The sequence below is a fragment of the Streptomyces sp. NPDC058880 genome (genome assembly GCF_042742535.1).
Taxonomy (GTDB): domain Bacteria; phylum Actinomycetota; class Actinomycetes; order Streptomycetales; family Streptomycetaceae; genus Streptomyces.
Map to the genome: position 1 here is coordinate 1 of NZ_JBHYMC010000055.1, position 48,431 is coordinate 48,431.

Sequence of the window (48,431 nt, forward strand, 5' to 3'; positions counted from 1 at the left end):
GGCCTCCACCTCGTGGAGGCCCGCCGTCGTGCGTCGTGCCCTGTTGCGCGAGCATCAGGTGTGCTGGCAAGCCCGCTTCGAAATGCTGTGTGAGTTCGCGGGTGCTGGTGGCCGGGGCGGCCGCCCGGAAGGATCGGGGCATGGGCGTGAGCACGTTGAAGTGGCAGGGCTGGCTGGTCGGCCTGGTGACGATCGCCGGGCTGCTGGTGTTCGCCCCGCTGGGCCTGTACGTGTGGGCGAGCGGGGGTGAACCGCGGGAGGAGCCGCCGCGTGCGGCTGTCCGGGACGTACGGGTCACCGGTTGCAGCATCGATCCGACAAGCCGGCGGGTGACGGCCGCGGTGGAGGCGACGGGGCGGGCCGAGGGCGTCGGCGCGTACGTCGTGACGGTGGAGTTCCGCGACCGGGCCGAAGCGGATCCCGGACGGCGGGCCGCCCAGGCGTTGGTGAGGATCCCGGGCGTGGCTCCGGGCGCGACCGAGTACGGCGAGGCGGTCGGCCCGGTGTGGCCGGTGGCGACGGTGCCCTGGTGCGGGGTCGCCGGCGCGGAGTTCACGCCGGCGAGCCCGACACCGGGGCTTCCGTAGCCGGTGGGGCGGGCGCCCCGATCAGCCGTTCTTGTTCACCGTGACGACGACGGTGCTGCACACCTTGTCGGCGAAGGTCTGCTTCTTCTCGTCCCACAGCGGCCACAGCCAGCCGAGGTAGCAGGTGATGCTGTCCAGGAAGTGCGCCAGCTTGCGGACGAAGGCCATGCCGAAGCCGAGCGTGGCACCGTCGGCCTCGCGGTGCAGGCTGATGCCGACGATCTTCTTGCCGATGCTCTGGCCGGTGGTGCCTTCCTTGTAGAGCTGGAAGATGGCCATGCCGAGGGTGTACAGGAGGCCGAGGAGGCCCAGTATGCCGCCGACGGTGGCGCCCGTCTCGTCGCCGGACAGCGCCGTGCCGATGCCGGTGAGCAGGTACATCGGGCCCGCGATGATCAGGGCGTCGAGCAGGTACGCGCCGAAGCGCAGACCCCAGTGCGCCAGCGGCGGCATCCCACCGGGCATCCCCGGCGGCGGGTACGCGCCGTACTGCGCCGGCGGCGGGGTCTGCTGCGGGTAGCCGTACTGCGGGGCGGCGCCCGGGGCGGGCTGCTGCGGGTAGCCGTACTGCGGGGGGACGCCCTGGGGGGCCTGCTGGCCGAAGCCGGGCTGGCCGCCCTGCGGGGGCTGCTGACCGTAGGGGTTGTTCGGATCGCCGAAGCTCATGGGCGCATCTCTCCAAGGTGCTCGATCGGGGACGAAGCGGAGTGGAGGAGATGGTTCGTATGAGCGGCCTCCCCCCTGCTGCCGCGATGTTTCAGCCAACATCGTGTTCGGAGCGCGGGGATCTGTCCAATTCATTGGCCGCGCGAGGAGCCGCGGGCGGGCGTCGCAAGGGCCGTCCGCGGGCTCATGGCGCCCGGTCCGGAGCCTCCGCGGCCCCGGACCGGGGCCGTCTAGAGGGCGCCGGCCAGGTCCTTGGACTCCAGGGCGGCGGCGTGCGCGTCCATGCGTTCGGCGGCGAGGATCGCGACGGTGGTGTCGGCCCGGGACGCGGCGACGAGGAGCGCGCGGGCGGCGAGGTCGTGCGCGCGCCGGTGCAGTGCGGCGGCGTCCCCCGCGGGGCCCTGGGGCGCCCGGGTGGGCTGGGCCCCGCGCAGCCGGGTCACCTGGGCGGCGATCTCGTCGGCGGCCTCGTCCAGCCCCAGCTCGTCGGTGACGGCGAGGAGGGCGGCGAGGTGACCGGCGAGCTGGATGGCCAGGGCTTCGCCGCGGCTGCTGTGGGGGTAGTCGACCGTGGTGCCGCCCATGCGCTGGACGACCGGCTTCGTGCGGATCGGCTCGTACATGAGGAGGCCTCCTGCGTGGTCAGGAGACCATCCTACATTGGATTGGTTCTAAAGTTGAGCTGGATCCTGTTGATGTTCGGCCGCACCCGGTCCGGTGCCCGCTCCGACGCCCGGTCCGGGGCCGGAGTCGGGGCCGGAGCCGGAGTCGGAGTCGGGCGGCCGTTCAGAGCTGACCGTAGCCGTCCAGGAAGTTCCCGATCCGGGTCACGGCGTCGGCCAGGTCCTTGGCGTTGGGCAGGGTCACGATGCGGAAGTGGTCGGGCTCGGGCCAGTTGAAGCCCGTCCCGTGCACGACCATGATCTTCTCGGCGCGCAGCAGGTCCAGGACCATCTGCCGGTCGTCCTTGATCTTGTAGACGTTCGGGTCCAGCTTCGGGAAGGCGTACAGCGCGCCCTTCGGCTTCACGCAGGTGACGCCAGGGATCTGGGTGAGCAGGTCGTGGGCGACGTTGCGCTGTTCCAGGATCCGCCCGCCGGGCAGGACCAGGTCCTCGATGGACTGGCGCCCTCCGAGCGCGGTGGCCACCGCGTACTGCGAGGGCATGTTCGCGCACAGGCGCATGTTCGCGAGGATCGTGAGGCCCTCGATGTAGCAGGTGGCGTGCTTCTTCGGGCCGCACACGGCCATCCAGCCGGCCCGGTAGCCCGCGACCCGGTAGTTCTTGGACAGGCCGTTGAAGGTCAGCGTCAGGACGTCCGGGGCGATGGCGGCCGTGTTGAAGTGCTGGGCGCCGTCGTACAGGATCCGGTCGTAGATCTCGTCCGAGCAGACGACGAGGTTGTGGCGGCGCGCGATGTCCGTCAGCCCGCGCAGCATCTCCTCGTCGTAGACGGCGCCGGTCGGGTTGTTCGGGTTGATGATCACGATCGCCTTGGTGCGGTCGGTGACCTTGCGCTCGATGTCGGCGAGGTCCGGCATCCAGTCGGACTGCTCGTCGCAGCGGTAGTGCACGGCCGTGCCGCCGGCCAGGGAGACGGAAGCTGTCCACAGCGGGTAGTCCGGCGCCGGGACCAGTACCTCGTCGCCGTCGTCGAGCAGCGCCTGCATCGACATCGTGATCAGCTCGGAGACGCCGTTGCCGAGGTAGATGTCCTCGACGTCCAGGTCGATGCCCTTGGTCTGGTAGTGCTGCATGACCGCGCGGCGCGCGGACAGCAGGCCCTTCGCGTCACCGTAGCCGTGGGCGGAGCCCAGGTTGCGGAGCATGTCCTCAAGGATCTCCGGCGGGCACTCGAAGCCGAAGGCCGCGGGGTTGCCGGTGTTGAGCTTGAGGATGCGATGACCTGCTGCTTCGAGCCGCATGGCCTCTTCGAGCACGGGGCCGCGGATCTCGTAGCAGACATTGGCGAGTTTGGTTGACTGGATCACCTGCATGACGGGAGCTTACGGGCCGGGGTGCGGGCTCGACCTGCCTTTTCGCTCTGAAGTTGAAGGTCGTTTTGTCATGATTCGTGGGATGGGTGGGTGGGGGTGCGCTCTTCCCTTGGAATCGGGGGCCACGGCCGTGCTCCGACCTGCGGAATGGGTGAAACGGTCTCCGGGGGAGGGGGACGTGTTGCCCTCGTCACCTTGCGGGGGTCGGGGGAGTGGCGGGACTGAGTACCCGGGCTGAGTACGCGCGCTCATGCGGCCGTCGGACCCGCGGGGGAGGCTGGACGCGCGCAGTGCGGCGAGTGGCGCCTGGACGGCGGCGATCGGGGAGTACGGGGCAGTGGAGTTCGTAGTGGGTGACATGGCGATTACCGCGATCGGTAGGGACGGCGACGACCGGGCCATCGAGTTCCTGATCAGGTCCGAGGGGGCTCTGGAGGAAGGGCGCTTCGCGATCTTCCGTGAGCACGGCCGGGGCTGGGAGGGCGCCCGCCTGGCCATCGATCCCGGAGCGGGCAGCGTCCCGGTGGCCGCGGTGGAGTGGGCGGTGGAGTTCGCGCGGGAGTACCTCTGACGGGTACGGGCCGGCGGCTGCCCACACGCCTCGGGGCGGGGCCGGAGCGCGGCGGGTACGGGTGGGCGCGCGTCGAGCCGCTGGTCATCGGGGGCGCTGTGTGCGCGCCGTGGCGGTGACCGCCTGCACCCACCGCGAGGGCTCCCGCGGCGGCCCCCGGGGAGGCGCCCCACGCCGACCGCCCCGGGGCGGTCGGCGTGGGACGAGGTGCGGGGCGAAGGCCCGCCGGGGCGTCCGTCAATGGCCGGGGAGGCGTTCCAGGATCACCAGGGGGATCTCGCGGGGGCGGGCGGCCGCCTGTTCGTCCTCGAAGGGGGGCCAGAGGGCGGTCATCATCTCCCAGTAGACCTCCCGTTCCGTCGCGGTGGCCGTGTGCGCCGTCGCCTCGAAGGAGGCGGCGCCGACCTGGAGGCGGGCCTCCGGGTGGGTAGTGAGGTCGTGGTACCAGCGGGGGTGGTACGGCGCGCCGTCGGCGGAGGCCACGACGAGGAAGCGGCCCGCGTCCTCGCCATAGACCAACGGGGTGCGTGCCGTGGTGCCCGAGGTGCGGTCGAGCGTGGTGAGCAGCAGGGTGGGGACTCCGTGCCAGAGGTGCCCGTCGGCGCCCGCGGTACTGACGTAGGCCCGGACGTGGTCGAGCCGCGGGCCGGGTCGCGGGTCCGTGGGATGGTCCCAGTCGACTTCGAGTGTGTGCATGTGCCTGTCCTTAGGGTTGTGGCCCTCTGGCGGCTAACGAGCATGAACGATTCTGGATGCGTACGACCCATGGCGCACCCCCACAGGTCTGGACCAAGCTCTTCGTATGGATCTGGAGCTGAGGCATCTCAAGATCGTCAGGGCCGTCGCCGACGCCGGGAGCCTGACCCGGGCCGCCACCGCGCTCGGTCTGGCGCAGCCGGCGCTCAGCGCGCAGCTGAAGCGGGTCGAGCGGGCGCTGGGCGGCACGCTGTTCGTGCGCGGGCGGGAGGGCGTCCGGCCCACCGCGCTCGGGCAGCTGGTGCTGGAGCGGGCGCGGGTGCTGCTGCCCGCGGTGTGCGAACTCCAGGAGGAGGCGCAGCGGTTCGCCCGGCAGGGGGCGCAGGGCTACCGCCTGGGCGGGACCCACGGCCCACTGCTCGGCGGGCTCGTGGACCGGCTCGCGCACGAGGAGCCGGGTGTGCCGGTGACGACCTACACCTCCTGGTCGGAGAAGGAGGTCGCCGGGGGTGTCGCGGACGGGCGCCTGGACTTCGCGCTCGTCGGGGTCTGCGGGGAGAGCGCGCCGCCCGAGCCGGGCCGGCTCGCCTGGATGGAGGTGGCCCGGGACCCGGTGCACGTGATGCTGGCCGCGGACCACCCGCTGGCCCTGGCCCGGGCTCCGCGCGACGAGGTGGAGCTGGCCGAGCTGGCCCCCGAGGCATGGACAGACGTCCCCGGCGACGGGTGCTTCGGGGACTGCTTCGCGGCGGCCTGCGTACGGGCGGGATTCACACCCGCCTGTGTCTACGAGACCGACACCGCCTCCTGCGTGCACCTGGTGCAGGTGGGGCGGGCCGTCGGGCTGTGCCGGGCCACCTTCCCGGCCACCCCGGGGGTGGTCACGCGGCCGCTGGCCGGGATGCCGCTGGTGTGGCGGCACGTGCTGGGCTGGCATCCCGCCGCGCGGGCCGCCGCGCGGGCCGCCGGTGTGCTGGGCCATGCGCGGGCCGCCCATGCGGAGGCACTGGCGAGGGCGGCCGGGGGGTCGGACCTGCGGGCCGCCGCGCCGTCGCCCGCCGCGTAGCCGCGTAGCCGCTCGGCCGTCGGTGGTCGAGTGCGGCGCCGCCGTCCGGCCCGCGGGCAGTGCGTCCCGCGCTCCACCCTCCGACGGGGCCGAGAGCACCGCCCCCGGCCGGGCCGGGGGCGGCGGGGCAGCCCCGGTCGGCTACGGCAGGTAGCGCTCGATGACCTGCGGGCCCTCCTTCTCGATCAACTTGCGGGCCTTCTCGACCCGCTCCGGAGTCGGGTCGTGGCCGGTCGCCATCACGAGGTCCTCGGGGTCGTACGGTCGTTCCCCGCCCGTGAAGAGCCGGTCCGACCGCGTGGGCTGCTCGTCGGGTTCACTGACCATCGCGTACCTCCTACGTTTTCCCTTGGCCCCATGGTCCGGCCGCCGCCCCATGAACGCACGTCGGCCGCCACGGGGCCGCGGGCATAACGCCAGGGGAGGGGCCAACTGCCAGCTCCCGCAGACAGGTTCGGATTTCTACGGTTTCCGCAGACCCCCACCGGAAACCGAGGAGATCCCCCATGCTCAAGCGACACGCCCGCGCGGCGTGTACCGCCCTGGCCGCCGCCGGGCTGCTGCTGGCCGGGACGGGCGGCGCCACCGCCGACCCCGCCCCCGCCGTGCCCTCCGCCGCCGCCACCCTGCGCACCGCCGACGCGTCCCCCGAGCTGCTGTCCGCCATGCAGCGCGACCTCGGCCTGACCCCCACGCAGGCCAAGGCCCGCCTCGCGCACGAAGCCGAGGCCGGGGCCACCGCCGCCCGCCTCCGGGACCGGCTCGGCGCCGCCTTCGCCGGGGCCTGGGTGGACGGCGCCGACTCCGCCGTGCTCACCGTGGCGACCACGCGGGCCGCTGACACCACCGCGATACGGGCCACCGGAGCCCGGGCGAAGCTCGTCCCCCGGGCCCTGGCCGACCTGGACGGCGCCAAGGCCGCCCTGGACCGGGCCGCGGGCCCCGCCACCCCCGTCCGCTATGTCGACCCGCGTTCCAACACGCTCGTCGTCGAGGAGACCGAGGCGGGGGCCGCCGCCCGGCTGCTCGCCGCCACCGGTACCGACGCGGACCTGGTCACGGTGGTCCGTACGGCCGAGGCCCCGCGTCCGCTCTACGACCTGCGCGGCGGCGACGCCTATTACATGAACGGCAGCGGCCGCTGCTCGGTCGGCTTCCCCGTGACCAAGGGGACCGTGAACGGCTTCGCCACCGCCGGGCACTGCGGGCGCGCCGGGACCACCACCAGCGGGTTCAACCAGGTCGCCCAGGGCTCCTTCCAGGCCTCGGTCTTCCCCGGGAACGACATGGCCTGGGTCGCCGCGAACGCCAACTGGACCTCGACCCCGTACGTGAAGGGCAGCGGCGGCGCGAACGTGCAGGTCGCCGGTTCGGTGCTGCAGCCGGTCGGGGCCTCGGTGTGCCGGTCCGGCTCGACCACCGGCTGGCACTGCGGCACGATCCAGCAGCACAACACCAGCGTCACCTACCCCGAGGGCACCATCTCCGGCGTGACCCGTACGACGGTCTGCGCCGAGCCGGGCGACTCCGGCGGCTCCTACATCTCCGGGAGCCAGGCCCAGGGCGTCACCTCGGGCGGCTCCGGCAACTGCTCCAGCGGCGGGACCACCTTCTTCCAGCCGCTGAACCCGATCCTGTCGGCGTACGGGCTGACCCTCAAGGTCAGCGGGAGCGACCCGGGCCCGGGCCCCGGCCCCGAGCCGGAGCCGGGCGGCACCTGGAAGGCCGGCACGGTCTACGCGACCGGTGCCGCCGTCACCTACGGAGGCTCCACCTACCGCTGCATCCAGGGGCACCAGGCCCAGACCGGATGGGAGCCGCCGAACGTCCCGGCGCTCTGGCAGCGCGTCTGACGGATCCGCGCGAAGCCGGGAACAGGTGCCGTGACTGCCAAAGGGGGAGTCACGGCACCTCGCCCGTCCGCGTCCGCGTCCGCGTCTCAGACGAGGACCGCGGCCAGCGTGCCCAGCGCACCGAAGACGGCCAGCAGGCCGCAGATCGACAGATTGACCGCCCGGTGCTCCCAGAAGACGGCGACGAACTCGCGGATCGTGGCGCTGGGCCAGTAGTACTTCGCGGTGGGGGAGCCGAGGACCTGTCCGTTCACGCCGGTCTTGCGCGCCATCATCGCCGCCCGGAAGGCGTGGAAGTTGTTGGTGACCACCACGCACCGGTAGGCCGGATCGTGCGCCTCCATGATCTGCCGGCTGAAGAGCATGTTCTCCTCGGTCGTGGTGGACCGGTCCTCCAGCACGATGTGCTCCGCCGGCACGCCCTCGGCGATCAGCCAGTCCGCCATCGCCCGGGCCTCCGCGACCTTCTCGTCGGAGCCCTTGCCGCCCGAGACGAGCAGCACCGGCGGCCGGCCGCTCCGGGCCAGCTGGACCTCGTAGATCTGCCGGCCCTTGCGCAGGCGCGAGGCCAGCAGTGGTGGGACGCGGTCCCCGCCGACGAGGCCCGAACCCAGCATGACCACGTGGTCCACGTCGCCGCGCACCTTGATCCGGCCGTAGAGGAAGGCGTAGCCGAGGAAGCAGAAGAAGACGAAGGAGACGTAGCCGGCGACGACGGTGAGGGTTCCGGCGATGCCGCCCAGGACGGGAGAGCCGACCACGACGACGAGGACCAGCAGCGCGATCAGCGCGAAGATCGCGAGACCGGCCAGCATGGACAGCAGGTTGGCCGGGCGGAAGCCCTCCTTGCGGACCATCGTCATGCCGTTGCGGACGAGGAGGACACCCAGGGCCAGGATGCCGAACGCCGGGGAGGCGAAGGTGACCACGGCGATCGTGACGGCCGCCCAGAAGGGAAGTTTGGCCACCTGGAGGAAGAGGGCCGAGCAGGCGGTCAGGAGGGTCAGCCCCAGGAGCACGGCGTTGCTGAAGCGGCGCCTGTCCTGCCTGACGCTTATACAGAACGCCAGGAACAGCAGGGCGGTGAGGGCGAAGGCGACCATGGCGACATCGTAGGGTGCGCCCCTACCGGGAGGCGCGGTCGGTGCGCCGCACCGACCGCCCGGCCAGCACCTGGGTCCGGTGCCCGTCGCGCATGACGAACCGTCCGCCGATCAGGACGTGCGGGATGCCCGTGGGCAGCGCACGGGGCCGCTCGTAGGTGGATCCGGCCGCGACCGTGTCCGGGTCGAAGAGGACGAGGTCGGCGCGGTGCCCCACCCGGACCAGGCCCCGGTCGGGCAGGCGCAGCCGGGCGGCGGGTCGGCCGGACAGGTGCGCCACGCACTCCTCCAGGGAGAGCAGGCCGAGCTCGCGGACGTAACGGCCGAGGTAGTGCGGGAAGGTGCCGTAGGCCCGGGGGTGGGGCTTCGCGCCCTGCAGGATGCCGTCGGAGCCGCCGGTGTGGGCGCGGTGGCGCATGATCGCCCGGACGTTCTCCTCGTGGCCCACGTGCTGGAGGACCGTGGGCGCGAGCCGGTCGCCGATCAGCAGCCGGCGGGCGGTGTCCCAGCCGTCCACGCGGGTGCCGACATGGGCGGCGTACGCGGGATCGGCGACGCCCGAGATCTCGACGGCCGACCAGTCGACGGGGACCCCGTGGCAGCCGTCGGAGCCCTCGTGCTCCAGGGCGTGGCGGATCCGCTCGGCCGTGCCGTCGTCGCGCAGCCGGGCGAGGACCGCCTCCGGGCCGCCCTCGTTGGCCCAACTGGGCAGCAGGGCGACGAGGGTGGTGCAGCCGGGGGTGTACGGGTAGCTGTCCAGGGTGATGTCGGCGCCCCCGTCCAGGGCCGCGTCGAGGAGGGCGAGCAGTGCGGGGGCGCGGCCCTCGTTCTCGTCGAAGTTCAGGGTGGCGTGTGCCAGGTGCAGGGCGCAGCCGGCCTCCCGGGCCAGGTCGACCATCTCGGCGTAGGCGGCGAGGGCGCGCCGGCCGTAACTGCGGTGGTGGGGGCAGTAGTAGCCGCCGTACCGGGCCACCACCGTGCACAGTGCGGTCAGTTCGGCGCCGGAGGCGTACATGCCGGGGGTGTAGGTGAGCCCGGAGGACATGCCCACCGCGCCCTGGGCGAGACCGTCGGCGACGAGGGCGCGCATCCGGTCGAGTTCGGCCGGGGTCGCCGGGCGGTCGTCCCAGCCGACGACCTGGGCGCGGACGGTGCCCTGGGGGACGAGGTAGGCGGCGTTCACGGCGATGCCCTCGCCGCCGAAGCCGCGGTCCAGCCGGTCGAGGTACTCGCCGACGGTGCGCCACGTGACGTCGATGTCGTCGCCGGGGCCGTTCCAGCCGGCGATCGCGGCCCGCACCCCGGCGAGGGTCCGGTCGTCGACGGGCGCGTACGACAGGCCGTCCTGGCCGAGGACTTCGAGGGTCACGCCCTGGGCGGCCTTCGCGCTGTGGTCCGGGTCGCGGAGCAGGGCGAGGTCGCTGTGGGCGTGCATGTCCACGAAGCCGGGGGCCAGGGCGAGACCGTGCCCGTCGACGGTCTCACGGCCCCCGGGGAGCCTGCCGACGGCGGCGATCCGCCCCTCGTGGACGCCGACGTCGGCGGTGTACGAGGGGCCGCCGGTGCCGTCGACGACGCGGGCGCCCCGGATGACCAGGTCCACCGGCTGCTGCCTAGAAGAAGGTGCGGACGAAGTCGGTGACGGTGCCGTCGGCCTCCACGACCGGGATCAGCGGCCACTTCTCGAAGATGGTGCAGGGGTGGGCCATGCCGAGGGAGATCCGGTCGCCGACCTCCAGCGGGGTGGCGTCGGCGTCCGTCTCGATCCAGGCGTGCTGGTCGGACAGCTTGGTCACCCGGATTCCGGTCGCGGCGCGCTCGACGCCGTCACGGGCGCTGCGCACGGCGAGCACTGCGGGCAGGCCGAGGTCGTAGGCGATGTCGCGTTTTCCGGCGTTGACGAAGGCCTGGCCGGGTGTGGGGCGGGAGACCACCTGGGTCCACAGCCGGAAGGCGGGGAGCAGGCCACCCTCCTCGGGCACGCGGTTGAAGGGGGTCAGGCCCGAGTACCAGCCGTGGTCGTGGGAGACGTACGCGCCGGAGCGCAGCAGCGGCAGGACGGGCAGCGACAGCTGCGGGATCTCGGTGAAGACCTCGGCGACGGCGTCGAACCATTCGCTGCCGCCGGCGCTGACGATGACCTCGTCCAGGCCGGTGCCGGTGAAGAGGCCCTGCTTGTCGAGATCGGCGGCGAGCGCGGTGAGCCGGCGCAGCCAGGCGCGGACGCTGTCGGCGTCGGCGCCGGGCATGGTGGCCTCGTAGCCGGCCACGCCCGCCAGGCGCAGGGCGGGCGACGCGGCGACGGCCTCGGCGACGGCCCGGCATTCGGCGTCGGTGCGGATCCCCGTGCGGCCCTCGGCGCCGGCGCCGAGTTCGAGGACGACGTCGAGGGTGGCGTCGTGGCCCTGCAGGGCGGCGTCCATCAGCTCGACCCCGCGGACGGAGTCGACGTAGCAGACGAACCGGAAGTCGGGGTCGGAGGCGAGCTCGTCGGCGACCCAGCGGAGGGCCGGAGGGTCGACCAGCTCATTGGCCAGGAAGATCGTCCGGATACCGAAGGCGCGGCAGACGCGGGCCTGGTGGGGCATGGCGACGGTGATGCCCCACGCGCCGTGGTCCAGCTGGCGCTGGAAGAGCTGCGGGGCCATGCAGGTTTTGCCGTGCGGCGCGAAGGCGAGGCCGTGGCGGGCGGCATAGGTGCCGAGGGCGGCGAGGTTGTGTTCCAGCGCGTCCGCGTCGAGGGTCAGGACGGGTGTGGTGAACCCGCCGGTGTGCAGGTCCCGGCGCTGGGCGGCGAGCTCCCCGACGGTCAGCCCGTCGGCCTGGGCGTCCGGGGGAAGTCCCTTGAACCGGTGGTCCGCCGGTTCGTCGGCGAGGGCCGTGACGGGGTCGCTGGCGCTGGCCATGCGGGTGCCTCCCGGGGGTGTGTTGCACTAGCTGCAACGATCATTGCGTGGACCGCTGCACGCTGTCTAACATCCCGGGTGACGGCGGGTCAACGCTGCCCGGTGCGCCGCCGCAGTCGGCGGCGCGGCGACCGCGGGAAGGGGCGAGCGATGAGCCAGTCGGTCGAGAGGGCGCTCGGCATCCTGCCGCTGCTCGCGCAGGGGCCCGCCGGACTCGGCGACGTGGCCGGCGAACTCGGCGTGCACAAGAGCACCGCGCTGCGCCTGCTGCGCACCCTGAACCGGCACGGGTTCGTCTCCCGCTGCCCCGACGGCCGCTACCGCCTCGGTGCGCGCCTCTTCGCGCTCGCCGCCGAGGCCATCGAGAACCTCGACGTCCGCGAGGTCGCCCGCCCCCACCTGGCCGAGTTGAACCGGGTCACCGGGCACACCGTCCACCTCGCCCTGTACCAGGACGACGAGGTCGTGTACGTCGACAAGGTCGACAGCCGCTACCCGGTGCGCATGTACTCCCGCATCGGCCGGCCCGTCCCCCTCACCGTCGCGGCCGTCGCCAAGCTGCTCCTGGCCGACCTCCCCGAGGCCGAACGCCGGGCCCTGGCCCACCGCATCGACTACCCCCGCTACACCGCCCGCTCCACCCCGGACGCCGAGGCGTTCCTGCGCGAGCTGGACCTCGTACGGGAACAGGGCTGGGCCACCGACCTCGGCGGCCACGAGGAGTCGATCAACTGCCTGGGCGCGCCGGTGCACGGTCCCGGCGGGCGCGTCCTCGCCGCGCTGTCCGTCTCCGCGCCCGCGGTGGTCCTCCCGGCGGAAGGGCTGCTCGAACTGCTGCCGCAGGTGCTGCGCACCGCCGGTGCCATCAGCAGGGACTGTTCAGGAGTACAGGAGACAGCGTGACCGAGAAGACCTCCATCACCCCCGCTACCCACACCGTGCCGCCCGCGAGGTTCTCGCACGGCGTGCGCAAGGGGAACATCCTTCAGGTGGCCGGGCAGGTCGGCTTCCTCCCGCACGTCGACGGCCGGCCGCCGACCCCCGCGGGGCCGACGCTGCGCGAGCAGACCCTCCAGACGCTGGAGAACGTCCGCTCCGTGCTGGAGGCCGGTGGAGCGGGCTGGGATGACGTGATGATGATCCGCGTCTACCTCACGGACACGGCGCACTTCGCGGAGATGAACGCCCTCTACGACGCCTACTTCGAGGAGCTGGGCCTGCGGGAGGCCCCGGCCGCGCGCACCACCGTGTACGTGGGCCTGCCGGACGGGCTGCTCGTCGAGGTCGACGCCCTCGCCGTCCTGGGCTGACGTCCGCCCGCGGACGGGCGGACGCCCGGCCGCTCAGGAGGGGGGACGCCCCCCTGGCGGCGGGGCGTCCCCCCGGTCCGGGTGACGTGCGGCACGGTCCCGGCGCGTGCCGCACGGGACGGGCTACGCGCAGTACTGGGCTTCCTTGCCGATCGATCGGTACATGCAGTCCGCGTTCTCCAGCAGCTGGAGCACCGCGTCCTTGTTGCGGGCCGTCTCGCGGTCGATCACCTCGTCCGGCGGGTAGAAACCGCCGCCGCCGTTGCGGGGGTACATCTCGAAGGTGTACGAGAAGATCTTCTGGTCGCCCCACAGCCAGTCGTCGATCGTGCCGTCCGTGATGTACAGGTCGCTCGACTGCTCCGGCGTGTAGCCGTTGCTGGCCGCCATGCTCGTGCCGATCTTCTTGTAGACGGCCAGGTCGTCGGCGGTCAGGCCCGGGGCGGTGTCGCTGTAGGTGTAGCCGAAGGGCCACAGCACGAGCTCGCTGTAGGTGTGGAAGTCGATCGCGGCCTTGATCTGCTGCTTGCCGCCGACCACCCGGCTGCGCACGAAGTCCGAGACGGCCTTCACCTCGGGCGCCGACTCGGCGGCCGCGCCCCGGTAGGTCTCGGAGCTCTTGCTGCCGCTGGATCCGCCGCAGCAGCCCCACTTGTAGTTCCAGTTGCGGTTCTCGTCGGTGCCGACGTAGGAGGAGCCGGAGTTGGGCTGCCGGTTCTTGCGCCAGGAGCGGTAGCGGCCGGTGGCGATGTCGTACTCGCCGCCGTCCGGGTTGAGGTCCGGGATGATCCAGATTTCGCGGCCGTTGACGGCATCGGTGACCCGGGAGTCGGTGCCGTACTTGGAGGTGAACTCCTTGAGCAGGTACAGCGCCATCTCGACGGTCAGGTGCTCGCGGGCGTGCTGGTGCGCGGTGAAGAGCACCTCGGGCTCGGACTCGTCGGTGGCGACGTTGTCGCTGATCTTGATCGCGAGGAGGTCGCGTCCCTGGTACGACTTTCCGATCACGCGCTTGGAGGCGATCGTCGGGTACTGGGCCACGAGCGTGTTGATCTCGGCCGTCGCCTCGGCGTAGTTGTGGTACTTGGAGTCCGCCGAGGGGAAGTCCATCGGGCTCGCCGCGATGCCGGGCAGCGAGCGGTCCGGGGGGCCGGGCAGGGGGGTCAGCCGGTAGCCGATCGCCTTCAGCTTCGCGGCCTGCATGGGGTCGGCGCTGACCACGACGGTGTGGTCGTCCACCTCGTCGATGGACACGCCCGTGCCGAGCAGCGCGGTGCGGTCGGCGACGGTGGAGGGGCCGTGGATCCGGTACTGCACGATGGCCTCGTCCTGGGTGGCGGTGGACGGGCTGGGCGGTGGAGCCGCCGTCGCACTCATGCCGTAGGCGGGTGCGCCGAGGGCGAGCGCCAGCAGGGCCGCCGTCAGGCCGGCCCTCCGGCGGGTGTGGAGCCGCATGCGTTCTCCTGGGTGGGGAGTGTGGGGGTAGCCGTGCGGACGCGCTCAGCGTCCTCTCGTGGCATGTACCGGTCAAGGACCTCAGGCGTCGGCCGAACCGATCCGGCCACCCCCACACGTACCGCCTACGGGAGCCCGTGGACCTTGGGACCCACCGAGTTCGACCAGGCGCTACCCGCCTTGGCGTCCCAGTTGGTCGACCAGGTCATCGCGCCGCGCAGCCCCGGGTAGGTCTTCGGCGGCTTGAAGGACCCGCAGTTCGTGCCCCGCGTCAGGCAGTCCAGGGCGTTGTTGACGACGGTCGGGGAGACGTAGCCGCTGCCCGCACCGCTGGGGGAGGCCGGGACGCCGATGCCCACCTGGGAGGGGTCGAGCCCGCCTTCCAGCTGGATGCAGGCCAGCGCGGTGAGGAAGTCCACCGAGCCCTGGGAGTAGACCTTGCCGTCGCAGCCGTTCATCGAGCCGCTGTTGTAGTACTGCATGTTGACGACGGTGAGGATGTCCTTGATGTTGAGCGCCGTCTTGAAGTAGCCGCCCTGCGTGGACTGCATGTCGATCGTCTGCGGGGCCATGGTGATGACGAGGGACGGGCCCGCCTTCGCGGACAGGCCGCGCAGCGCCTGCGTCATGTACGTGGGGTTGAGCCCGTTCTCCAGGTCGATGTCGATGCCGGTGAAGCCGTACTCCTGCATCAGGGCGTACGCCGAGTTCGCCAGGTTGGCGGCGGAGGCCGAGTCGTTGACCGTGATGGTCCCCTTCTCGCCGCCGATGGAGAGGATGACCGACTTCCCGGCCGCCTTCTTCGCGGCGATGTCCGCCTTGAACTGGGCCACGGTGTAGCCGCCGAGGCCGGCCGAGTCGAGGTTGAAGGCGATGGCGCCGGGCGTGGTGGTGGCATCGGCGAAGGAGACGGCGATGATGTCGTACTGCGCGGACACGTCCGAGATCTTCTGGACGGTCGCGCCGTTGTTGAAGTTCTGCCAGTAGCCGGTCAGTGCGTGCTTGGGTACGGCCGGGTTGCCCGGGTTGCCGCCGCCGGTGGTGGTCCCGGTGACGGGCGCGGACTTCGGGCCCTCGCCCGCGCTGTTGTACGCGCTCACCTGGAAGGAGTACGAGGTGGAGGGCGCGAGCCCGGTGATCGGGGTGGTGGTCCCGGTCACGGTACGGACGAGGACGCCGTCCTGGTGGACGTGGTAGCCGGCGGCCCCGCCGACCGCGTTCCACGCAAGGGTGAGTCCGTTCGCGCTCTGGCCCGAGACGGTGGCACCGGACGGTGCGCCCGGGATCTCCGGGCCGGGGTCGGTGCCCCCGCCGCCGTCCGGGCCGAAGACGCTGAACTCGTCCACGACGTAGGCCGGCTGGCCGTACCAGCCGTGGGTGTACACGGTGACCTGGGTGGTGGAGGGGCCGGTGGTGAAGGTGGTGGACAGCTTCTGCCAGCCGCCGCCCGAGCCGGGGGTCCAAGTCGAGACGTCCTGCGTGCCCGTCCCGGTCGCTCCGAGGTAGACGTAGCTGCCCTGCACCTGGGTGCTCAGCGTGTACGTCGAGTTCGGCTTGACCGTGACGGTCTGGCTGCAGCGGGCGTTGTCGGAACCGGCGGGGGTGGCCTTCAGGGCGCCGGCCCCGGCGTAGACGGGCGAGGAGACGGCGGTGCCGCTCCCGCCGGAGCAGGACCAGTGGGAGAGGCCCGACTCGAAGCCGCCGTTGCGGGCGACATTGACGTCCGCGGCCTGTGCGGTGCCGGCGGCAAGGGCCGTCAGCGCCCCGGCGGCGACGGTGACGGCGATCGGCAGGGCGAGGGAGCGTATGCGGTTCACGTGGGCTCCGTGGGGGGAGGTGTGGTGGTGAAGGAAGAGCCGGGCCGTGTGGGGTGGGGCCGACTCACGGCGTGCGCTGCCAAGTTGGTCCAGACCAATCTCCCTGTCAAGGGTCTTCGCAAAGTGGCTTGAAATGGTTCAATGCGCGATCCCTGTTGTCCGGGTTTTCCGTCACCTGTGACCGGTGCCTTACGCACGGGAATCACCAAGCCCCTGACCAGCGAGGGGTGACGCGGTTATGGTGCTGGGGCAACGGGGGGATGGGCGACGGCCGTCCGCGGTCGCGCACGTGGTGCGTGGCCGCGACGCGGCTGCGACGCGTCCCCGTCGAGCGCGCGAAAGTCCGGACGTACGGGAGAACGTGGGGGAACGGGGGAAATCGCGTGCCGACCGCCATCGCAGTCACCAGCGCCGATCTGGTGCTTCCGGCACCCGACCGGCACACACCCGGGGCCGCCCTGCTGCACCCGCCCGAACAGCACGACCTGGAGTCCGCGCTCGCCGGGACCGGCGCGCTGTTGGAACGGCACGGCCACCTCGTGGCCCTCGTACCGCCCTGGCTGCCGCGACCCACGGTCCAGCGACTGCACACCGTGCGGGCCATCCTGGAAACCGACCGGATCGCACTGCTCGACATCGATCTGCCGCCGCTGGGAACGGCCCTGCTGGCCCGTCAGCTGCGACAGCTCAGCGTCTGCGACTTCAGCCCCGGAGTCATCGCGTCCGCGGCCCGGCTGCTGTCCCACTACATCTACGCGGGCGCCCTGCTCGGCTCGGTCGCCAAACTCGACCGGGTCCGCGTGCCCGTCGGGCTCGGGGCGCACGCCCGGTCCTGGTCGCCGAGCGCGCAGTTCGCGGTACTCGCCCACCCGGCACCGCACCTGGCCAGGCTGGGCTCCGCGGGCGGCGGACGAGGCGGGTCCCGCAGCGGACGCGGCGGCTCGCACGGCGGAAACCGCGGCGGTTCCCACGGAACCGCCGCGGCCCTGCCCGCCGGCCCCGACTTCGCCACGCACCTCACCTTCGCGCGCGGCCAGCTCGCCTCCGACTGGGTCGCTGCGGAACTCGCCCCCGCCTGGCAGGTGCAGGGCGTCATGGAGAACCCGCTGCCGGCCGCCTCACCCGCCTGGTGGGGAACCCCCCGGCTCGTCGAGTTCGCCGCCGGCATCCCCGACCTGTCCGTGCTCTACCAACTGGTCGCCTCGGTCCGCCGCGAGCAGTGCCGCTGGTGCGGCCTGGAACTCATCGGCGATCGATGCGGCTTCTGTGCCGCACCGCTCACCGCCTCACCGCCGTCCGCGGCGGCGCCGGCGGGCACCGGCCGCTCCAGACGCTGACCGACGACCGAACGTACGAATGAAGAAAGAACGGCGAGGTAGTACGGCCTATGAACTCACGCCAGCGCCGCGGCGTCATTCTGCTGCTCCTGTCGGTCCTGTGCGCCCTGGGAGCCTTCGCCGGAGTCCTCGTGGTGATCGGCGACGTCAACTCCAAGGTCGGATCCGAGGTCGTCGCCTACCGCGCCAAGGCCGACATAGCACCGTACAGCCCGCTCGGGGCCGGACAGTTCGAGGAGATCAGGATCCCCGAGCGGTGGCTGTCCGCCACGGCCGTCACCGACCTCGGAGCGCTCAAGGACAAGATCGCGCTCACCACCCTGAAGAAGGGCTCGCTGCTGCAGGCGGACATGTTCGTCGACCGGCCCCAGCTCCAGCCCGGTGAGCAGGAGATCGCCATCATGATCGACGCGGCGACGGGGGTCGCCGGGAAGATCACCTCGGGCGCCAAGGTCAACATCATCGCCACCTTCAAAGGCGCCAAGGACACCGAGCCCTCCCGTTCGGTGATCATCGTCGCCAACGCCCGGGTCCTGAACGTCGGCAGACTCACCGCCCTGGAGAAGGACGGCGACCGCAGGGGCCCCGCCGAGGCCGTCCCGATCACCTTCGCCCTCAGCACCAAGGACACCCAGCGCGTCGCGTACGCCGAGTCCTTCGCGGAGCACGTGCGCCTGGCCCTGGTCGCCCCCGGCACCGACTCCGCGCCCGCCCCCGGCGACCGTACGTACACCCTCGACGGGGACAGGTGAGGCCCGGATGACCACACGCATCCTCCCCGCGGTCGGCGACCCGGACGCCGCGCGCATCTTCTCCACGCTGCTGAGCCAGCTCCCGTCGGCGGAGCCCGCCGCCCCCGTCCCCGACTCGACCACACTGCTCGACACCCTCGCCCGGCTCGCCGTCGACTCCCTCGACGAGCTGCCCGAGGTGGTCCTCGTCCACGAGCGGATCGGCCCGGTGCCCGCACTGGAGCTCATCCGCGAAGTCGCCCTCCGGTTCCCTGCGGTGGGTGTCGTCCTGGTCTCCTCGGACGCCGGACCGGCGCTCTTCTCCGCCGCCATGGACTCCGGCGCCCGCGGCCTCGTCGGCCTGCCGTTGTCCTACGACGAGCTCGCCGCCCGCGTCCAGGCCGCCGCCCAGTGGTCCGTGGGCGTCCGCCGCCACCTGGGCCGGGGCGCCGCCGACGCCGACGCCCTCACCGGGCCGGGCGGCCGGGTCGTCACGGTCACCGGGGCCAAGGGCGGCGTGGGCACCACCTTCACCGCCGTGCAGTTCGCACTGGCCGCGGCCGCCTCCGGCCGGCGCACCGTGCTGGTCGACATGGACCTCCAGGCCGGCGACGTCGGCTCGTACCTCGACGTGCAGTTCCGGCGGTCCATCGCCGACCTCGCCGGCATCCGGGACATCTCATCGCGGGTGCTCCAGGACGCCGTCTACGAGGACCGCACCGGGCTCGCACTGCTGCTGGCCCCGGCCGACGGCGAACGCGGCGAGGAGGTCGACGACCGGGCCGCCCGGCACATCGTCGCAGCCCTGCGCAGCCGCTACGAACTCGTCGTCGTCGACTGCGGGACCCAGGCGACCGGAGCCAACGCCGCCGCGGTGGAGACGGCCGACGTCGCCGTCCTGGTCACCACGCCCGATGTGATCGCGGTGCGGGCCGCCAAACGCATGGTCCGGCTGTGGGAGCGGCTGCAGATCCGCAAGGCCGAGGACACCGCGGTGGTCGTCAACCGCTGGAGCAAGCACACCGAGATCCAACCCGCCCTGATCGAGAAGATCACCAAGACCCGGGCCACCCGCACCCCCGTCCCGGCCGCCTTCAAGGAGCTCCAGGCCGTGGTCGACGCGGGCCGCGTCCAGGACCTCGACAACCGCTCGACGGTCAAGCAGGCCCTGTGGACCCTGGCCGGCGAACTCGGCCTCCTGGCCGCCCCGGACACCCCGGCGGCCCCCGCCCCGCCGGGCGGCGCCCTGACCCTGCGCGCCGCGGGCACGGTCTCCCGGCTGCGCCGAGGCCGGGAGGGCTGACGGATGCCCAAGCCCGCCCGGAGAGGGGCCCGCGGGAACCGGGGCGACCGGGGCCAGGTGGCGATCGAGTTCGTCGGCACGGTACCGCTGATCCTGCTCCTGGTGGCGGCGGTGTGGGAGTGCGTACTGATCGGCTACGCCTTCTCCCTGGCGGGCAACGCGGCGGACGAGGCGGCCCGGGCGGGGGCGGTGCGCGGGGACGCCGCGTGCCGGGCGGCGGTGCACGAGCACATCGGGGACTCCTGGGGCCCCCGGGTGGAATGCACGGAGTCCGGGGACATCTACCGGGCGGAGGTCACCCTCGGCGTCCCGGTCTTCTTCCCGGGCCTCGACTTCGGCGAGATCCATGGCACCGGCGGCGCCGCACTGGAGAAGGAGTCCGAGTGACATGAGGCCGCGCAACCGGTCGGACCGGGGCCAAGTGGCCCTGGAGTACATCGGCTTCCTACCGATCCTGCTGTTCGTCGCGCTGTGCGGGATCCAGCTGGGCTGGGTCGCGTACGTCCACGAGCAGGCGGACACGGCCGCCCGCACCGCCGCCCGCGTCGAGGCCCGGCACCCGGGCCGGGGCGAGGCGGCGGGGGTGGCGGCCGTCAGGGAGGGGCTCGGCGCGCGCGTCGTCGTGAGCAGGACGGCCGACGCCGTCACCGCGGTCGCCACCATCCGCGTCAACTCGATCATCCCCGGCCTGGACCCCGACGAGGCCAGGGCCACAGCCGTCATGCCCAACGACGACCCCGAGGTGACCGGACCATGAGCCTGCGTTCCCGGGTCAGCACGCCCGACGACCGCCACAGCCCGCGCGAGGACGGCCGGCTGGTCTCCTCCTACCGCGCCAAGCTGCTGGAGGAGATCGACCTCGCCGAGATGTCCGCGCTGGCCCCCGCCGAGCGCCGGGCGCGCCTGGAACGCGTCCTCGGGCACATCATCAGCCGCGAGGGCCCCGTCCTGTCCACCGCCGAGCGCACGCAACTCATCCGCCGCGTCGTCGACGAGGCACTCGGGCTCGGCGTGCTGGAACCGCTCCTCGAAGACCCCTCCATCTCCGAGATCATGGTCAACGGACCCGACCAGATCTTCGTCGAGCGGGCCGGCCGGGTCGAGCAGCTCCCCCTCCGGTTCGCCTCGCACGAGCAGCTCATGCAGACCATCGAGCGCATCGTCTCGACCGTCAACCGCCGCGTCGACGAGGCCAATCCGATGGTCGACGCGCGCCTGCCCAGCGGCGAGCGCGTCAACGTCATCATCCCGCCGCTCTCCCTGACCGGCGCCACCCTCACCATCCGCCGCTTCCCGCGCGCCTTCACCCTGCACGAGATGATCGCCCTCGGCTCCCTCGACGAGCAGATGCTCCTGCTGCTGTCCGGCCTGGTCCAGGCGAAGATGAACGTGATCGTCTCCGGAGCCACCGGCACCGGCAAGACCACCCTCCTCAACGCCCTCTCCGGCCTGATCCCGGAGGGCGAGCGCATCATCACCATCGAGGACTCCGCGGAGCTCCAGCTCCAGCAGGCCCACGTCATCCGTCTGGAATCCCGCCCGGCGAACGTGGAGGGCAAGGGCCAGATCACCATCCGCGACCTCGTGCGCAACTCCCTGCGCATGCGCCCCGACCGCATCATCGTCGGCGAGGTTCGCGGCGGCGAGACCCTCGACATGCTCCAGGCCATGTCCACCGGCCACGACGGCTCACTGGCCACCGTCCACGCCAACAGCTCCTCCGACGCCCTGACGCGCCTACAGACCCTGGCCTCCATGTCGGAGGTCGAGATCCCCTTCGAGGCCCTCCAGGACCAGATCAACAGTGCCGTCAACGTCATCGTCCAGCTGACCCGCTTCGGCGACGGCTCGCGCCGCATCACCGAGATCTCCCTCCTCGATTCCACCGGCCGCGAACCTTTCCGGATCACCACGGTCTGCCGGTTCGCCGCCCAGCCCATGGGGCCGGACGGGCGCGTCCACGGCTTCTTCGAGTACTACCCGCTGCCCCGCCGCATCGCCGAACGCCTCTACATGAACAACCAGCCCGTCCCGCAGGCCTTCGGCGTCGCGCTGCCCGACGACCCCCTCACCACGCCGCACATCACACGGACCGCCCTGTGAACCCACTGATCCTCCTCACCCTCGGCATCACGCTGCTGGCCTGCGTCCTCGCGGTCGCCGGCCTCCAGGCCTACGCGGCCGGCCGCGCCCAGCACGCCGCCCTCGTCGAACGCCTCTCGGCGAGCGGCGCTCCCGAGCCGCTCGGCCGGGTGCGCCGCTTCCGGAAGATCGACCGCAGACTGCGCAGGACGGCGTTCGGCCGCCGGATCGAGCAGAAGCTTGCGACCACCGGCCTCGACCTCACGCCCGGCGAGTTCTTCGTCTACATGCTCGCCTCGATCGCGGGCGTCTGGCTCATCGCCTCGTCCCTCCTCGCCCCGTTCTTCGGACCGGTGGCCGGACTGATCGGCATCTGGGCGGCGAACGCCTTCCTTGGCTGGCAGCGGGCGCGGCGTACGGAGCGCTTCATCAACCAGCTCCCCGACCTGGCCCGCATCCTCGCCAACGCCACCCAGGCCGGGCTGGCCCTGCGTACCGCCATCGGCATCGCGGCGGAGGAACTGGAGGCGCCGGCGGGTGAGGAACTCGCGCGGGTCGCCGACCGCCTCGCCGTGGGCCACTCCATCGAGGAGTCGCTGGGAGAGCTCACCGAGCGCCTGCCGTCGCGGGAGCTCGTCGTCCTCGTCTCCACCCTCGTCCTGTCGGCCCGCGCCGGCGGCGCGATCGTGGACAGCCTGCGCAACCTGACGGTGACGCTGGAGCAGCGCAAGGAGACCCGTCGCGAGATCCGCACCCAGTTGTCCCAGGTCACGGTCACGGCCTACCTGGTGCCGGCCATCGGGCTCGGCTCGCTGCTCCTCGTCGACATGATGATGCCGGGCGCGCTGGACCGCATGACGGGCGCCTTCCTCGGGCAGACGGCCGTCCTCGTCGCCCTCGGCCTCTTCGCGCTGGGCTTCGTCCTCATCCGCCGCCTGTCGAAGATCGACGTGTGAGGGGGGGCGGACGGGACCATGACCGGACTTCTCCTCGCACTCGCCACGGCCCTCTCGGTGTTCGGCGCCCTCCACGGCATCCGCCTCTACCGGGCGGACGTCAAGCTCCCCACCGACCTCGCGCTGGCCCTGGAGGTCGGTGCCACCCGTACGACGGCGGTCGGATCGCTGGTCGACCGCCTCGGCATCCGCTGGGCGCCGCTCGTCCTGCGTGCGATGGGCGCGACCCGGGTGGCCCGCAAGCGCCGGCAGATCGACATGGCGGGCAATCCGGCCGGCCTGACCATCGACCGGTACGCGGCCCGGCGAGCGGTGTACGGGGCCCTGGGGGCCGTCGGAGCCTTCGCCATGCTGGTCAACGGCCAACTGGTCGCGGCCCTGCTGATGGTGGCCTTCGGCCTGTTCTGGATCGAGGTCGGCCTGTGGTCGGCCATCCGGGTCCGCCGCGATCACATCGAGCGGACCCTGCCCGACTTCCTCGACGTCCTCGCCGTGGTGGTGAGCGCGGGGCTGGGCTTCCGACAGGCACTGGACCGGGTGGCGGGCAAGTACGAGGGGCCGTGGGCGGACGAGATCCGCATCACCCTCCAGCAGATGGACATGGGTGTGAGCCGGCGCCAGGCCTTCGACGAGCTGCGGCGGCGCAACGACAGCGAACAGGTCGCGCAGTTCGTGACGGCCCTCCAACAGGGCGAGGAACTGGGTTCCCCGATCGTCGAGACGCTGATCGCGATCGCCGAGGACATGCGCCGCACGGACGCCCAGAACGCCCGCCGCCGGGCCGCGCGGGCGGTACCCAAGGCCACGTTCGCGGTGACGATGTTCATGCTGCCGGGCACGCTCATCCTGCTCGTGTGCGGATTCGTCTACGGCGCGAACGTCGACTTCGGCGCACTGTTCGGGGGTGGCTGAACCATGGCGCGGCTGAGCGTGCTCATCGCCGACGGGAACCCGGTCATCAGGGCGGGCCTCGCGGCCATCCTGGGCGCGGTCACGGACATCGAGGTGACCGCCCAGGCCGAGGACGGCCGGGAGGCCCTGAGCCTGACCCGCAGGCACGCCCCGGACGTGGTCCTGCTGGACGTCCGGATGCCGGGGGTGGACGGGATCTCGGCGCTACCGCACCTGGTGCAGCTGGCGCCCGTACTGATGCTCACGTACAGCAGGGAAGCCGACATCGTCCGCGAGGCCCTGCTGCTGGGCGCCGGCGGCTACCTGGTTCACGGCGAGTTCACGGCCGAGGACCTGCTCAGAGCCGTCCGCGACGCCCCCCTGGGCCGCCCCCACTTCACCCCGACGGCGGCGAGCGCCTTGCTGAACGAGCTCAGGACCCCTTCGCATCCGCAACGCGATGTGGCACAGTCGTCGGATCGGATGCACAACTCTGTTGTCTTCGGGCTGAGTTCCCGGGAGGTGGAGATCATGGACCTGATCGCGTCCGGGATGAGCAACCAGCAGATCGCCGCCGCCTGCTTCATCAGTGAGAAGACGGTCAAGAACCACATCAACCGCATCTTCGCGAAGCTCGGGAGCGCGACGCGCAGCGAGGCGATAGCCCGCTGGCTGGGAACCGCCCGTCCAGGAGTGACCGGTCATGGGTAGACGGAGTGCGCAGTGGGTCCGTAATTGGGTCCCGGGACCCTTGGTAACGGCTGGTGACTCGCCGTACCGTCCGCAGATCGACACCGGTACCGGCCCGGGAGGGAACCCCCATGTCACAGAACATGCTGCTGAAGGCCGCCGTGGAGGCGCGGATCAGGGTGAACGGGTGGACGGACACGGCCGTGACGAGGCTCCGCAGGCGCCACGCCCAACAGGACCGCGGCCAGACCGCCTTCGAATACCTCGGGATCATCCTGGTAGTCATCGTGATCGTCGGGGCGATCGTGGGCTCGGGTGTCGGTTCGGAGATCACCAAGCGGATCAAGCAGGCGGTGACCGACATCAAAGCCGGCTAATGGCCACCCGCGGCACGTATGGGCGTGACCGAGGGCAGGCCTTTCCCATCTACGTGGTGGTCGTGGCGGGGCTGCTCTTCGCCGCGCTCGCGTTCTTCGCGGTGGGCCAGGCGTCGGTCAGGCGCAGTGACGCCCAAGGCGCTGCGGATGCAGCGGCTTTGGCGGCCGGGCGTGAGGCCCGAGACGAGGTTCTCCTCGGCCTCGATCTTCCGTCGGTGGATGCCGGTGTCTGGAAAAAGATCGTCGATGGGCGGTTCTTCAAAGTCGGCGAAGCCTGCGCAGCGGCAGAGGCCTTCGCGGCTAAGAACGATGCGAAGGCCACATGCGCGGCCGCCCTCCCGCGGTTCACCGTCACGGTGGAGACGAACGGAACCGTGGGGGATTCGGTGGTTCCCGGTACCAACGGCATGCATGCGACGGCGAAGGCCACGGCCCTGATCGAGCCGAGGTGCCACTTGGCGAGCGTCGCCAGCCCGAGCCCCACCCCGACCCCTACTTCCACCGCGCCGTCAGGTGGTGCATCGCCCTCTCCCACGCCGAACGCTGCTGCGGTGACATTCACTTGTGGTGGGGAGATGGTCAAGCTCGACCCGTCGAAGCCGGGTTCGCTCAAGGCATTGACCAGAAAGCTGTTCAGCGTGCGACTCGTCGGCTGACAGGGATCGAGAGACAAGGAAGCATTCATAGATGAGCATTCGGCGCATGGTGAGGGTCCGTGGGGGGATGGCCGTTGCGGGTGCGGCGGTCATGGCCGTTACGTTGGCCGGGTGCGGTGGTGGCGGTGACGGCAAGTCGGGTGAACCTCAGAAGCCCGCGGCTGCCCCGTCCCAGGGGACGGCCTCCCAGAACACGACACCGAGCAAGGGGCAGAGCTCGGAGCCGACCGAAGTCGTCGCCACGCTGACCGGACAGGCCGGCATGGCGTTGGAGATCAACTCTGTGCAGCGCGATCCGGGCGGCTTCCTCACCGTATCCGGGCAGCTGAAGAACACGGGGAGCCAGTCCTACAAGGACACGGTTGCCTGGCGCGGCATCGAACTCAAGGGGACCGGAGAGTCGGTCGCCGGTGCGACGCTGGTCGACAAGGCGGGTAAGAAGCGCTATTACGTGCTTCGGGACACGGAGTCCAGGTGCCTGTGCACGACGGGCGTCTCCAGCGTCGACGCCGGCCAGGTGATCCCGTTCTTCGCCCAGTTCCCGGCACCGCCGAGCTCTACCAGCGAGGTGGAATTCAGCCTCCCGACCTTTGCCACGGCCACCGTCAAAATCTCTGGGTGACCCATGACCACACGCCATCGCGCAGCAGCCGCCACCACAGTCTCTGCACTCGTCATCGCCGGAGGGTCCGTCATCGGGGCCGGCTCCGCACATGCCGATGACGTGAAGCCGTCCGTACCCCCTGGCACGGAGCCGTCCGCCGCCGCGCCCGTGGCGATCGACTCCAACGCGCCCGGGCTGAAGATCCCGCAGGGCGGGACCCTGGCCCCGGTCAAGGTGCTCGACATCGCCGAGGTCGTCGAAGACCTCGGCGGGGAGCAGCGGCGGCAGGAGACCAACGAGACCGTCATGATGGCGCTGCAGTCCGAGGTGCTGTTCCCCGAGGACAGCGCCGTGTTCAACGCGCAGGCGGCCGCACGGATCCAGGCCATCGGGAACGAGATCAACCAGTCCAAGGCGACCCGCATCCGGGTCTTCGGCTTCACCGACGACCAAGGCAGCTACGAGCACGGCAAGGTGCTGTCGAAGAAGCGGGCCGATGCCGTGCACGACGAGTTGGCCAAGACCGTGACGAACCCGAGCGTCGTCTTCGACGTACGCGGGTACAGCGAGGACTACCCGATCGCCGACAACAGCACCGAAGAGGGCCGCAAGAAGAACCGCCGCGTGGAGATCACCTTCCCGCGGGGCGCGAGTTAGTCGAGCAGGTGGTCGGCCCGACCCGCCTTGATGTCCCGGATCAGGGCCTGGAGGGCCGCTCTGCTGTCGGTCAGCGGCCGGTCCTCCTGGCCGGCCACCGCTATGTAGCTGTTGCCGTCCCCGTCCACCCCTATCCGATAGCAGGCGTTTCCCTCACCGCAGTACGGTGCTTCCCACCGGATGTCCGGCATGGCGACCCCTCTCACAGTTCCTTGCTGATGTCTCGGATGAGATCACGCGAAGCTTCGGGGCTGAGCGTGTGATCGGACATCCAGGCCAGATGGCTGCGGTACTTGGCCAGTTGCTCCGCACCGTGCAGGAACTCCGGGCCGTGGGCCGAGTCGAGTTGCGCCGTGTCGAGCTGCGGGACCGATTCCTCGGCGTAGAACAGAGGGTGCCCCGCTCCCGGGAAGGCTCCTTGAGAGACGGGGATGACCCTGATGGTGATGTGCTCCGCCGTGCTTCGCTCGCAGATCCGATCGAGCTGGCGCTTCGACACCTGTCGGCCGCCGAACTGCATACGCAGTGCCGCCTCGTGCACATATCCGGTGTATCGAACCGGATCTCGGCGGTCAAGGACGACCTGTCGCTCTTGGCGGTGGGCCACGCGCAGCTCCACGTCCAAGCGGGAGAGTTGCGGTAGCACCGCGTTGAAGACGGCCCTGGAGTATTCCTCGGTCTGGAGCAGTCCGGGTACGTGAACCGCTTGCACCGTGTGCATCCGTGTGGCGTGCCACTCCAGCTCTGCGATGTCCAGGAAGCCCGGTGCGAGCCGCTCGCGGTACTGATCCCACCACCCTCGCCGGCGACGCTGGGCCATGCCGAGCAGCGCGTCGATGTAAGGCTCGTCGGTACAGCCGTAGCTGGTGACCAGGGTGCGCAACCGCTCGGCGCTCAAGGTCCGGGCGCCCGCCTCAATGCTGGGAATCTTTCCGCGGTCCATGCCGACGAGTGAGGCCGCGAGTTCGGCGGACACGCCCGCGTTCAAGCGCATCCGGCGTAGCTCTGCTCCCAGTCGGGCCCGGCGATATGACGGCAGCGTCCTCGGTGGCATGTGGGAAGTCTGCACTCCGGCCCGCATGTGGTCCATTTCGGGAGCAGGCATCATGAATTTTGTGGTGCAGGCACCACTTCAATGTCTTACTGTGGGTGATGCACCGCTTACGCAAGGCGAGTTGAAGTGCATCGCCCGGCCCTGCCCGGGGGACGAGCCACGCCCGCCGCCCATGCCGCCTGTGAACGGTCCTCGTGAGCCCCTGTGCGCGTCGAGCCTCCGAAGCCGAACCGTCTGTGCCCACCGACGACTTGGGAGCCGAAGTTGCTCACCCCGTACCCCCACTCGTACACCGCCGCATCCGCCTGCCCGGTCGCACCGGATCCCGGGACTGCCGGTCAGGCAGCCCTCGCGGAGGGGTTGTCGTGCAGCATGACCCTGCCCGCCTCGCCCCGTTCAGCCGGGATCGCCCGGCAGGCCGTACGGGCGGCCCTGCACGCCTACGCCCTCGACCCCCTCGCTCCGACAGCCGTACAGGCCGCCTCGGAACTCCTCGGCTCGGCCTGGCGGATGGACCCGTACGGGGAGCTGTACCTGTCCGTCCGCTACCGCGACGACGAGCTGCGCGTCATCGTCTACGACGCGCACCCCACCCACACCCACCCCCGGCTTGCCGCGCTCTGTGAGGCCCGCCGCCGCGCCACGCTCCGGGTGTTCTCGGCACTGGTGCGCGACCACGGCGGCGACTGGGGCCTCGGGCCGTCCCGGGAACCCGGCGGTGGGACCCGTACCTGGGCGACGCTGCCCCACCGGCTGCCGAACGGGTGAGGGAGGTCGTTTCTCCGGCCGGCTCGGCGCAGCCGTGGGCCACGCTGGTGTGATGCGCCTTCGCCACACCATCACCACCTTCCTCGGGGCTCTCGCGCTCGTCGGTACGCTGCCGGCCCCCGCCGGGGCCGCTGTGGGCACGTTCAGCTACGTTTCGCCGGAGTACGGCGACTTCGACATCACCGACCCTGTCGGCTCGGAGTGCTTCCTCCTGCTCCACGGCGCGACCAGTGCGGTCAACGGCACGAACAGCACAGCCACCCTGTACGCGGACCGCGGCTGCGAGGAGCCGCCGAGCACCCTGGACCCCGGTGCGGCCCGTGGCTTCGCCGAGCCCGTCCCACACAGCGTGAGCTTCGCGTAGCCCGGTAGCCCGGTAGCCCGGTAGCTCGTCACGGGCGGCCGCGTAGGGTTCCGACGAACACTTCGAGGACGAACGAATGGATCAGCGCGTCGGTGATCACGTCGGCGACGCGCATCCACGCGGACCGACCGCTTCCCCGGACCCCACGGGACTTCCCCGGACACGTGCACGCACAGAAGCGCCGACAGCGTGCAGATGGCGTGTCGCACCCCTGTCGGCCCGGGGAGGAAACAGGCTCGGCGTCGCCACGCCGATGAGGCTCTTCCGGGCGTTCGGTACACCTGACGATCAGGCGGGGTCCAGGTCGCGGAAGCGCTTGAAGGACTCCGAGCCGCTGGCGCCCTTCTTCCACTCGACGGTCAGGGTGTCGCCGTTCTGGCTGAGATTGCCGACCCGGTCCTTGTCCGGGACCCGGACGCCGTCCTGGCTGCACAGCAGTCCGACCTCCAGGAAGTCGCCGCTCTCGTCCTTCTGCCAACGCCCCTTGCATTCGAACCCGGAGGAGCCGTCGCCGAGGATCGCGTTGATCCGGGCAGGCTCGTCGAGGTACGCGTCGCCGAGGGCCAGTATCGTAGGGCCGGAGGTCTTCCACACGGCCTGGAGGCCGGTCCCGGTGGGCTTGGGGGCGAGTGGGGTGGCGGGGGTCTCCGACCTCTCGGGCGGTGGCTGGATGGTCGGGGCCTTCTCGCTGGGGTTCGTGCTGGGCGCCGAGGCGCTCGGGCTCGCCTTGGCCTCGGTCGACCCGGTGTCGTCGCCGCCCCGGCCGACCGCGAACCACACCCCGCCGGCCACCACGACGAGAACCACCACAGCGGCCGTCACGATGAGTCCGGTCTGCCGCTTCCCCGGCCCCGGCCCCGGCGGCTGCCCAGGCGAACCGGGAAGGGGGTGCGGTGGCGGGTAACCGCCGTACGGCGAGCCCGGCTGGACATACGGGTTCCCGGCCCCGGGCGTACCGGGCTGCGGCGCCTGCGGCTGTCCGTAACCCGGCTGCGGCGCCTGCGGGGGTCCGTAACCGGGCTGCGGCGGTACGGCCGGAGGGAACGGTGGAGGCGGCGGCGCGCCGAACGGCTGCTGTGGCGACGACCAGGGGTGCTGCGGCTGCTCGCCGGACGGTTGGGTCACGTGGTTCCTTCCCAAGGCCGAGCACTTGTCGGTATGTCACCTCTTTCTACCAGCCACCCACCCGGCCCCCGCATACGGCCCCTGCGGCGCACGAACCACGTACCGGGCCTGCGTACACGGCACATTGGACGTCCGGCCGTGCCCGGCGCGCCCGGCAGCGGAAGGGCTGCGCCGCGAGTCCCCGGACCTTGGCCGGAGGCCTGTCGTGAGTACGCGCGCCCCGTCCGGGACCGGCTCGGCCCCACCCACCCGAGCGGCCGGGGCGGGACCGGGCCGGGGGTGGCCGGGCCGGATCGGGCGCTCGCGATCAGCCGCACTGGCCGGGCTGGTAGTCACCCGGCGGCTGCTGGGCGATCACGTTCATCCGGTTGTAGGCGTTGATCAGTGCGATGAGGGACACCAGCGCGGCCAGCTGGTCCTCGTCGTGGTGCTTGGCGGCGTTCGCCCACGCCTCGTCCGTGACCCCGCCGGCCGCGTCGGCGATGCGCGTGCCCTGCTCGGTCAGCTCCAGGGTGGCCCGTTCGGCGTCGGTGAACACCTTCGCCTCACGCCAGGCCGCCACCAGGTGCAGGCGCTGCGCGCTCTCCCCGGCGTGTGCGGCGGCCTTGGTGTGCATGTCGGTGCAGAAGCCGCAGCCGTTGATCTGGCTCGCCCAGATCTTCATCAACTCCTGGGTGACCGCCAGAAGGGGCGAGTCAGAGACGACCTTGCCGCCGGAGTTGATGCACCTCGCGAACCTGGTGGTGACGGCGGTTCCGTAGAGGTCGAGTCGAGAGTCCATGGTGGTCTCCTGGTCTGCGTGCCGTGTCGGCGGCCGCACAGCACTGACGGATCCCACCGGGCGAATGTGACGGCCCCCAGCGAGGTGTGTGAGTGACCTGCGTCACTGTTGCTGCCTCAGGAGGACCTCGGCGACCTCGCGTGCCCTGTGGGCCGGTTCCGGGCCGGGGTTCAGGCCGGCCACCGTCGTCGCACCCTCGACCAGGATCAGCAGTTGGTCGGCGAGCGCGGGCGGGGCTCCGACCGGGGCCAATTCGGCCAGGAGGGCGTGGAGCCCGGCCTTGTGGACGCGGACGACCTCCGGCGCGGCCGCGCCGAGCTCCCCGTACGCGTTGAGGAACGCGCAGCCCCGGAAGTCCGGCTCGGAGAACCACCGCGCCAGCCAGTCGAAGACGGCGGGGACCGGTTCGGCGGCGTTCGTCGCCGCCTCGCGCAGGGCGGCGATCCAGCGGCGGTCGCGCCGTTCCAGATAGGCCGCGACCAGGGCTTCCTTTGCAGGGTAGAGCCGGTAGAGGCGCTTGAGGGGCACGCCGGATCCGGCGCGGATGCGGTCCATGCCCACCGCCTGGATGCCGTGGCGGTAGAACAGCTCTTCCGCCGTGTCCAGCAGCCGGGTCCGGGCCTCTTCGTCGTCCATGAAGGCAGGGTAGCCCGGTTTCACTTGCGGGAAGAACGATCGTTCTCGTAGGGTCGGAGTTCCGGAGAACGTACGTTCTCTGCTTCGTGAGCTCGGAAGGATGCACCATGAGCCGCCCGCCCCTGCCGCCCTTCACCGACGAGTCCGCCCGCGCCAAGGTCCAGGCCGCCGAGGACGCCTGGAACAGTCGTGACCCCGAGCGCGTCGCCCTCGCCTACACCGAGGACTCCGTCTGGCGCAACCGCGACCGCTTCCTGACCGGCCGCGACGAGATCCGCGCCTTCCTCGCCGACAAGTGGGAGCGCGAGCTCGACTATCGACTGCGCAAGGAGCTGTGGTCCCATACCGGCAACCGCATCTCCGTCCGCTTCGAGTACGAGTGGCACGACACCTCCGGCCAGTGGTGGCGCAGCCACGGCAACGAGCAGTGGGAGTTCGACGAGGACGGCCTCATGCGCCGCCGCGAGGCGAGCATCAACGACGTCCCGATCGCCTCCGAGGATCGCCGGATCCTCTGAGGGGCACCGCCTGCGGATGCGTGAACGCCGTCCGCGCAGGGCTGGCGTCTGAGAAGATGATCAAGCTTCCGCGGGGGAGGCCGGCAGGACACCGGGCAGGGGGAACAGGCGTGGCGCGGACTCGGGTGAACGGCATCGAGCTCTTCTGCGAAGTCGAGGGCGAAGGGGAACCGCTCGTCCTGGTCCACGGCTCCTGGACCGACCACCACAGCTGGCACGCCGTGCTGCCGCACCTCACCCGCGCCCACCGCGTGCTCGTCTACGACCGCCGCGGCCACAGCCGGAGCGAGCGCCCGCCGGGCCAGGGCACCCGGGCCCAGGACGAGGACGACCTCGCCGCGCTCATCGAGATGGTCGGCGCCCCCGTCCACGTGGCCGCGAGTTCCTTCGGCGGGTCGGTCGCACTCGGGCTCGCGGCCCGGCGTCCCGAACTGCTGCGCAGCCTCGCCGTCCACGAGCCACCCCTGACCGCCGTCGTGGCCGGCGATCCGGAGCTGGACCGGTTGATGCGGGAGGCGCAGCCCCCCATCGACGCCGTCATGGCGGACATACGTGCGGGTGACCCCGAGGCCGGTGCGCGCCGGTTCGTCGAGGAGGTCGTGTTCGGCTCGGGCGCGTGGGACGGGATGCCTGAACCCGCCCGGCGGACGTTCGTCACCAACGCCCCCACCGCCGCCGATGAGCAGGGGGACCCGGACGGGAACGCCGTCGACCTCGCCGGACTGTCCGGATACCCGGGCCCGGTGATGCTGAGCAAGGGCACCGACAGCCCGCCATGGTTCGGGGCGATCGTCGACCGACTGGCGCGGGTGATCCCCGGGGCGCAGGTACGGACCCTGCACGGCGAGGGCCACGTCCCCCACCTCACCGCCCCGCAGCGCTACGCCGACAACCTCCTGGGCTTCATCGCCTCGACCGGCTCCGCGCCCCGGCCTTGACCCTGCGGCGTCCGGGCGCCACCGAATCGGGGGGATCGAGTCTCTGGAAGATTCCCCTGGAATGCTCGACGCACTGTGGAATTCCGTCCGCCTCGGCGTTGCCGCCCGGTCTGCCGTGGTGGGTACGTCCACGCACCTGCGGTTGAGCGGTCTCCGGCGGCGGCCCCGCCCGTAGCACGGCTCGCCTGTGTGCAGGGGGGGGGCTGCAGGCGGGCAGTGCGCCGAGCGGCCGGCGGGCCGAGTCCGCTCCGCCCTGCCTCAACCGGTCCCGGCTCCCGGTTCGTCCGCGTGCGCCGTCGGCCCGGCGCGCCGCTCAGGGGTGCTGCCCCGAGGGGGCTGTGGCCGTCGGCGCGTCACGTGTCCTCGTGGTGCGCCTGCGTGATGAGGTCGGTGGCGACCTCCAGGGCGGCCAGGCGGGTTTCCTCCGGGTCGCCCTCGACGTGCTGGAGGAACATCATCCCGGCGTGCAGCGTGAACAGGGCGCTGACGCAGCGCACCTGGTCCGTCAGCGGGCCGTCCTCCGTGCGCAGCAGTTCCACCAGGCGGTACAGCCGCTTCTTCACGGTCTCGCCGATGCTCAGTTCGCGCATCGTGGCCTGGTTCTCCTGCATGAAGCGGTACAGCGCGGCGCCCGCCGCCATCGCCTCGCTGTAGCGGCGCAGCACCTCGCGTTTGGTCTCCAGGGTGCGCGGCTGCTGTTCCGCCCACTTGATCAGCTCGTCGATGGGACGCGTGACGTCGTCGAAGAGGCTGATGATGATGTCTTCCTTGGTCTTGAAGTGGTAGTAGAGCGCCGCCTTCGTGACCTCCAGCTGCTCTGCGATCTCGCGCAGCGACGTCTTCTCGTACCCCTGCTCGACGAAGAGCTCCAGTGCGACGTCCTGGATGCGCTGGCGCGTGTCGCCACGACGGCGCTGGGGACTGCTGCTGGACATGACTCTCCTCGGTTACTTACTTGACGCCCGGCAAGTGACGGGTCTACCGTCCCCAGTGTAGTCAACTAGCCGGTCGGCAAGTAAGTGCCGTTCCGGCAGGTGGTGCCCAGGGGAGTGGACAGGAAATGGTGGAGACAAGCAAGCCCGCGCAGGCCTCGCAGGAGGTGAAGCCACGCAGCGTGCGGGTCGTCCTCATGGCCCTCATGATCGCAATGTTGCTGGCGATGCTCGACAACATGATCATTGGAACGGCGATGCCCACCATCGTCGGCGAGCTCGGCGGCCTGGAGCACTTGTCCTGGGTGGTGACCGCGTACACCCTGGCCACGGCCGCCTCCACCCCCATCTGGGGGAAGGTCGGCGACATGTACGGGCGGAAGGGCTCCTTCCTCACCTCGATCGTCATCTTTCTGATCGGCTCGGCGCTCAGCGGCATGGCCCAGGACATGGGCCAGCTCATCGGCTTCCGTGCGATCCAGGGCCTGGGCGCCGGTGGTCTGATGGTGGGCGTCATGGCGATCATCGGCGACCTGATCCCGCCCCGCGAGCGCGGCAAGTACCAGGGCATGATGGCCGGCGTGATGGCCTTCGCCATGATCGGCGGCCCGCTCGTCGGCGGCACCATCACCGACCACATGGGCTGGCGCTGGTCCTTCTACATCAACCTGCCCCTCGGTGCCGTGGCCCTGGCGATGGTGACGGCCGTACTGCACCTGCCCCGGCAGGCCGAGCGGCAGCGCCCGAAGATCGACTACCTCGGCGCCGCGCTGCTGACCCTCGCGATCACCTCCACCGTGCTCGTCACCACGTGGGGCGGGACCGAGTACGACTGGGCGTCCACCCAGATCGTCGGCCTCATCGTCGTCGGCGTGCTGTCGACCGCCGCGTTCCTCTACGTGGAGACCAGGGCGGCCGAGCCGGTCATGCCGCTGCACATTTTCCGCAGCCGCAACTTCACCCTCATGTCCGTGATCGGCTTCCTGGTCGGCTTCGCCATGTTCGGCGGCGTCCTCTACCTCCCGCTCTTCCAGCAGTCGGTCCAGGGCGCCTCCGCCACCAACTCGGGCCTGCTCCTCCTGCCCATGCTGCTCTCGATGATGGTCGTCTCGCTGATCTCCGGGCGCATCACCACCAACAGCGGCAGGTACAAGGTCTTCCCGATCGCCGGCGGCGCGCTCATGGTCGTCGGCATGTTCCTCCTCGCCACCATGGACACCGGCACCACCCGCCTCGTCTCCGGCCTCTACATGGCCATCCTCGGCGCAGGGCTCGGCTTCCTGATGCAGATCACCATGCTGGTCGCACAGAACAGCGTCGACATGAAGGACATGGGCGTCGCGTCGTCGTCGGCCACCCTCTTCCGTACGCTCGGCGGCTCCTTCGGCGTGGCCCTGATGGGCTCCCTCTTCACCTCCCGAGTCACGGACACCATGTTCGAGCGCCTGGGCCCGGAGGCCGCCGGAGCCGCGGGCTCGGCCCAGTTGGACGCGGCGAGCCTGGCCCGGCTGCCGGAGGCGGTACGGGAGGCCTACCAGTACGCGGTAGCCGCCGGCACGCACTCCGCGTTCCTGCTCGGCGCGGCCGTCGCCGTACTGGGCTTCCTGGCGGCCTGGTTCGTCAAGGAGGTCCCGCTCCGGGGTGCCGGTCCGGCCTCCACCGATGCCGGGTCCGCCCCGGCCGATGCCAAGTCCGCCCCCGCGACCCAGGAGTCGCTGGCGCACTGACCCCGCCGCGCACGAACCCGGCCCCGTCGGACGTACCTGTCCGGCGGGGCCGGGCGTTTTCTGCCGTGTCCGTCCGGGAAGGAACGGCGGGTGATCAAGGGGCGGAGTCCCATCGGTCCTATAGGCCCCATCAGTCCCAACCATCCTGTCGGTTCCGGTACGGGGAATTTAAGGACGATTCGACTGGAACTCCCGTACGGGTACGGGCGTCCTGATCCACGGAACGCTCGCGCGGCGGACGGGGGAGTGGACGGTTCATGGGTGTCTCGACGTACACGAACAAGAAGGGTGTCCGGGCCGGAGCGGTCGTCGTCGTGTCGGCCGCGGTCGCGGCGGCGACGGTCTGGGGAGTGTCGACCCTCGCGGAGCCGGGCAGCGCCGGCGCGGCCACCCGGCGGAACGCGGCCCTGCCGGGCGGGAACGACGACCCCGGCCACGGCCGGGCGGGCCGGCCGGGGGCGCGACAGCCGATACCCGAGGGCATAGCCCACGCCTCGGAGAACGGCGACACCGCCGTCAACATCACCATCGACGACGGCCCCGACCCCCGCTGGACCCCCCACGTGCTCGACGTACTGCACAAGTACGGAGTCAGGGCGACCTTCTGCATGGTCGGACCCCAGGCCAAGGCTCATCCCGACCTCGTCAAGAGGGTGGTCGCCGACGGCCACCGGCTCTGCGACCACACCATGGACCACGACACGGCCATGGACCAAAAGCCCGCCGACTACCAGGAACGGCAGATCCTGGACGCGAAGAAGCTCATCGAAGAGGCCGCGGGCAACGGCGCGAAGGTCGAGTACTACCGGGCCCCGGGCGGCGCGTTCACCCCCGAGAGCCGCCGCATCGCCGCGGCGAACGGGATGCGCCCGCTCGGTTGGAACGTGGACACCAAGGACTTCCAGAAGCCGGGCGCGGACGCCATCGTCGACGCCGTCAAACGTGAGATCGGCAACGGCCCGACCGTCCTCTTCCACGACGGCGGCGGCCACCGCGCCCAAACCGTCGAGGCCCTCGACCGGGTGCTGGCCTGGCTCGCGGACCAGGGCCGGCCGACCGGCTTCCCGGTCCGCACCACCCCCGACACCCCGTGAGCCGTCGCCCGCCCGGCGGCCCCTGACACGCCGTCCGCCGCGCGAACGGGTGAGGGTCGACGACGCGGACCCGACCGCGTTGTTACCTGTTCGGGCACGGACGAACGTACGCCCGACCAGGAGGCTCCTGTGGCCATCGCCCCCGGCAAACTGTCCGACCCCGTGGTCGGCGCCCTCGTCACCGCCGTCAACGCGCACGACAAGGACGCCTTCCTGAAGCTGCTGACCGCCGACGCCACCATGTCCGACGACGGATCGGACCGCGACCTCCACGCGTGGGTCGACCGGGAGATCTTCGACTCCAGGGGGCACATGGACGTCGTGTCCGAGTCCGACGAGGGCCGCTCCCTCGTCGTCGACTACCGCAATGACACCTGGGGCGAGATGCGGACCGCCTGGCGCTTCACCATCGCCCCCGGCGGCGGCCGCATCAGCCGCTTCGAAACCGGCCAGGCCTGATCCACAACGGCCGGGCCCGATCCGCGCCCCCTGGCCCGTTCCGCGCCCCTGGGGCCGGTTCACGCCCGCTGGAGCCGGTCGCCGGGCCCCGGTACGTGCGGCCCGCACCGAAGCCGATCATCGGACAGTGCGGCGGCCCGGCGACTCCCGTACGGGTGAAAGGGCGGGCGGCCTCGTTCCGGCGCGCGCCGGGGCCCGTTGGTCCGGGCATGAAGCGCACCCGCACCGCCGCTCTCGCCCTCGCCACCGCCGCCGCGGCCCTCGCCCCGACCCTCGTCCAGCAGGCCACCGCCGCGGAGGCGGCGGTCTACCTGCAGGACCCGGCAGGCGGCGAGAAGACCATGAAGTCGATGTGGACCGACGACGAAATGCACAAGGTGGAGGGGCAGTTCCGCTTCCATCCCGGCGTCCGCTACAAGACCGTCACCCGCCCCGGCCACTCGGCCGCCCCGGACTACGAGCGCAAGGTCGGCGACCCCAGCACGCTGGCGTGGGAGCCCGCGTACGAGTTCGCCTGGGCGGTGTCGGACTCGACCGTGGTGAAGAAGGCGGTGACGGTCAAGGAGGGCCGGCACCCGATCGTCGTGCACGCCGTCCTGCGCCGCGCGGACCGCTCGGTGGTGGCGGAAGTGCGCAAGGAGCTGGCCGGGAAGCCGGCGACCGGCCGCGAGAAGGTGGCGGGAGGCAAGCGGATCGCGTGCGACACCGGCGCGTACACGGTGGAGTGGTCGCTCACCCGCTCGGGCTACGGGACGCTCCACGGCTCCCTGCGCTGGAACTCCAGCTGCGAGCAGTACCGGACGGCGTTCTCCCAGGACCACGGGAAGCAGCGCTGAGCTCCCGTCGGGGCCGGCCGCCCCGCGCACCTCGTGAGTGCTCGGCGGGCGACGGGGCCGCGGCCCCTGATCGGGACCGTAGTGGCCATGGTGCCGCATGATGCGGTCCACGTCCCGGGTCGAAGGTCCCGTGTCGTGCGGGACTTCGGGGAGGCGCGGGGCCTTCAGCGCTTCTTGGAGGCCTGTGAGGCCTGCGCGGCGATGTCCTCCAGGACGCCCTTCGGGTTGCCGTCCGGCTCCACGGCGCGTCCGATGTTGCGCTTGATGGTGTCGCTGACCGTCACCCAGGACGGGTCGTTGACCGGGTAGAGCTGGGCGCCGCGCAGTGCGTTGAGGAACTGCTGGTCGTTCTCGGCGATTCCGCCGCCCGCCGGGGTGCGCGAGGCGGTCACGGTGGAAGGCAGCAGGTGGTAGCGGCTGGCGAAGTCCGACAGGTTCTTGTCCTGGTAGACGAAGTCCAGGAACCTGCCGATCTCCGCGCGCTTGCCGTTCTGCCGGAAGGCCATCATCCAGTCGGCCACGCCGACGGTCGGCGGGGTCTCCCCGACGCCGAGGTCGTCCGAGACGGGCATGGTGGTGGTGGCGACGCTGATGCCCTTGGCGCGCGCCTCGTGGGCGAGCGAGGGATAGCCGTTGAGCATGCCGACCTCGCCGCGGGTGAAGGCGGCGAAGGCATCGGCCCGATTGAGCCGGGACGGCGACGTGGCACCCGTGTAGCCGGTCGCGACCATGTTCTCCTTGACCCATTTCCAGGTCTCGACGTTCTTGTCGGAGGCCAGGCTGTAGTTGCCGCTGCTGTCGGCGTAGCCGCCGCCGTTGCTGAGCTCCCAGATCAGCGCCTCGGCGTGGGCCTCCTCGGGCCCCAGCGGCAGGGCGTACGGGTACGTCACCCCCTTCTCCTTGAGCGCCTTGGCGGCGGCCTTGAGGTCGGACCAGGTCTTGGGGGCCCCCTTGACGCCGGCCTTGGCGAACAGCGCCTCGTTGTAGAAGAGGAGGCGGCTGCTCGCCACGAAGGGCAGGCCGTAGAGGGTGTTGCCCACCGAACCGGCGTCGGCCAGCGGCTGGAGGAAATTCGCCTCGGCGGTGACCGAGAGGAGTTCGTCCGCGGGATAGAGCTCCCCCCGGGCGGCGAAGTCGGAGTACGAGCCCATGAGCGCGATGTCCGGCGCCTTGCCGGTCTTGACCATGCGGGATACTTCGCGGTCGATGTCGGCCCAGGGCAGGAGCTTGACCTCGACCTTGATTCCCGGATTCTCCTCGGTGAAATCAGCGGTCACCTTGTCCCAGAAGGGCTTGGAACTGGTGGCCGGACTGTCACCGTATTCGGCGGCGATCAGCTGAAGCGTCCCTCCGTCACCTGCCCCGTTTGTGCCGCCGCCGCATCCGGCCAGCGGTATCAGCAGGCCGAGCACGGTCGCGGTGGCGGTCGTGCCGAAAATTCTCCGTCGCACGGAAGTATTCCCCTGAATTTCTTTTGTGTCTGGTTGCTGCTTATGAGTTGCTCCGAGCCGGCTGATCCCTCGATGGCCCGTTGGCCGGAATTCTCTCCTGTGGGGCGGGGGTTTTTTCCAGGGGGGTCGTACTTGTGGTGAATGCTCCAACCGAATCTTTTCCGGCTGGTGTTTTCCGATATGAGGTCGGCGCGGTGGACGCGCGTAGACATGAGGAAAAGCCCGTTTCCCCTCGGGAAACGGGTCGGAGGGTCGGAGGGTCGACGGGTCGGCGGGCGGAGGTGGCGGGGCGCCCGGTCAGTCGGTGAATTCGCCCGCGTACGGGTCGGGCTCGCCCGTCTCCGGGTTGCGGCCCTCCTGCCAGCGGCGCTGCGCCTTGCGCCAGTGCACGAAGCTCAGGTGGCCGCCGTCCCAGAAGGTGATGCTGACCGGGCTCACGTCGAACTCGTCGGAGCAGAGGCGGTGGAGGAACTCGGCCATGCCGTACGGGTACACGGCGAAGGAGTCCGCGGTGTGTCGACCGCACACCAGGACCGGCCAGCGGTCCGGATCGGGGTCGGTGGTCAGCCAGCACAGGATGTCCGAGCCGCCCGTGACGCCCCAGGCGATGATCGACTCCGGATCCACGCCGAAGGCCGAACGGCCACCCTCGGCCACCCACATCTGCCGGGCGTTCGCCGTCTCCTCGGCCATCTCGGCCGGATCCCACTGCAGCCCGGGTGTGGGCATCGGCAGCAGGATGCTCGCCTCGCCGTTGATGGAGCCGGCGCCGAACCGGCCCATGAACGCGATGAAGTCCGACGGGAACCGGATCCCCCAGGCCGCCTCGGCGGCGGGCCAGTCGACGTCCTCGTCGGCGCCGTGCGTCGCCGGCATGATCTGCTCCAGCGCCTTGATCCGCGCGTTCTCCGTCATGCCGCTCCCCTACTGCCCCAGCTCAACCGCCCCAACCTACTGCCGGCGGCGAGCTCGGCCTAGGCGGTGTCCACGTCCAGCGTGGTCCCGGCCGCCAGGCCCCATCCGGCCATGGCGCCGGCTGCTGCCTCCAGGACGTGCCGGGCGCGCAGCCGCGGCAGCCCGAGTCGGCCGGGAGCCATGGTGACCACGGCGAGCACGCGCAGGTTCCGGTCCAGGTACGCCACGTCGATCGGGAACCGCATCCGGAAGGTGTGCACGCTCGCCGCGGGGGTCAGCAGCATCGCTCCGTCGATCCCGTCTCGGCCGAGCAGCCCGCGCGTCCTCGCCCGGTAGGAAGCGGCGATCTCCAGCGGGATCGGTGCGGAGCCCGCCGAGACCCGCAGCGCGGCGGGCCCGTCATGCCAGTGCGCCATGGCGGCCACCCTAGGGGACCGCCTACCTTCGCCGGATGGGTGTGGTCGTGATCGTTCTCGCCGCCGGGTATGGCGTGGCCGCCGGGCTGCTGCTGCCGCGTGCGGCCTACCGGCTGTCCGTGGACCCCGGTGACCCGTGGCGGGAGAACTGCCCTCGGGGGCACCGGCTGCGCGGCTGGCTCGGCCCGGCCCGCTGCCGCCCGGCCCGTGCAGAGCCGTCCGGGCCGCCCGGCCCGGGGGGCGTGTCGGGGCCGGCGCACGCGTACGGGCCGCGGTCCGTGCTTCCGGCCGTCCTCGCCGGCGGGGTCTGCGCCCTGATCGCGGCGGCCGTGGGGGTGCGTCCCGAGGCGGCGGTGTACGCGGGACTGGCCCCGGTCCTGGTCCTGCTCGCCCTCGTCGACCGGGCCGTGCACCGGCTGCCCGACGTACTGACCCTGCCGCTTGCGGTGGGGGCGGCCGCCCTGCTCGGAATCGCCGTCCTGCTGCCCGGCGCGGCCGGGTCCTGGCGGCTGGCGCTGCTCGGCGGGGGCGCGCTCGGGGCCGCGTACCTCGTGCTCCATCTGGTCAACCCCGCCGGCATGGGTTTCGGTGACGTCAAGCTGGCGCTCTCGCTGGGGGTCGCTCTTGGGTGGTACGGGTGGGGGGTATGGGCGTCCGGGGCCTTCCTGGGCCTCCTCTACGGCGCGCTGTACGGCCTGACGCTGCTCCTGCGCGGCTCCGCCACCCGTGACCAGGGCTTCGCCTTCGGGCCCTTCATGGCGGCCGGGGCGCTCACCGGAGTGCTGCTGGGTGGTTTCGGAGCGTAGTCATGGCGTGCCGATGCACGCAGCATGCTTTACGAAGGGTTATGGTGGAACTCCCCCCCTCGGGCCGGTCCGTATCCCCCCCACGGACCGGCCCGTTTTTTGTCCACCCGTTCCCCGCGCGGGTGTTGGGGCGACTTCGCAGGTCAGCCGCGCTGGGCCCAGATGTTCGTGCCAGGGGTGGACACCGCGAAGGAGTCGATCTCCTTCAGTTCCTCCCCGGAGAGCGGCGGGCCGGCCAGGGCGGCCACGTTCTGCTCCAGCTGACGGACGCTCGACGCGCCGATCAGGGCCGAGGTCATCCGCTCGTCGCGCAGCACCCAGGTGAGCGCGAGCTGGGCCAGGGACTGGCCGCGGCGGGCCGCGATCTCGTTCAGGCCGGCCAGCCGGCGCAGCACGTCCTCCGAGAGCAGGTCGGGGTTGAGCGACGTGCCCTGGGCGGCGCGGGAGTCGGCCGGGATTCCCTTGAGGTACTTGTCCGTCAGCAGGCCCTGCGCCAGCGGCGCGAAGGAGATGCACCCCATGCCGGCGTCCTCCAGGGTGTCCAGCAGGCCGTCCTCCTCCGTCCAGCGGTTGATCATGGAGTAGGACGGCTGGTGGATGAGCGGGCGTACGCCCATGTCGCGCAGGATCCGCACGGCCTCGGCGGTCTGCCCGGCCGTGTAGGAGGAGACGCCGACGTAGAGGGCCTTGCCCTGCCGGACCGCGGACGCGAGGGCGCCCATGGTCTCCTCGAGCGGGGTGTGCGGGTCGAAGCGGTGCGAGTAGAAGACGTCCACGTAGTCGACGCCCATCCGCTTCAGCGAGGCGTCGAGCGAGCTGAGCAGGTACTTGCGGCTGCCCCACTCGCCGTACGGCCCGGGGTGCATCAGGTAGCCGGCCTTGGTCGACAGGATCAGCTCGTCGCGGTAGGGCGCGAAGTCCTGCGCAAAGATCTTGCCGAAGTTCAGCTCGGCCGATCCGGGCGGCGGGCCGTAGTTGTTGGCCAGGTCGAAGTGGGTGACGCCGAGGTCGAAGGCGCGCCGCAGGATCGCCCGCTGGGACTCCAGGGACCGGTCGTCGCCGAAGTTGTGCCAGAGGCCGAGGGAGATGGCGGGGAGCTTGAGGCCGCTGCGGCCGGTGCGCCGGTACTCCATGGCGTCGTAGCGCGAGGGCTCTGCCCGATAGGGATTGGTATCAGTCACGTTGTCCTCCCTATCACGGAGTTGTGACAGACCGAGTTGGGTACCCGATCCCGCCGCGCAGTAATGTGGCGGCCTCGGGGGAGGGACCGCATTTCGCACGGGGGCAAGGCACGGAGGGGCTGGAAGATCGTGAAGCTGCGCGACCTGGTGTACAGGCTTTACGCACGCCGGGTGGAAGGCCGCCTCGACCATGACGCGGCGCCCAAGCACATCGGCGTCATCCTGGACGGGAACCGTCGCTGGGCCAAGGCGTCCGGCGGTACGACGGAGCAGGGCCACCAGGCCGGAGCCGACAAGATCTCCGAGATGCTCGGCTGGTGCACCGAGACCGACGTCGAGGTCGTCACCCTGTGGATGCTCTCCACGGACAACCTGGACCGCCCCGAGGTCGAGCTCCGCCCGCTGCTCAACATCATCGAGAACACCGTGCGGGGACTGGCCGCGGATGGCCGCTGGCGCGTGCACCACGTCGGCAACCTGGACATCCTGCCCGCCGGGACGCAGACGGTCCTCAAGGAGGCCGAGCAGGCCACCCACGACATCGACGGGATACTCGTCAACGTCGCCGTCGGCTACGGCGGCCGCCAGGAGATCGCCGACGCCGTGCGCTCGCTGCTCCTGGAGCACGCCCGGAAGGGCACCTCCTTCGAGGAGCTCGCCGAGATCCTCGACATCGACCACATCGCGGAGCACCTCTACACGCGCGGCCAGCCCGACCCGGACCTGGTGATCCGTACCAGTGGTGAGCAGCGACTGTCCGGATTCATGCTGTGGCAGAGCGCGCACTCCGAGTACTACTTCTGCGAGGTCTTCTGGCCCGCCTTCCGCAAGGTCGACTTCCTCCGTGCGCTGCGCGACTACGCGGCCCGTCACCGGCGCTACGGCACCTGACACTGTGTAGGGGCGTGCTGTGGGGCCGGTCCCGCGCGCCCGCCCCGGGCGACAGGCCCCCTTCGAGCGGTTTCCGGCCGTTCCGGTGCCCCTCCGCCTCACCTTCCCCTCCCCTCGAAGCCTTCACCAGGGATTCACCGAGCGTCCGTCATATGCCATGGCATGGCCTGGCCTGATCGGGGAATATCCCTTTCAGGTCGATGCCCGATCCACGGGTGTCGAGTCTCAGCGGACGGCATGGGGCCGTCCGCCCGGGAGGCCCTTTGCACCAGGACGCACGTGCGGTTCGCACGGACGCAGTGGAGGGCCGGAAATCGGCCCTGGCATGGGTGCCGATGACCGGTCCGGTCTTCATGGCCCGACCTCTTCCGAGGGGGTACGTCCTTCCGTGGTGACCAGCACAAAGCGCCGCCTGCCCGACAGGCGGACCTACGTCCTCGACACCAGCGTCCTGCTGGCAGACCCCAACGCGATCTCCCGCTTCGACGAGCACGAGGTCGTGCTCCCGATCGTGGTGATCACCGAGCTGGAGGCAAAGAGGCACCATCCCGAACTCGGCTACTTCGCGCGCCAGGCCCTGCGCCTGCTGGACGACTTCCGGGTTCGCAACGGTCGCCTGGATGCCCCCATCCCACTGGGAGATCTGGGCGGCACCCTGCGCGTCGAGCTCAACCACTCAGACCCCAGCGTCCTTCCCGCCGGCTTCCGACTGGGGGACAACGACTCGCGGATCCTCGCGGTCGCACGCAACCTCCAGGCCGAGGGCTACGACGTCACGGTCGTCTCGAAGGACCTCCCCCTGCGCATCAAGGCCTCCTCCGTGGGGCTGATCGCGGAGGAGTACCGCGCCGAGCTCGCCATCACCGACGGCGGTTGGACCGGCATGAGCGAGATCGGCCTCTCCGGGGAGCAGGTCGACCTCCTCTACTCGGAGGAGCGGCTCTACGTACCAGAGGCCGCGGAGCTGCCCGTGCACACCGGGCTGGTCCTGCAGTCCGAGCGGGGCAAGGCCTTGGGTCGGGTCACGGCGGACGGCAACGTCAAGCTCGTACGGGGCGACCGCGACGCCTTCGGGCTGCACGGGCGCAGCGCCGAGCAGCGCATCGCGCTGGACCTCCTCCTCGACCCCGAGATCGGGATCATCTCGATGGGCGGCCGGGCCGGCACGGGCAAGTCGGCCCTGGCGCTGTGCGCCGGCCTGGAGGCGGTGCTGGAGCGTAGGCAGCACCAGAAGGTGATGGTCTTCCGGCCGCTGTACGCGGTGGGCGGCCAGGACCTCGGCTATCTGCCCGGCGACGCCTCCGAGAAGATGAGCCCCTGGGCTCAGGCCGTCTTCGACACGCTCTCGTCGGTCGCCGGCCGCGAGGTCATCGAGGAGGTGCTGAACCGCGGGATGTTGGAGGTCCTGCCGCTCACGCACATCCGCGGCCGCTCGCTCCACGACGCCTTCGTGATCGTGGACGAGGCGCAGTCGCTCGAACGGAACGTCCTGCTGACCGTTCTGTCCCGGATCGGGGCCAATTCGCGGGTCGTTCTGACCCACGACGTCGCCCAGCGGGACAACCTGCGGGTCGGCCGGTACGACGGAGTGGTCGCCGTGGTGGAGAAGCTGAAGGGGCATCCTCTCTTCGCGCACGTCACGCTGACGCGATCCGAGCGCTCCCCGATCGCCGCTCTGGTCACCGAGATGCTGGAGACCCTCTGAGGCGGGGTGAGCAGGCGCCCCCGTCCGGCGGGCCGTCGAATCGGTCAAAAACCTCATAGCGGAAGGTGAGTTGACGCCGCCCGGCAAAGGCAGAGAAGCCTAGCCGGGCGGCGTCGTGCCGCATAGCCCTTTGAGGAAAACGACGGCGAGATGCCAGGTGTGACCTTTCCCACGCAACGGAGAATTGCCTTGCGGCGTCGAGGTCCGGCAGAGTCTGGTTTCCGTCAGGCCCCGCATACGGCACACCTGTATCTCCCGTGAGGTACACGCAGCACCACAACTCCACAGTCGATGGCCGTATGCCGCCCGGAGCTTCACGCGGCAGCCCCCGCAGGGGAGTTGCCCACGGGCCCGCGCCTCCAGTGACCGTCGCACCACGGAGGCCAGAGTCGAGGGCACTTTTGCGCCGCGTGGTCACTGCGGACGCTGCTGGAAGGACACCGTGTGAGCCGGATCTCGGTCCGGGGGTTCGCAGTGGCTTCGGCCACCGCGGTCACCACCGTCGGCGCAGTCGTGGGCGTTGCCACCGGCGACCCCACGAACGATCTTGAGACGACCGCGTCCGGGGCGACCCTCCTCGCGGACATCCCGGTCGGCGACCAGGCGGAGGTCCAGAGCGCGTCCCTGACGCAGCAGGCCGACACCATCGCGTACGCCGCCGACGTCGACGCCAAGCGCTCGGCGGAGGAGGCCGCACGCCTCCAGGCCGCCGAGGACGCCAAGGCCAAGAAGGCCGAGGCGCAGAAGGCGGCCGACGAGAAGGCGAGGAAGGAACGCGAGGCGAAGGAAGTCGCCAGCCGTTCCGCCGCCCGCGACGCCGGTGACTTCGCCGTGCAGAGCTCCTACACGGTCGCTCAGGTCAAGGCCATCGCCCAGCAGATGGTCCCGGCCGGCCAGTTCCAGTGCTTCTCGAACATCATCAACCAGGAATCCACCTGGAACTACCTGGCCGTGAACAAGTCCTCCGGGGCCTACGGTCTGGTCCAGGCGCTGCCCGGTTCGAAGATGGCCTCGGCCGGCGCGGACTGGCGCACCAACCCCGCCACGCAGATCAAGTGGGGCCTGAACTACATGGAAGACCGCTACGGCAGCCCCTGCGGGGCCTGGAGCTTCCACCAGGCCAACGGCTGGTACTGACGGCCGCCGCCTCGCGGCCCCACCGCTCAACCTCCGGGAGCCCCGCACCGTCGTACGGTGCGGGGCTCCCCGCGTGTACGGTCGTCGGGGTGTGCCCGTAGACGGGGGGCGGGGGAAGGAAGCGACATGGCGAAGAGGGACGGCTGGCTCGGCCGGCTGGGCGACAGGCTGACGGCGATGCAGGCGCGGCTCAACGAGCGGCGCGCGGAGGTCGAGGCCGAGTCCGGCGGCGACCTGCCCGAACCGGCACGGCGGGCCCCGGCGGTGCCGGCGGCTCCGGTGCCGTCCGACGCCCCGGCGGGGGCGCCCGTGGTACCGGCGGCGGCCGGCCTCGAACCCTACCGGCGCCCCGAGCGGCCCGATCCGGCGAGCGTGGTCCCGTGGGGGATGCGCGTCGCCGCCGAGGCCAGCTGGCGGCTGCTGCTGCTCGCCGGGATGCTCTGGGTGCTGATGAAGGTGATCAGCGAAGTCCGCCTGGTCGTCCTCGCCTTCGCGGCAGCCATGCTCGTCACCGCGATGCTCCAGCCCTTCGTCGTCCGACTGCGCAGACTGGGCCTGCCGCGCGGTCTGGCCACGGCCGTCACGGCGGTCCTCGGCTTCGTCGTCATCGGGCTGGTCGGCTGGTTCGTGGTCTGGCAGGTCATGGAGAACCTCGACGACCTCTCCGACCGTGTCCGCGACGGCATCAACGAGCTCAAACTCTGGGCGCTGGACAGTCCGTTCCACGTGACCGAGAAGCAGATCAACGACATCGCGAAGAACCTCAGCGAGACCATCGGCACCAACACCGAGCAGATCACCTCCGCCGGACTCCAGGGCGTGACCGTCCTCGTCGAGATCCTCACGGGCATGCTGCTCGCGATGTTCTCGACCCTCTTCCTGCTCTACGACGGCAAGCGCATCTGGAACTGGGCGCTCGGCCTGGTCCCCGCGGCCGCCCGCGCCGGTGTCGCCGGCGCCGGTCCGCGCGCCTGGCGCACGCTGACCGCGTACGTGCGCGGCACGGTCATCGTCGCGCTCATCGACGCCATCTTCATCGGCCTCGGGCTCTACTTCCTGGACGTGCCGATGGCGGTGCCGCTGGCCGTCTTCATCTTCCTGTTCGCCTTCATCCCGCTGGTCGGCGCGGTGATCTCGGGAGCCCTCGCGGTGGTCGTGGCGCTCGTGACCCAGGGGGTGTTCACCGCCCTGATGACGCTGCTGGTAGTCCTGGCGGTGCAGCAGATCGAAGGGCACGTGCTCCAGCCCTTCATCCTCGGCCGGGCGGTACGGGTCCACCCGCTCGCGGTGGTGCTCGCGGTGGCGGCCGGCGGGATGATCGCCGGCATCGGCGGGGCGGTGGTGGCCGTTCCGCTGGTGGCCGTCACCAACACGGTGGTGGGCTACCTGAAGGCGTACTCGCGGGACCAGCACCACCTCGGGGCCGGGATGGTGGGCCCCGCGCCGCACGGGTCGACGGCGCTGGGCGTGGTGCCCGACGGCGACGCGGAACACTCCCGGCCGTAGGCCGCGGTCGGGATGTCATGATCGAAGACGCCGGGGCGCTACCGACGGCGCTCGGGGGAGCGGAAACGAACGGGGGGACGGGGATGATCAGCGATCCGGAGCTCGAAGGCGGCTGGGAGGCCGACCGGGCGGCACGGCCGGCGGAGCGGCTCGCGCCGCACGGGCCGGAGGCGGAGGGATGGGAGGCGGACGGCCCGGGGGTGCGGCGGCCGTGGCTGTGGGCGCTGGGCGGGGCCGTGGTCGCCTCCGCGGTCTGGGCGGGCGGGCTGTTCGCCCTGGGGGACCGGCTGGCCGCGCCGGAGGTCGCGTACCGGGCGACGAAGAACCTGTGCCAGGACTTCGAGGCGCGGGCGCTGAGCAGGATCGGGGGAGATCTGCACGGCTACCGGCCGGTGAACAAGGAGAGCGAACATCCGGCCGTGCGCGGGGCCATCTGCAACCTGCAGAACGGCGAGATCGTGTCCACCCTCACGGTACGGGTGCAGGTGGACCTGCACCGGAAGACCGATCCCGCGGCGGAGTTCGACGCACCGCCGCTCGGGCTCGTCGCCGCGATCGGTGAGGGGCGCAACGAGGCGGTGCAGGGCCTCGGTGAGCGCGCCGTGTTCTTCTCGGCCCCCGGGGAGACGCTCGTCCGGCTCAAGGTGCTGGACGGCGGAGCGGTGTTCACGATCGAGGCCTACACCACCGTCGACCGCTCGAACGCCCCGGCCGATGGGGCCGAGCTGCAGGCGGCGATGATCGAGGACGCCCGCGCGCTGCTGGCGGCACTCAAGGAGTAGGGCACGCGCCGGTCCCCTCCCGAGCCGGACGCGGCGGGGCGGGCCGTCGGGCGACGCCGACGACCGAAGACGCCAGGGCCCCGCGACCGTTTCCGGT

53 protein-coding genes are annotated in these 48,431 nt (G+C 71.2%); 33 read left to right on the forward strand and 20 right to left on the reverse strand.

Translation table 11 applies throughout. From position 1 onward, the window contains the following. Positions 1 to 146: 146 nt before the first annotated feature. Positions 147 to 587 (forward strand): hypothetical protein, encoded by a 441-nt coding sequence (locus ACFW2G_RS25495; RefSeq protein ID WP_384450847.1) that lies wholly within the window; start codon positions 147 to 149, stop codon positions 585 to 587. 21 nt (positions 588 to 608) lie between these two features. On the opposite strand, the gene ACFW2G_RS25500 is transcribed toward ACFW2G_RS25495, so the two are convergent. From ACFW2G_RS25500 to ACFW2G_RS25510, 3 genes are all read right to left on the reverse strand, one after another. Then, complete coding sequence (locus ACFW2G_RS25500) at positions 609 to 1,253, reverse strand: RDD family protein (RefSeq protein WP_384450849.1); 645 nt, start codon at positions 1,251 to 1,253, stop codon at positions 609 to 611. Positions 1,254 to 1,483: 230 nt separating this feature from the next. Then, positions 1,484 to 1,876, reverse strand: a complete 393-nt coding sequence (locus ACFW2G_RS25505; protein ID WP_384583336.1) for a hypothetical protein — start codon at positions 1,874 to 1,876, stop codon at positions 1,484 to 1,486. Positions 1,877 to 2,039: 163 nt separating this feature from the next. Next, positions 2,040 to 3,251: a pyridoxal phosphate-dependent aminotransferase gene (locus ACFW2G_RS25510; RefSeq protein WP_384450855.1), complete on the reverse strand. Its 1,212-nt coding sequence runs from the start codon at positions 3,249 to 3,251 to the stop codon at positions 2,040 to 2,042. A 358-nt stretch (positions 3,252 to 3,609) separates the two neighbouring features. On the opposite strand from ACFW2G_RS25510, the gene ACFW2G_RS25515 reads away from it, so the two are divergent. Further along, the gene (locus tag ACFW2G_RS25515; RefSeq protein ID WP_384450858.1) at positions 3,610 to 3,822 is read left to right on the forward strand and encodes a hypothetical protein; all 213 of its coding nucleotides are present in this window, start codon (positions 3,610 to 3,612) and stop codon (positions 3,820 to 3,822) included. Positions 3,823 to 4,059: 237 nt separating this feature from the next. Here the strand turns inward: ACFW2G_RS25515 and ACFW2G_RS25520 are convergent, their stop codons facing one another. Further along, positions 4,060 to 4,518 carry a nitroreductase/quinone reductase family protein gene (locus ACFW2G_RS25520; protein ID WP_037919295.1) on the reverse strand — a complete coding sequence of 153 codons (459 nt, stop codon included), beginning with the start codon at positions 4,516 to 4,518 and terminating at the stop codon, positions 4,060 to 4,062. Positions 4,519 to 4,624: 106 nt separating this feature from the next. Between ACFW2G_RS25520 and ACFW2G_RS25525 the strand changes: the two genes are divergently transcribed. Beyond that, on the forward strand, positions 4,625 to 5,584 hold the full coding sequence (locus ACFW2G_RS25525; protein ID WP_384450863.1) for a LysR family transcriptional regulator: 960 nt from the start codon (positions 4,625 to 4,627) through the stop codon (positions 5,582 to 5,584). A 141-nt stretch (positions 5,585 to 5,725) separates the two neighbouring features. Here ACFW2G_RS25525 and ACFW2G_RS25530 read toward each other — a convergent pair whose 3' ends face one another. After that, positions 5,726 to 5,911 carry a hypothetical protein gene (locus ACFW2G_RS25530; protein WP_030034983.1) on the reverse strand — a complete coding sequence of 62 codons (186 nt, stop codon included), beginning with the start codon at positions 5,909 to 5,911 and terminating at the stop codon, positions 5,726 to 5,728. Between the two features lie 179 nt (positions 5,912 to 6,090). On the opposite strand from ACFW2G_RS25530, the gene ACFW2G_RS25535 reads away from it, so the two are divergent. Beyond that, the gene (locus ACFW2G_RS25535; RefSeq protein ID WP_384450867.1) at positions 6,091 to 7,437 is read left to right on the forward strand and encodes a carbohydrate-binding protein; all 1,347 of its coding nucleotides are present in this window, start codon (positions 6,091 to 6,093) and stop codon (positions 7,435 to 7,437) included. A gap of 86 nt (positions 7,438 to 7,523) precedes the next feature. Here ACFW2G_RS25535 and ACFW2G_RS25540 read toward each other — a convergent pair whose 3' ends face one another. From ACFW2G_RS25540 to ACFW2G_RS25550, 3 genes are read right to left on the reverse strand one after another with little or no spacing between them, the layout of a single operon-like run. After that, the gene (locus ACFW2G_RS25540) at positions 7,524 to 8,540 is read right to left on the reverse strand and encodes a YdcF family protein (protein ID WP_384450870.1); all 1,017 of its coding nucleotides are present in this window, start codon (positions 8,538 to 8,540) and stop codon (positions 7,524 to 7,526) included. 22 nt (positions 8,541 to 8,562) lie between these two features. Next, positions 8,563 to 10,143 (reverse strand): amidohydrolase family protein, encoded by a 1,581-nt coding sequence (locus ACFW2G_RS25545; RefSeq protein WP_384583339.1) that lies wholly within the window; start codon positions 10,141 to 10,143, stop codon positions 8,563 to 8,565. 10 nt (positions 10,144 to 10,153) lie between these two features. Next, positions 10,154 to 11,446: an amino acid deaminase gene (locus ACFW2G_RS25550; protein WP_384583342.1), complete on the reverse strand. Its 1,293-nt coding sequence runs from the start codon at positions 11,444 to 11,446 to the stop codon at positions 10,154 to 10,156. Positions 11,447 to 11,596: 150 nt separating this feature from the next. Between ACFW2G_RS25550 and ACFW2G_RS25555 the strand changes: the two genes are divergently transcribed. Beyond that, positions 11,597 to 12,349 carry an IclR family transcriptional regulator gene (locus ACFW2G_RS25555; protein ID WP_384583345.1) on the forward strand — a complete coding sequence of 251 codons (753 nt, stop codon included), beginning with the start codon at positions 11,597 to 11,599 and terminating at the stop codon, positions 12,347 to 12,349. Then, a complete protein-coding gene (locus tag ACFW2G_RS25560) occupies positions 12,346 to 12,756 on the forward strand; it encodes a RidA family protein (protein ID WP_384583348.1) in 411 nt (136 codons plus the stop codon). Before ACFW2G_RS25555 ends, ACFW2G_RS25560 begins: the two co-directional genes overlap by 4 nt. Before the next feature lie 123 nt (positions 12,757 to 12,879). Here ACFW2G_RS25560 and ACFW2G_RS25565 read toward each other — a convergent pair whose 3' ends face one another. Both ACFW2G_RS25565 and ACFW2G_RS25570 read right to left on the reverse strand, forming a co-directional pair. Further along, positions 12,880 to 14,211 (reverse strand): M14 family metallopeptidase, encoded by a 1,332-nt coding sequence (locus tag ACFW2G_RS25565; RefSeq protein ID WP_384450883.1) that lies wholly within the window; start codon positions 14,209 to 14,211, stop codon positions 12,880 to 12,882. 125 nt (positions 14,212 to 14,336) lie between these two features. Next, on the reverse strand, positions 14,337 to 16,028 hold the full coding sequence (locus ACFW2G_RS25570) for a chitinase (protein WP_384583351.1): 1,692 nt from the start codon (positions 16,026 to 16,028) through the stop codon (positions 14,337 to 14,339). A 383-nt stretch (positions 16,029 to 16,411) separates the two neighbouring features. Between ACFW2G_RS25570 and ACFW2G_RS25575 the strand changes: the two genes are divergently transcribed. The 13 genes from ACFW2G_RS25575 (at position 16,412) to ACFW2G_RS25635 (ending at position 26,312) form a co-directional block, all read left to right on the forward strand. Next, a complete protein-coding gene (locus ACFW2G_RS25575) occupies positions 16,412 to 17,365 on the forward strand; it encodes a hypothetical protein (RefSeq protein WP_384450889.1) in 954 nt (317 codons plus the stop codon). 50 nt (positions 17,366 to 17,415) lie between these two features. Continuing rightward, positions 17,416 to 18,117, forward strand: coding sequence for a Flp pilus assembly protein CpaB (gene cpaB, locus ACFW2G_RS25580; RefSeq protein ID WP_384583354.1), 702 nt, complete (start codon positions 17,416 to 17,418; stop codon positions 18,115 to 18,117). Between the two features lie 7 nt (positions 18,118 to 18,124). Continuing rightward, on the forward strand, positions 18,125 to 19,399 hold the full coding sequence (locus tag ACFW2G_RS25585) for a CpaE family protein (protein ID WP_384583357.1): 1,275 nt from the start codon (positions 18,125 to 18,127) through the stop codon (positions 19,397 to 19,399). Positions 19,400 to 19,402: 3 nt separating this feature from the next. After that, positions 19,403 to 19,786, forward strand: coding sequence for a TadE/TadG family type IV pilus assembly protein (locus tag ACFW2G_RS25590; RefSeq protein ID WP_037919321.1), 384 nt, complete (start codon positions 19,403 to 19,405; stop codon positions 19,784 to 19,786). A 1-nt stretch (position 19,787) separates the two neighbouring features. After that, positions 19,788 to 20,156 (forward strand): TadE/TadG family type IV pilus assembly protein, encoded by a 369-nt coding sequence (locus ACFW2G_RS25595; RefSeq protein WP_037919323.1) that lies wholly within the window; start codon positions 19,788 to 19,790, stop codon positions 20,154 to 20,156. Next, complete coding sequence (locus ACFW2G_RS25600) at positions 20,153 to 21,502, forward strand: CpaF family protein (RefSeq protein WP_384450896.1); 1,350 nt, start codon at positions 20,153 to 20,155, stop codon at positions 21,500 to 21,502. Before ACFW2G_RS25595 ends, ACFW2G_RS25600 begins: the two co-directional genes overlap by 4 nt. After that, positions 21,499 to 22,437 (forward strand): type II secretion system F family protein, encoded by a 939-nt coding sequence (locus ACFW2G_RS25605; RefSeq protein ID WP_037919328.1) that lies wholly within the window; start codon positions 21,499 to 21,501, stop codon positions 22,435 to 22,437. The genes ACFW2G_RS25600 and ACFW2G_RS25605 overlap by 4 nt, the downstream gene beginning before the upstream one ends. An 18-nt stretch (positions 22,438 to 22,455) precedes the next feature. Next, positions 22,456 to 23,349 (forward strand): DUF5936 domain-containing protein, encoded by an 894-nt coding sequence (locus tag ACFW2G_RS25610; protein ID WP_384450899.1) that lies wholly within the window; start codon positions 22,456 to 22,458, stop codon positions 23,347 to 23,349. A 3-nt stretch (positions 23,350 to 23,352) separates the two neighbouring features. Next, the gene (locus ACFW2G_RS25615) at positions 23,353 to 24,039 is read left to right on the forward strand and encodes a response regulator (RefSeq protein WP_384450902.1); all 687 of its coding nucleotides are present in this window, start codon (positions 23,353 to 23,355) and stop codon (positions 24,037 to 24,039) included. A 110-nt stretch (positions 24,040 to 24,149) separates the two neighbouring features. Next, the gene (locus tag ACFW2G_RS25620) at positions 24,150 to 24,395 is read left to right on the forward strand and encodes a hypothetical protein (RefSeq protein WP_384450905.1); all 246 of its coding nucleotides are present in this window, start codon (positions 24,150 to 24,152) and stop codon (positions 24,393 to 24,395) included. Then, the gene (locus ACFW2G_RS25625; protein WP_384583360.1) at positions 24,395 to 25,051 is read left to right on the forward strand and encodes a pilus assembly protein TadG-related protein; all 657 of its coding nucleotides are present in this window, start codon (positions 24,395 to 24,397) and stop codon (positions 25,049 to 25,051) included. Before ACFW2G_RS25620 ends, ACFW2G_RS25625 begins: the two co-directional genes overlap by 1 nt. A gap of 31 nt (positions 25,052 to 25,082) precedes the next feature. Continuing rightward, positions 25,083 to 25,673: a hypothetical protein gene (locus ACFW2G_RS25630; RefSeq protein ID WP_037919338.1), complete on the forward strand. Its 591-nt coding sequence runs from the start codon at positions 25,083 to 25,085 to the stop codon at positions 25,671 to 25,673. Between the two features lie 3 nt (positions 25,674 to 25,676). Next, a complete protein-coding gene (locus ACFW2G_RS25635) occupies positions 25,677 to 26,312 on the forward strand; it encodes an OmpA family protein (RefSeq protein ID WP_384450909.1) in 636 nt (211 codons plus the stop codon). On the opposite strand, the gene ACFW2G_RS25640 is transcribed toward ACFW2G_RS25635, so the two are convergent. Next, positions 26,309 to 26,503 carry a hypothetical protein gene (locus ACFW2G_RS25640; RefSeq protein WP_037919343.1) on the reverse strand — a complete coding sequence of 65 codons (195 nt, stop codon included), beginning with the start codon at positions 26,501 to 26,503 and terminating at the stop codon, positions 26,309 to 26,311. The two genes, ACFW2G_RS25635 and ACFW2G_RS25640, sit on opposite strands and share 4 nt — an antisense overlap. 11 nt (positions 26,504 to 26,514) lie before the next feature. Further along, positions 26,515 to 27,420 carry a helix-turn-helix domain-containing protein gene (locus ACFW2G_RS25645; RefSeq protein WP_384450912.1) on the reverse strand — a complete coding sequence of 302 codons (906 nt, stop codon included), beginning with the start codon at positions 27,418 to 27,420 and terminating at the stop codon, positions 26,515 to 26,517. Positions 27,421 to 27,738: 318 nt separating this feature from the next. Here ACFW2G_RS25645 and ACFW2G_RS25650 point away from each other — a divergent pair, with 318 nt between their 5' ends. Together ACFW2G_RS25650 and ACFW2G_RS25655 are read left to right on the forward strand one after the other, a co-directional pair. Further along, complete coding sequence (locus tag ACFW2G_RS25650; RefSeq protein WP_384583363.1) at positions 27,739 to 28,134, forward strand: ATP-binding protein; 396 nt, start codon at positions 27,739 to 27,741, stop codon at positions 28,132 to 28,134. Positions 28,135 to 28,186: 52 nt separating this feature from the next. Continuing rightward, entirely contained in the window at positions 28,187 to 28,498 is a 312-nt protein-coding gene (locus ACFW2G_RS25655; protein WP_384450918.1) for a hypothetical protein, read from the forward strand. A gap of 288 nt (positions 28,499 to 28,786) precedes the next feature. On the opposite strand, the gene ACFW2G_RS25660 is transcribed toward ACFW2G_RS25655, so the two are convergent. From ACFW2G_RS25660 to ACFW2G_RS25670, 3 genes are all read right to left on the reverse strand, one after another. After that, positions 28,787 to 29,320, reverse strand: coding sequence for a hypothetical protein (locus ACFW2G_RS25660; protein ID WP_384450921.1), 534 nt, complete (start codon positions 29,318 to 29,320; stop codon positions 28,787 to 28,789). A 610-nt stretch (positions 29,321 to 29,930) separates the two neighbouring features. Continuing rightward, on the reverse strand, positions 29,931 to 30,404 hold the full coding sequence (locus ACFW2G_RS25665) for a carboxymuconolactone decarboxylase family protein (protein ID WP_384583366.1): 474 nt from the start codon (positions 30,402 to 30,404) through the stop codon (positions 29,931 to 29,933). 102 nt (positions 30,405 to 30,506) lie between these two features. Further along, positions 30,507 to 31,040: a TetR/AcrR family transcriptional regulator gene (locus tag ACFW2G_RS25670; RefSeq protein WP_384450927.1), complete on the reverse strand. Its 534-nt coding sequence runs from the start codon at positions 31,038 to 31,040 to the stop codon at positions 30,507 to 30,509. 107 nt (positions 31,041 to 31,147) lie between these two features. Here ACFW2G_RS25670 and ACFW2G_RS25675 point away from each other — a divergent pair, with 107 nt between their 5' ends. Continuing rightward, positions 31,148 to 31,558, forward strand: a complete 411-nt coding sequence (locus ACFW2G_RS25675) for a nuclear transport factor 2 family protein (protein ID WP_037919356.1) — start codon at positions 31,148 to 31,150, stop codon at positions 31,556 to 31,558. 110 nt (positions 31,559 to 31,668) lie between these two features. Beyond that, entirely contained in the window at positions 31,669 to 32,496 is an 828-nt protein-coding gene (locus tag ACFW2G_RS25680) for an alpha/beta fold hydrolase (RefSeq protein ID WP_384583369.1), read from the forward strand. Positions 32,497 to 32,849: 353 nt separating this feature from the next. Here the strand turns inward: ACFW2G_RS25680 and ACFW2G_RS25685 are convergent, their stop codons facing one another. Then, on the reverse strand, positions 32,850 to 33,431 hold the full coding sequence (locus tag ACFW2G_RS25685; RefSeq protein WP_384450933.1) for a TetR/AcrR family transcriptional regulator: 582 nt from the start codon (positions 33,429 to 33,431) through the stop codon (positions 32,850 to 32,852). Positions 33,432 to 33,556: 125 nt separating this feature from the next. Here ACFW2G_RS25685 and ACFW2G_RS25690 point away from each other — a divergent pair, with 125 nt between their 5' ends. From ACFW2G_RS25690 to ACFW2G_RS25705, 4 genes are all read left to right on the forward strand, one after another. Next, positions 33,557 to 35,155 (forward strand): MDR family MFS transporter, encoded by a 1,599-nt coding sequence (locus tag ACFW2G_RS25690; RefSeq protein ID WP_384450936.1) that lies wholly within the window; start codon positions 33,557 to 33,559, stop codon positions 35,153 to 35,155. Positions 35,156 to 35,412: 257 nt separating this feature from the next. After that, entirely contained in the window at positions 35,413 to 36,249 is an 837-nt protein-coding gene (locus ACFW2G_RS25695; protein ID WP_384583372.1) for a polysaccharide deacetylase family protein, read from the forward strand. A gap of 129 nt (positions 36,250 to 36,378) precedes the next feature. Further along, the gene (locus tag ACFW2G_RS25700; protein WP_037919365.1) at positions 36,379 to 36,708 is read left to right on the forward strand and encodes a hypothetical protein; all 330 of its coding nucleotides are present in this window, start codon (positions 36,379 to 36,381) and stop codon (positions 36,706 to 36,708) included. Between the two features lie 209 nt (positions 36,709 to 36,917). After that, positions 36,918 to 37,544 carry a hypothetical protein gene (locus ACFW2G_RS25705; RefSeq protein WP_037919367.1) on the forward strand — a complete coding sequence of 209 codons (627 nt, stop codon included), beginning with the start codon at positions 36,918 to 36,920 and terminating at the stop codon, positions 37,542 to 37,544. Positions 37,545 to 37,708: 164 nt separating this feature from the next. On the opposite strand, the gene ACFW2G_RS25710 is transcribed toward ACFW2G_RS25705, so the two are convergent. The 3 genes from ACFW2G_RS25710 to ACFW2G_RS25720 form a co-directional block, all read right to left on the reverse strand. Next, positions 37,709 to 38,995 carry an extracellular solute-binding protein gene (locus ACFW2G_RS25710; RefSeq protein WP_384583375.1) on the reverse strand — a complete coding sequence of 429 codons (1,287 nt, stop codon included), beginning with the start codon at positions 38,993 to 38,995 and terminating at the stop codon, positions 37,709 to 37,711. A 297-nt stretch (positions 38,996 to 39,292) separates the two neighbouring features. After that, positions 39,293 to 39,910 carry an SMI1/KNR4 family protein gene (locus ACFW2G_RS25715; RefSeq protein ID WP_384450946.1) on the reverse strand — a complete coding sequence of 206 codons (618 nt, stop codon included), beginning with the start codon at positions 39,908 to 39,910 and terminating at the stop codon, positions 39,293 to 39,295. Between the two features lie 59 nt (positions 39,911 to 39,969). Then, positions 39,970 to 40,326, reverse strand: coding sequence for a DUF192 domain-containing protein (locus ACFW2G_RS25720; protein ID WP_384583378.1), 357 nt, complete (start codon positions 40,324 to 40,326; stop codon positions 39,970 to 39,972). A 35-nt stretch (positions 40,327 to 40,361) separates the two neighbouring features. On the opposite strand from ACFW2G_RS25720, the gene ACFW2G_RS25725 reads away from it, so the two are divergent. Beyond that, on the forward strand, positions 40,362 to 41,132 hold the full coding sequence (locus tag ACFW2G_RS25725; protein WP_384583381.1) for a prepilin peptidase: 771 nt from the start codon (positions 40,362 to 40,364) through the stop codon (positions 41,130 to 41,132). 143 nt (positions 41,133 to 41,275) lie between these two features. On the opposite strand, the gene mgrA is transcribed toward ACFW2G_RS25725, so the two are convergent. Next, on the reverse strand, positions 41,276 to 42,313 hold the full coding sequence (gene mgrA, locus ACFW2G_RS25730; RefSeq protein WP_384450952.1) for an L-glyceraldehyde 3-phosphate reductase: 1,038 nt from the start codon (positions 42,311 to 42,313) through the stop codon (positions 41,276 to 41,278). 129 nt (positions 42,314 to 42,442) lie between these two features. On the opposite strand from mgrA, the gene ACFW2G_RS25735 reads away from it, so the two are divergent. The 5 genes from ACFW2G_RS25735 (at position 42,443) to ACFW2G_RS25755 (ending at position 48,334) form a co-directional block, all read left to right on the forward strand. Further along, entirely contained in the window at positions 42,443 to 43,204 is a 762-nt protein-coding gene (locus tag ACFW2G_RS25735) for an isoprenyl transferase (protein WP_037919372.1), read from the forward strand. Between the two features lie 388 nt (positions 43,205 to 43,592). Beyond that, entirely contained in the window at positions 43,593 to 44,909 is a 1,317-nt protein-coding gene (locus ACFW2G_RS25740) for a PhoH family protein (protein ID WP_037919375.1), read from the forward strand. A gap of 444 nt (positions 44,910 to 45,353) precedes the next feature. Beyond that, on the forward strand, positions 45,354 to 46,046 hold the full coding sequence (locus tag ACFW2G_RS25745) for a transglycosylase SLT domain-containing protein (RefSeq protein WP_384450956.1): 693 nt from the start codon (positions 45,354 to 45,356) through the stop codon (positions 46,044 to 46,046). 126 nt (positions 46,047 to 46,172) lie between these two features. Then, positions 46,173 to 47,552 carry an AI-2E family transporter gene (locus ACFW2G_RS25750; RefSeq protein ID WP_384450959.1) on the forward strand — a complete coding sequence of 460 codons (1,380 nt, stop codon included), beginning with the start codon at positions 46,173 to 46,175 and terminating at the stop codon, positions 47,550 to 47,552. An 83-nt stretch (positions 47,553 to 47,635) separates the two neighbouring features. Continuing rightward, positions 47,636 to 48,334 carry a hypothetical protein gene (locus ACFW2G_RS25755; RefSeq protein WP_052030298.1) on the forward strand — a complete coding sequence of 233 codons (699 nt, stop codon included), beginning with the start codon at positions 47,636 to 47,638 and terminating at the stop codon, positions 48,332 to 48,334. Positions 48,335 to 48,431: the final 97 nt, after the last annotated feature.

Excerpts from the sequence above, each read along its gene's own strand:
- ACFW2G_RS25610 (WP_384450899.1), top strand. The coding sequence starts at position 22,456 with ATGACCGGACTTCTCCTCGCACTCGCCACGGCCCTCTCGGTGTTCGGC.
- ACFW2G_RS25695 (WP_384583372.1), top strand. The coding sequence starts at position 35,413 with ATGGGTGTCTCGACGTACACGAACAAGAAGGGTGTCCGGGCCGGAGCG.
- ACFW2G_RS25675 (WP_037919356.1), top strand. The coding sequence starts at position 31,148 with ATGAGCCGCCCGCCCCTGCCGCCCTTCACCGACGAGTCCGCCCGCGCC.
- ACFW2G_RS25750 (WP_384450959.1), top strand. The coding sequence starts at position 46,173 with ATGGCGAAGAGGGACGGCTGGCTCGGCCGGCTGGGCGACAGGCTGACG.
- ACFW2G_RS25715 (WP_384450946.1), bottom strand. The coding sequence starts at position 39,910 with ATGACGGAGAACGCGCGGATCAAGGCGCTGGAGCAGATCATGCCGGCG.
- ACFW2G_RS25640 (WP_037919343.1), bottom strand. The coding sequence starts at position 26,503 with ATGCCGGACATCCGGTGGGAAGCACCGTACTGCGGTGAGGGAAACGCC.
- ACFW2G_RS25665 (WP_384583366.1), bottom strand. The coding sequence starts at position 30,404 with ATGGACTCTCGACTCGACCTCTACGGAACCGCCGTCACCACCAGGTTC.
- ACFW2G_RS25725 (WP_384583381.1), top strand. The coding sequence starts at position 40,362 with ATGGGTGTGGTCGTGATCGTTCTCGCCGCCGGGTATGGCGTGGCCGCC.
- ACFW2G_RS25520 (WP_037919295.1), bottom strand. The coding sequence starts at position 4,518 with ATGCACACACTCGAAGTCGACTGGGACCATCCCACGGACCCGCGACCC.
- ACFW2G_RS25630 (WP_037919338.1), top strand. The coding sequence starts at position 25,083 with ATGAGCATTCGGCGCATGGTGAGGGTCCGTGGGGGGATGGCCGTTGCG.
- ACFW2G_RS25510 (WP_384450855.1), bottom strand. The coding sequence starts at position 3,251 with ATGCAGGTGATCCAGTCAACCAAACTCGCCAATGTCTGCTACGAGATC.
- ACFW2G_RS25755 (WP_052030298.1), top strand. The coding sequence starts at position 47,636 with ATGATCAGCGATCCGGAGCTCGAAGGCGGCTGGGAGGCCGACCGGGCG.
- ACFW2G_RS25505 (WP_384583336.1), bottom strand. The coding sequence starts at position 1,876 with ATGTACGAGCCGATCCGCACGAAGCCGGTCGTCCAGCGCATGGGCGGC.
- ACFW2G_RS25720 (WP_384583378.1), bottom strand. The coding sequence starts at position 40,326 with ATGGCGCACTGGCATGACGGGCCCGCCGCGCTGCGGGTCTCGGCGGGC.
- ACFW2G_RS25650 (WP_384583363.1), top strand. The coding sequence starts at position 27,739 with ATGACCCTGCCCGCCTCGCCCCGTTCAGCCGGGATCGCCCGGCAGGCC.
- ACFW2G_RS25690 (WP_384450936.1), top strand. The coding sequence starts at position 33,557 with ATGGTGGAGACAAGCAAGCCCGCGCAGGCCTCGCAGGAGGTGAAGCCA.
- ACFW2G_RS25515 (WP_384450858.1), top strand. The coding sequence starts at position 3,610 with ATGGCGATTACCGCGATCGGTAGGGACGGCGACGACCGGGCCATCGAG.
- ACFW2G_RS25620 (WP_384450905.1), top strand. The coding sequence starts at position 24,150 with ATGTCACAGAACATGCTGCTGAAGGCCGCCGTGGAGGCGCGGATCAGG.
- ACFW2G_RS25525 (WP_384450863.1), top strand. The coding sequence starts at position 4,625 with ATGGATCTGGAGCTGAGGCATCTCAAGATCGTCAGGGCCGTCGCCGAC.
- ACFW2G_RS25585 (WP_384583357.1), top strand. The coding sequence starts at position 18,125 with ATGACCACACGCATCCTCCCCGCGGTCGGCGACCCGGACGCCGCGCGC.
- cpaB (WP_384583354.1), top strand. The coding sequence starts at position 17,416 with ATGAACTCACGCCAGCGCCGCGGCGTCATTCTGCTGCTCCTGTCGGTC.
- ACFW2G_RS25535 (WP_384450867.1), top strand. The coding sequence starts at position 6,091 with ATGCTCAAGCGACACGCCCGCGCGGCGTGTACCGCCCTGGCCGCCGCC.
- ACFW2G_RS25565 (WP_384450883.1), bottom strand. The coding sequence starts at position 14,211 with ATGCGGCTCCACACCCGCCGGAGGGCCGGCCTGACGGCGGCCCTGCTG.
- ACFW2G_RS25530 (WP_030034983.1), bottom strand. The coding sequence starts at position 5,911 with ATGGTCAGTGAACCCGACGAGCAGCCCACGCGGTCGGACCGGCTCTTC.
- ACFW2G_RS25670 (WP_384450927.1), bottom strand. The coding sequence starts at position 31,040 with ATGGACGACGAAGAGGCCCGGACCCGGCTGCTGGACACGGCGGAAGAG.
- ACFW2G_RS25540 (WP_384450870.1), bottom strand. The coding sequence starts at position 8,540 with ATGGTCGCCTTCGCCCTCACCGCCCTGCTGTTCCTGGCGTTCTGTATA.
- ACFW2G_RS25645 (WP_384450912.1), bottom strand. The coding sequence starts at position 27,420 with ATGATGCCTGCTCCCGAAATGGACCACATGCGGGCCGGAGTGCAGACT.
- ACFW2G_RS25590 (WP_037919321.1), top strand. The coding sequence starts at position 19,403 with ATGCCCAAGCCCGCCCGGAGAGGGGCCCGCGGGAACCGGGGCGACCGG.
- ACFW2G_RS25685 (WP_384450933.1), bottom strand. The coding sequence starts at position 33,431 with ATGTCCAGCAGCAGTCCCCAGCGCCGTCGTGGCGACACGCGCCAGCGC.
- ACFW2G_RS25555 (WP_384583345.1), top strand. The coding sequence starts at position 11,597 with ATGAGCCAGTCGGTCGAGAGGGCGCTCGGCATCCTGCCGCTGCTCGCG.
- ACFW2G_RS25705 (WP_037919367.1), top strand. The coding sequence starts at position 36,918 with ATGAAGCGCACCCGCACCGCCGCTCTCGCCCTCGCCACCGCCGCCGCG.
- ACFW2G_RS25635 (WP_384450909.1), top strand. The coding sequence starts at position 25,677 with ATGACCACACGCCATCGCGCAGCAGCCGCCACCACAGTCTCTGCACTC.
- ACFW2G_RS25600 (WP_384450896.1), top strand. The coding sequence starts at position 20,153 with ATGAGCCTGCGTTCCCGGGTCAGCACGCCCGACGACCGCCACAGCCCG.
- ACFW2G_RS25550 (WP_384583342.1), bottom strand. The coding sequence starts at position 11,446 with ATGGCCAGCGCCAGCGACCCCGTCACGGCCCTCGCCGACGAACCGGCG.
- ACFW2G_RS25595 (WP_037919323.1), top strand. The coding sequence starts at position 19,788 with ATGAGGCCGCGCAACCGGTCGGACCGGGGCCAAGTGGCCCTGGAGTAC.
- ACFW2G_RS25655 (WP_384450918.1), top strand. The coding sequence starts at position 28,187 with ATGCGCCTTCGCCACACCATCACCACCTTCCTCGGGGCTCTCGCGCTC.
- ACFW2G_RS25500 (WP_384450849.1), bottom strand. The coding sequence starts at position 1,253 with ATGAGCTTCGGCGATCCGAACAACCCCTACGGTCAGCAGCCCCCGCAG.
- ACFW2G_RS25625 (WP_384583360.1), top strand. The coding sequence starts at position 24,395 with ATGGCCACCCGCGGCACGTATGGGCGTGACCGAGGGCAGGCCTTTCCC.
- ACFW2G_RS25615 (WP_384450902.1), top strand. The coding sequence starts at position 23,353 with ATGGCGCGGCTGAGCGTGCTCATCGCCGACGGGAACCCGGTCATCAGG.